Source organism: Mycobacterium sp., from assembly GCF_050701515.1.
GTDB lineage: Bacteria > Actinomycetota > Actinomycetes > Mycobacteriales > Mycobacteriaceae > Mycobacterium.
This window is the reverse complement of sequence record NZ_JBOGDB010000073.1, coordinates 1-54,364: the sequence shown is the minus strand read 5'-3', so window position 1 is coordinate 54,364 and position 54,364 is coordinate 1. Positions and strand designations below refer to the sequence as shown.

Annotated in this window: 62 protein-coding genes and 1 pseudogene (1 of these 63 cut by a window edge); 28 read left to right on the top strand and 35 right to left on the bottom strand. The window is 67.7% G+C overall.

Annotated features, from left to right (window positions below; genetic code table 11):
* Nucleotides 1-906 carry the 3' portion of an oxygenase MpaB family protein gene (locus ACRDU5_RS06410; protein WP_526613673.1) on the top strand. The gene continues 363 nt to the left of window position 1, outside the view, so only the last 906 of its 1,269 coding nucleotides appear in the window; its start codon lies off the left edge, out of view; the stop codon is at nt 904-906.
* Between the two features lie 10 nt (nt 907-916).
* Here ACRDU5_RS06410 and ACRDU5_RS06405 read toward each other — a convergent pair whose 3' ends face one another.
* Nucleotides 917-1,789 (bottom strand): 1,4-dihydroxy-2-naphthoate polyprenyltransferase, encoded by an 873-nt coding sequence (locus ACRDU5_RS06405; protein ID WP_526613672.1) that lies wholly within the window; start codon nt 1,787-1,789, stop codon nt 917-919.
* A 70-nt stretch (nt 1,790-1,859) separates the two neighbouring features.
* Here ACRDU5_RS06405 and ACRDU5_RS06400 point away from each other — a divergent pair, with 70 nt between their 5' ends.
* From ACRDU5_RS06400 to ACRDU5_RS06375, 6 genes are all read left to right on the top strand, one after another.
* Entirely contained in the window at nt 1,860-2,066 is a 207-nt protein-coding gene (locus ACRDU5_RS06400; RefSeq protein ID WP_526613645.1) for a hypothetical protein, read from the top strand.
* Between the two features lie 23 nt (nt 2,067-2,089).
* The gene (locus ACRDU5_RS06395) at nt 2,090-2,869 is read left to right on the top strand and encodes an S-methyl-5'-thioadenosine phosphorylase (protein WP_526613644.1); all 780 of its coding nucleotides are present in this window, start codon (nt 2,090-2,092) and stop codon (nt 2,867-2,869) included.
* Nucleotides 2,866-3,897: an NAD-dependent epimerase/dehydratase family protein gene (locus tag ACRDU5_RS06390; protein WP_526613643.1), complete on the top strand. Its 1,032-nt coding sequence runs from the start codon at nt 2,866-2,868 to the stop codon at nt 3,895-3,897. Before ACRDU5_RS06395 ends, ACRDU5_RS06390 begins: the two co-directional genes overlap by 4 nt.
* A 125-nt stretch (nt 3,898-4,022) precedes the next feature.
* A complete protein-coding gene (locus ACRDU5_RS06385; RefSeq protein ID WP_526613642.1) occupies nt 4,023-5,405 on the top strand; it encodes a PE-PPE domain-containing protein in 1,383 nt (460 codons plus the stop codon).
* 8 nt (nt 5,406-5,413) lie between these two features.
* Nucleotides 5,414-6,226 carry an alpha/beta hydrolase gene (locus tag ACRDU5_RS06380; RefSeq protein WP_526613671.1) on the top strand — a complete coding sequence of 271 codons (813 nt, stop codon included), beginning with the start codon at nt 5,414-5,416 and terminating at the stop codon, nt 6,224-6,226.
* A 13-nt stretch (nt 6,227-6,239) separates the two neighbouring features.
* Entirely contained in the window at nt 6,240-7,367 is a 1,128-nt protein-coding gene (locus ACRDU5_RS06375) for an NAD(P)H-dependent flavin oxidoreductase (protein WP_526613641.1), read from the top strand.
* Here ACRDU5_RS06375 and ACRDU5_RS06370 read toward each other — a convergent pair.
* The 4 genes from ACRDU5_RS06370 to ACRDU5_RS06355 form a co-directional block, all read right to left on the bottom strand.
* The gene (locus ACRDU5_RS06370; protein WP_526613640.1) at nt 7,356-7,793 is read right to left on the bottom strand and encodes a DUF5990 family protein; all 438 of its coding nucleotides are present in this window, start codon (nt 7,791-7,793) and stop codon (nt 7,356-7,358) included. The two genes, ACRDU5_RS06375 and ACRDU5_RS06370, sit on opposite strands and share 12 nt — an antisense overlap.
* Before the next feature lie 92 nt (nt 7,794-7,885).
* Complete coding sequence (locus ACRDU5_RS06365) at nt 7,886-8,539, bottom strand: cytochrome b (RefSeq protein WP_526613639.1); 654 nt, start codon at nt 8,537-8,539, stop codon at nt 7,886-7,888.
* A 10-nt stretch (nt 8,540-8,549) separates the two neighbouring features.
* Nucleotides 8,550-9,575 carry a sensor histidine kinase gene (locus tag ACRDU5_RS06360; RefSeq protein ID WP_526613638.1) on the bottom strand — a complete coding sequence of 342 codons (1,026 nt, stop codon included), beginning with the start codon at nt 9,573-9,575 and terminating at the stop codon, nt 8,550-8,552.
* A complete protein-coding gene (locus tag ACRDU5_RS06355) occupies nt 9,562-10,278 on the bottom strand; it encodes a response regulator transcription factor (protein WP_526613637.1) in 717 nt (238 codons plus the stop codon). Before ACRDU5_RS06355 ends, ACRDU5_RS06360 begins: the two co-directional genes overlap by 14 nt.
* 105 nt (nt 10,279-10,383) lie before the next feature.
* On the opposite strand from ACRDU5_RS06355, the gene ACRDU5_RS06350 reads away from it, so the two are divergent.
* The 3 genes from ACRDU5_RS06350 to ACRDU5_RS06340 are packed head-to-tail and all read left to right on the top strand — an operon-like array spanning nt 10,384 to nt 12,333.
* Entirely contained in the window at nt 10,384-11,040 is a 657-nt protein-coding gene (locus tag ACRDU5_RS06350) for a glycosyltransferase family 2 protein (protein WP_526613636.1), read from the top strand.
* Entirely contained in the window at nt 11,037-11,702 is a 666-nt protein-coding gene (locus ACRDU5_RS06345) for a TIGR04282 family arsenosugar biosynthesis glycosyltransferase (RefSeq protein WP_526613635.1), read from the top strand. The genes ACRDU5_RS06350 and ACRDU5_RS06345 overlap by 4 nt, the downstream gene beginning before the upstream one ends.
* A gap of 1 nt (nt 11,703) precedes the next feature.
* Nucleotides 11,704-12,333 carry a methyltransferase domain-containing protein gene (locus ACRDU5_RS06340; protein ID WP_526613634.1) on the top strand — a complete coding sequence of 210 codons (630 nt, stop codon included), beginning with the start codon at nt 11,704-11,706 and terminating at the stop codon, nt 12,331-12,333.
* On the opposite strand, the gene ACRDU5_RS06335 is transcribed toward ACRDU5_RS06340, so the two are convergent.
* The 12 genes from ACRDU5_RS06335 to ACRDU5_RS06280 form a co-directional block, all read right to left on the bottom strand.
* Nucleotides 12,314-12,823 (bottom strand): hypothetical protein, encoded by a 510-nt coding sequence (locus ACRDU5_RS06335; protein ID WP_526613633.1) that lies wholly within the window; start codon nt 12,821-12,823, stop codon nt 12,314-12,316. The genes ACRDU5_RS06340 and ACRDU5_RS06335 overlap by 20 nt on opposite strands.
* Before the next feature lies 1 nt (nt 12,824).
* Complete coding sequence (locus ACRDU5_RS06330) at nt 12,825-14,102, bottom strand: molybdopterin-dependent oxidoreductase (RefSeq protein WP_526613632.1); 1,278 nt, start codon at nt 14,100-14,102, stop codon at nt 12,825-12,827.
* A gap of 52 nt (nt 14,103-14,154) precedes the next feature.
* The gene (locus ACRDU5_RS06325; protein WP_526613631.1) at nt 14,155-15,510 is read right to left on the bottom strand and encodes a hypothetical protein; all 1,356 of its coding nucleotides are present in this window, start codon (nt 15,508-15,510) and stop codon (nt 14,155-14,157) included.
* Between the two features lie 90 nt (nt 15,511-15,600).
* On the bottom strand, nt 15,601-16,704 hold the full coding sequence (gene menE / locus ACRDU5_RS06320; RefSeq protein WP_526613630.1) for an o-succinylbenzoate--CoA ligase: 1,104 nt from the start codon (nt 16,702-16,704) through the stop codon (nt 15,601-15,603).
* Nucleotides 16,705-16,751: 47 nt separating this feature from the next.
* The gene (locus ACRDU5_RS06315; protein WP_526613629.1) at nt 16,752-17,054 is read right to left on the bottom strand and encodes a DUF3349 domain-containing protein; all 303 of its coding nucleotides are present in this window, start codon (nt 17,052-17,054) and stop codon (nt 16,752-16,754) included.
* Nucleotides 17,055-17,068: 14 nt separating this feature from the next.
* Entirely contained in the window at nt 17,069-17,359 is a 291-nt protein-coding gene (locus tag ACRDU5_RS06310) for a hypothetical protein (RefSeq protein ID WP_526613670.1), read from the bottom strand.
* Entirely contained in the window at nt 17,353-18,558 is a 1,206-nt protein-coding gene (locus ACRDU5_RS06305; RefSeq protein WP_526613628.1) for an inorganic phosphate transporter, read from the bottom strand. Before ACRDU5_RS06305 ends, ACRDU5_RS06310 begins: the two co-directional genes overlap by 7 nt.
* A 95-nt stretch (nt 18,559-18,653) precedes the next feature.
* Entirely contained in the window at nt 18,654-19,025 is a 372-nt protein-coding gene (locus ACRDU5_RS06300; protein ID WP_526613627.1) for a VOC family protein, read from the bottom strand.
* Between the two features lie 18 nt (nt 19,026-19,043).
* A complete protein-coding gene (locus ACRDU5_RS06295; protein ID WP_526613626.1) occupies nt 19,044-19,835 on the bottom strand; it encodes an ABC transporter permease in 792 nt (263 codons plus the stop codon).
* Entirely contained in the window at nt 19,835-20,578 is a 744-nt protein-coding gene (locus ACRDU5_RS06290; RefSeq protein ID WP_526613625.1) for an ABC transporter permease, read from the bottom strand. The genes ACRDU5_RS06295 and ACRDU5_RS06290 overlap by 1 nt, the downstream gene beginning before the upstream one ends.
* On the bottom strand, nt 20,575-21,528 hold the full coding sequence (locus ACRDU5_RS06285; RefSeq protein WP_526613624.1) for an efflux ABC transporter ATPase subunit, DrrA-related: 954 nt from the start codon (nt 21,526-21,528) through the stop codon (nt 20,575-20,577). Before ACRDU5_RS06285 ends, ACRDU5_RS06290 begins: the two co-directional genes overlap by 4 nt.
* A 42-nt stretch (nt 21,529-21,570) precedes the next feature.
* Nucleotides 21,571-22,455 (bottom strand): SDR family oxidoreductase, encoded by an 885-nt coding sequence (locus tag ACRDU5_RS06280; protein ID WP_526613623.1) that lies wholly within the window; start codon nt 22,453-22,455, stop codon nt 21,571-21,573.
* A gap of 62 nt (nt 22,456-22,517) precedes the next feature.
* Here ACRDU5_RS06280 and ACRDU5_RS06275 point away from each other — a divergent pair, with 62 nt between their 5' ends.
* On the top strand, nt 22,518-23,033 hold the full coding sequence (locus ACRDU5_RS06275; protein WP_526613622.1) for a pyridoxamine 5'-phosphate oxidase family protein: 516 nt from the start codon (nt 22,518-22,520) through the stop codon (nt 23,031-23,033).
* Here ACRDU5_RS06275 and ACRDU5_RS06270 read toward each other — a convergent pair.
* The 6 genes from ACRDU5_RS06270 to ACRDU5_RS06245 all read right to left on the bottom strand — a co-directional run bounded on the left by ACRDU5_RS06270 (nt 23,024) and on the right by ACRDU5_RS06245 (nt 28,397).
* Nucleotides 23,024-23,938: a 1,4-dihydroxy-2-naphthoyl-CoA synthase gene (locus ACRDU5_RS06270; RefSeq protein WP_526613621.1), complete on the bottom strand. Its 915-nt coding sequence runs from the start codon at nt 23,936-23,938 to the stop codon at nt 23,024-23,026. The genes ACRDU5_RS06275 and ACRDU5_RS06270 overlap by 10 nt on opposite strands.
* Entirely contained in the window at nt 23,935-24,396 is a 462-nt protein-coding gene (locus ACRDU5_RS06265) for a nitroreductase family deazaflavin-dependent oxidoreductase (protein WP_526613620.1), read from the bottom strand. The genes ACRDU5_RS06270 and ACRDU5_RS06265 overlap by 4 nt, the downstream gene beginning before the upstream one ends.
* Before the next feature lie 10 nt (nt 24,397-24,406).
* A complete protein-coding gene (locus ACRDU5_RS06260) occupies nt 24,407-24,868 on the bottom strand; it encodes a nitroreductase family deazaflavin-dependent oxidoreductase (RefSeq protein ID WP_526613619.1) in 462 nt (153 codons plus the stop codon).
* 16 nt (nt 24,869-24,884) lie between these two features.
* Nucleotides 24,885-26,093 carry an RNA polymerase sigma factor gene (locus ACRDU5_RS06255; protein ID WP_526613669.1) on the bottom strand — a complete coding sequence of 403 codons (1,209 nt, stop codon included), beginning with the start codon at nt 26,091-26,093 and terminating at the stop codon, nt 24,885-24,887.
* Nucleotides 26,094-26,261: 168 nt separating this feature from the next.
* A complete protein-coding gene (gene fadD8, locus ACRDU5_RS06250) occupies nt 26,262-27,863 on the bottom strand; it encodes a fatty-acid--CoA ligase FadD8 (protein ID WP_526613618.1) in 1,602 nt (533 codons plus the stop codon).
* 81 nt (nt 27,864-27,944) lie between these two features.
* Entirely contained in the window at nt 27,945-28,397 is a 453-nt protein-coding gene (locus ACRDU5_RS06245) for a YciI family protein (protein ID WP_526613617.1), read from the bottom strand.
* Nucleotides 28,398-28,527: 130 nt separating this feature from the next.
* Between ACRDU5_RS06245 and ACRDU5_RS06240 the strand changes: the two genes are divergently transcribed.
* Nucleotides 28,528-29,505, top strand: coding sequence for an o-succinylbenzoate synthase (locus ACRDU5_RS06240; protein ID WP_526613616.1), 978 nt, complete (start codon nt 28,528-28,530; stop codon nt 29,503-29,505).
* Here ACRDU5_RS06240 and ACRDU5_RS06235 read toward each other — a convergent pair.
* The 3 genes from ACRDU5_RS06235 to ACRDU5_RS06225 are packed head-to-tail and all read right to left on the bottom strand — an operon-like array spanning nt 29,476 to nt 30,814.
* Complete coding sequence (locus ACRDU5_RS06235; protein ID WP_526613615.1) at nt 29,476-29,676, bottom strand: hypothetical protein; 201 nt, start codon at nt 29,674-29,676, stop codon at nt 29,476-29,478. The two genes, ACRDU5_RS06240 and ACRDU5_RS06235, sit on opposite strands and share 30 nt — an antisense overlap.
* Before the next feature lie 56 nt (nt 29,677-29,732).
* On the bottom strand, nt 29,733-30,593 hold the full coding sequence (locus ACRDU5_RS06230; RefSeq protein WP_526613614.1) for an oxygenase MpaB family protein: 861 nt from the start codon (nt 30,591-30,593) through the stop codon (nt 29,733-29,735).
* A complete protein-coding gene (locus ACRDU5_RS06225) occupies nt 30,590-30,814 on the bottom strand; it encodes a hypothetical protein (protein ID WP_526613613.1) in 225 nt (74 codons plus the stop codon). Before ACRDU5_RS06225 ends, ACRDU5_RS06230 begins: the two co-directional genes overlap by 4 nt.
* A 130-nt stretch (nt 30,815-30,944) precedes the next feature.
* Here ACRDU5_RS06225 and ACRDU5_RS06220 point away from each other — a divergent pair, with 130 nt between their 5' ends.
* From ACRDU5_RS06220 to ACRDU5_RS06200, 5 genes are read left to right on the top strand one after another with little or no spacing between them, the layout of a single operon-like run.
* Nucleotides 30,945-31,901, top strand: a complete 957-nt coding sequence (locus ACRDU5_RS06220; RefSeq protein WP_526613668.1) for a GlxA family transcriptional regulator — start codon at nt 30,945-30,947, stop codon at nt 31,899-31,901.
* A gap of 17 nt (nt 31,902-31,918) precedes the next feature.
* The gene (locus ACRDU5_RS06215; RefSeq protein WP_526613612.1) at nt 31,919-32,683 is read left to right on the top strand and encodes a DJ-1/PfpI family protein; all 765 of its coding nucleotides are present in this window, start codon (nt 31,919-31,921) and stop codon (nt 32,681-32,683) included.
* 33 nt (nt 32,684-32,716) lie between these two features.
* Nucleotides 32,717-33,499, top strand: coding sequence for an alpha/beta fold hydrolase (locus tag ACRDU5_RS06210; RefSeq protein ID WP_526613611.1), 783 nt, complete (start codon nt 32,717-32,719; stop codon nt 33,497-33,499).
* A gap of 2 nt (nt 33,500-33,501) precedes the next feature.
* On the top strand, nt 33,502-35,172 hold the full coding sequence (gene menD, locus ACRDU5_RS06205) for a 2-succinyl-5-enolpyruvyl-6-hydroxy-3-cyclohexene-1-carboxylic-acid synthase (RefSeq protein ID WP_526613610.1): 1,671 nt from the start codon (nt 33,502-33,504) through the stop codon (nt 35,170-35,172).
* Nucleotides 35,169-35,711: a DUF3592 domain-containing protein gene (locus tag ACRDU5_RS06200; protein WP_526613609.1), complete on the top strand. Its 543-nt coding sequence runs from the start codon at nt 35,169-35,171 to the stop codon at nt 35,709-35,711. Before menD ends, ACRDU5_RS06200 begins: the two co-directional genes overlap by 4 nt.
* Before the next feature lie 35 nt (nt 35,712-35,746).
* Here ACRDU5_RS06200 and ACRDU5_RS06195 read toward each other — a convergent pair whose 3' ends face one another.
* Nucleotides 35,747-36,430, bottom strand: a complete 684-nt coding sequence (locus ACRDU5_RS06195; protein ID WP_526613608.1) for a DsbA family protein — start codon at nt 36,428-36,430, stop codon at nt 35,747-35,749.
* Nucleotides 36,431-36,578: 148 nt separating this feature from the next.
* Here ACRDU5_RS06195 and ACRDU5_RS06190 point away from each other — a divergent pair, with 148 nt between their 5' ends.
* Nucleotides 36,579-37,709 (top strand): glycosyltransferase family 4 protein, encoded by a 1,131-nt coding sequence (locus tag ACRDU5_RS06190; protein WP_526613607.1) that lies wholly within the window; start codon nt 36,579-36,581, stop codon nt 37,707-37,709.
* On the opposite strand, the gene ACRDU5_RS06185 is transcribed toward ACRDU5_RS06190, so the two are convergent.
* The gene (locus ACRDU5_RS06185) at nt 37,664-39,676 is read right to left on the bottom strand and encodes an aconitate hydratase (protein WP_526613606.1); all 2,013 of its coding nucleotides are present in this window, start codon (nt 39,674-39,676) and stop codon (nt 37,664-37,666) included. The two genes, ACRDU5_RS06190 and ACRDU5_RS06185, sit on opposite strands and share 46 nt — an antisense overlap.
* A 94-nt stretch (nt 39,677-39,770) precedes the next feature.
* Here ACRDU5_RS06185 and ACRDU5_RS06180 point away from each other — a divergent pair, with 94 nt between their 5' ends.
* From ACRDU5_RS06180 to ACRDU5_RS06170, 3 genes and pseudogenes are all read left to right on the top strand, one after another.
* The gene (locus ACRDU5_RS06180) at nt 39,771-40,463 is read left to right on the top strand and encodes a demethylmenaquinone methyltransferase (protein ID WP_526613605.1); all 693 of its coding nucleotides are present in this window, start codon (nt 39,771-39,773) and stop codon (nt 40,461-40,463) included.
* Nucleotides 40,464-40,520: 57 nt separating this feature from the next.
* Entirely contained in the window at nt 40,521-41,576 is a 1,056-nt protein-coding gene (locus ACRDU5_RS06175) for an alpha/beta hydrolase (RefSeq protein ID WP_526613604.1), read from the top strand.
* A gap of 150 nt (nt 41,577-41,726) precedes the next feature.
* Nucleotides 41,727-42,197 (top strand): annotated as a pseudogene (locus tag ACRDU5_RS06170) (HAD-IA family hydrolase); the annotation flags it as partial.
* Here the strand turns inward: ACRDU5_RS06170 and menJ are convergent.
* The gene (menJ, locus tag ACRDU5_RS06165) at nt 42,190-43,410 is read right to left on the bottom strand and encodes a menaquinone reductase MenJ (RefSeq protein ID WP_526613603.1); all 1,221 of its coding nucleotides are present in this window, start codon (nt 43,408-43,410) and stop codon (nt 42,190-42,192) included. The pseudogene ACRDU5_RS06170 and the gene menJ overlap by 8 nt on opposite strands.
* Before the next feature lie 21 nt (nt 43,411-43,431).
* Here menJ and grcC1 point away from each other — a divergent pair, with 21 nt between their 5' ends.
* The 3 genes from grcC1 to ACRDU5_RS06150 all read left to right on the top strand — a co-directional run bounded on the left by grcC1 (nt 43,432) and on the right by ACRDU5_RS06150 (nt 45,941).
* A complete protein-coding gene (gene grcC1 / locus ACRDU5_RS06160; protein ID WP_526613602.1) occupies nt 43,432-44,439 on the top strand; it encodes a nonaprenyl/(2E,6E)-farnesyl/geranylgeranyl diphosphat synthase in 1,008 nt (335 codons plus the stop codon).
* Between the two features lie 62 nt (nt 44,440-44,501).
* On the top strand, nt 44,502-45,377 hold the full coding sequence (gene htpX, locus ACRDU5_RS06155; protein ID WP_526613601.1) for a zinc metalloprotease HtpX: 876 nt from the start codon (nt 44,502-44,504) through the stop codon (nt 45,375-45,377).
* 36 nt (nt 45,378-45,413) lie between these two features.
* Nucleotides 45,414-45,941 carry a hypothetical protein gene (locus tag ACRDU5_RS06150; RefSeq protein ID WP_526613600.1) on the top strand — a complete coding sequence of 176 codons (528 nt, stop codon included), beginning with the start codon at nt 45,414-45,416 and terminating at the stop codon, nt 45,939-45,941.
* A 23-nt stretch (nt 45,942-45,964) separates the two neighbouring features.
* Here ACRDU5_RS06150 and ACRDU5_RS06145 read toward each other — a convergent pair whose 3' ends face one another.
* Nucleotides 45,965-46,471 carry a nitroreductase family deazaflavin-dependent oxidoreductase gene (locus ACRDU5_RS06145; protein WP_526613599.1) on the bottom strand — a complete coding sequence of 169 codons (507 nt, stop codon included), beginning with the start codon at nt 46,469-46,471 and terminating at the stop codon, nt 45,965-45,967.
* A gap of 17 nt (nt 46,472-46,488) precedes the next feature.
* Nucleotides 46,489-46,995, bottom strand: a complete 507-nt coding sequence (locus tag ACRDU5_RS06140) for a MarR family winged helix-turn-helix transcriptional regulator (RefSeq protein WP_526613598.1) — start codon at nt 46,993-46,995, stop codon at nt 46,489-46,491.
* Nucleotides 46,996-47,146: 151 nt separating this feature from the next.
* On the opposite strand from ACRDU5_RS06140, the gene ACRDU5_RS06135 reads away from it, so the two are divergent.
* Nucleotides 47,147-48,226 (top strand): helix-turn-helix transcriptional regulator, encoded by a 1,080-nt coding sequence (locus ACRDU5_RS06135; protein ID WP_526613597.1) that lies wholly within the window; start codon nt 47,147-47,149, stop codon nt 48,224-48,226.
* Here the strand turns inward: ACRDU5_RS06135 and ACRDU5_RS06130 are convergent.
* The 3 genes from ACRDU5_RS06130 to ACRDU5_RS06120 form a co-directional block, all read right to left on the bottom strand.
* On the bottom strand, nt 48,223-49,389 hold the full coding sequence (locus ACRDU5_RS06130) for a flavin-containing monooxygenase (protein ID WP_526613596.1): 1,167 nt from the start codon (nt 49,387-49,389) through the stop codon (nt 48,223-48,225). The genes ACRDU5_RS06135 and ACRDU5_RS06130 overlap by 4 nt on opposite strands.
* Before the next feature lie 86 nt (nt 49,390-49,475).
* Nucleotides 49,476-49,973 (bottom strand): hypothetical protein, encoded by a 498-nt coding sequence (locus tag ACRDU5_RS06125; protein WP_526613595.1) that lies wholly within the window; start codon nt 49,971-49,973, stop codon nt 49,476-49,478.
* 9 nt (nt 49,974-49,982) lie between these two features.
* Entirely contained in the window at nt 49,983-51,008 is a 1,026-nt protein-coding gene (locus tag ACRDU5_RS06120) for an NAD(P)H-dependent glycerol-3-phosphate dehydrogenase (protein ID WP_526613594.1), read from the bottom strand.
* 153 nt (nt 51,009-51,161) lie between these two features.
* On the opposite strand from ACRDU5_RS06120, the gene ACRDU5_RS06115 reads away from it, so the two are divergent.
* Genes ACRDU5_RS06115 through ACRDU5_RS06105 form a run of 3 tightly spaced genes read left to right on the top strand, consistent with a single transcriptional unit; the run spans nt 51,162 to nt 53,828 of the window.
* Complete coding sequence (locus ACRDU5_RS06115) at nt 51,162-51,473, top strand: WXG100 family type VII secretion target (protein WP_526613593.1); 312 nt, start codon at nt 51,162-51,164, stop codon at nt 51,471-51,473.
* Between the two features lie 5 nt (nt 51,474-51,478).
* Nucleotides 51,479-53,290: an alpha/beta hydrolase gene (locus tag ACRDU5_RS06110; protein WP_526613592.1), complete on the top strand. Its 1,812-nt coding sequence runs from the start codon at nt 51,479-51,481 to the stop codon at nt 53,288-53,290.
* Complete coding sequence (locus ACRDU5_RS06105; RefSeq protein WP_526613591.1) at nt 53,274-53,828, top strand: lipoprotein LppJ family protein; 555 nt, start codon at nt 53,274-53,276, stop codon at nt 53,826-53,828. The genes ACRDU5_RS06110 and ACRDU5_RS06105 overlap by 17 nt, the downstream gene beginning before the upstream one ends.
* Here ACRDU5_RS06105 and ACRDU5_RS06100 read toward each other — a convergent pair.
* On the bottom strand, nt 53,825-54,316 hold the full coding sequence (locus ACRDU5_RS06100; protein ID WP_526613667.1) for a YajQ family cyclic di-GMP-binding protein: 492 nt from the start codon (nt 54,314-54,316) through the stop codon (nt 53,825-53,827). The two genes, ACRDU5_RS06105 and ACRDU5_RS06100, sit on opposite strands and share 4 nt — an antisense overlap.
* Between the last annotated feature and the right edge of the window lie 48 nt (nt 54,317-54,364).

Below are 54,364 nucleotides of genomic sequence, written 5' to 3'. Positions count from 1 at the left end.
GGCGTCTACTTCGCGTTGCCGGCGCTGGCTTTGATGGGTGGCTACCTGGCCTCCCGCGCAGACAAGACCCTGGTGGCCTCCGGCGACCTGACCGCGATGGCCCCCCGGCGCCTCGCCGAGACGGGAACCTGGTGGCTCGACGTGACCTCGCCGGGCGGCCTGGACCGATTCGCGCCCGGGTTCAAAGGCGTGCTGCGGGTCCGATTGATGCATGCACTGGTGCGTGCCGGGATGAATCGGCGGCCGGATTGGAACTACGACGAATGGGATCACCCAGTCAACCAGTCTCAGACGGTCGGCACGCTGATGCTGTTCTCGTTGGCCAATATCGTTGGGTGCCAAGCATTGGGCCTGAAGTTCTCTGCGAAGGAGAAGGCGGCGGTCTACCACTTCTGGCGCTATGTCGGCGTGCTGATGGGGTTGGAGCCGGAGATCGTACCCGCGGACGAGGTCGACACCTGGCGACTGCTGTGGCTGCAGGCCGACTACGAGTTCCTACCGGACGAGGATTCGCGCAAGCTCGCCGAGGCCCTGCTGGCGGCGGGTGGTTATTCCCTGGGGTTGGCGGGAAACGATCCCGCATCGCAGGTCGTCCGGCAGCTGTTCAGCAACTACGTCGCCGCATACAGCCGGCTGATCCTCGGCCGCACCAATGCGGACTTCCTCGGACTTCCCAACCGAAAGGCGTTTCAAGCGGCGGTGCTGATCACGGCGGCGGTCAACCGGGCCGCCGAGATCCCGCGGCGATACGTGCCGGGTGGCACCAGGGCATCCGAGGCCCTCGGCCATTACGTTCGGCAACGCTTGGTCCGGCGAGCGACCGGCGCGCTGAGCGATGACACGTCATACAGCCGGCACGACAAGATGGCCGACACCGGGCTGCGGAAGCGCACCAGGGCGGGCTAGCAACCTCGCACTAAGGCCCCAACCACAACGCGAGTGCCACGGCGACCGACCACACCAACATGGTCAGCCCGGTGTCGCGCAGCACCGGGATCAGATCCCTGCCGCCGCCGCCCTTGCGCACGGGCCGCGCCGCCCGCCACGCGAGCGGTGCGGCGACCAACCCCACTGCACACCACGGCGTCGCGAGCATCAGCAGCAGCGTCGCGACAAGGGCCACGCCCAACAACGCCTGGTACAACAGCCGGGTGCGGGCGTCGCCGAGCCGCACCGCGAGCGTGATCTTTTCGGACTCCTTGTCGGTCGGGATGTCGCGCAGGTTGTTGGCGACCAGCACCGCCGACGACAGTGAGCCCACCCCCACCGCCAGCACGAGACCGACCCAGTCGATCCACAGCGCCTGGGTGTACTGGGTGCCGAGGACTGCGACCAGGCCGAAGAACACGAACACCGCGACCTCGCCCAGCCCGAGATACCCGTACGGCTTCGACCCGCCGGTGTACAGCCACGCCCCGGCGATGCACAGCCCGCCGACCACGATCAGCCACGGTGCGCTGAGCGCGGACAGCACCAGCCCCGCCAACGCGGCGACCGCGAAGCTCACCACGGCCGCGGTCAGCACGGACCGCGGCGTCGCCAACCGGGAGCCCACCAATCGCAGCGGACCGGCACGCACGTCGTCGGTGCCCCGGATGCCGTCGGAGTAGTCGTTGGCGTAGTTGACCCCGACGATCATCGCGACCGCGACGACCACCGCCAGCAACGCCTTCCACCACACTGCGGAGTCCAACCAGGCGGCCGCACCGGTTCCGGCGATCACCGGGGCAATCGCGTTGGGCAACGTCCGCGGGCGGGCACCCTCCACCCACTGCGCGAAACTGGCCACGAGCGTCATCGTCGCATGACGGACGCCCGGACGCCTGGCGCTGCCGCCGTCGAGCGGGAAGACTGAACGCATGGAAGACCGACTTAGTAAGGGAGAAATCCGCAAGGATGCCCTGCAGGAGACCGTCCAGTCCGTTTCCTCGACGGTTGGCGAGGTGACCTCGATCATCACCACCGCCGTCAAGGACGTCGCCGGTGCGATCGGCGGTCTGGCCACCGACGTGTTCGAGATCCGCGACGGTGCGCGCCGCGCGGCGCAGCGCACCGAGGACGAGTGATCCAGCGCTAGCTGCACAATGGTTTGATGCTCGGAGTCATCGGCGGCAGCGGCTTCTACTCCTTCTTCGGCGCCGACGCGCGCAGCGTCAACCTGGACACCCCATACGGCGAGCCCAGTGCACCGATCACGGTGGGCACCGTCGGCCACCACGAAGTCGCTTTCCTGCCGCGGCACGGCGTCAAGCATGAGTTCTCGCCGCACACCGTCCCGTACCGGGCCAACATGTGGGCGCTGCGGGCGCTGGGCGTGCGCCGGATCTTCGGGCCGTGCGCGGTAGGCAGCCTCACCCGCGAATTAGGACCCGGCGCGATGGTGGTGCCCGATCAGCTGGTGGACCGCACCACGGGCCGCGAGGACACCTACTTCCCCTCCGGCGGCATTCATGTCGGCTTCGCCGACCCGTACTGTCCGACGCTGCGCGCAGCGGTAACCGGGCTGCCCGGAGTCGTCGACGGCGGCACCATGGTGGTGATTCAGGGCCCGAGGTTCTCCACTCGCGCCGAGAGCCAATGGTTCGCTCGCCAGGGCTTCTCGCTGGTCAACATGACGGGCTATCCCGAGACGGTGCTGGCGCGAGAGCTCGAGATGTGTTATGCGGCAATCGCTTTGGTGACTGATGTGGATGCCGGGGTTGATGCCGGCAGCGGGGTGCGGGCCATCGACGTGTTCGCCGAGTTCGAGCGCAACCTGGTGCCGTTCAAGAAGCTGGTGCACGAGGCGATCGACCAGGTCACCGCCGAGCGGCTGTGCACCCACTGCCTGCCGCACGAGGGCATCCAGTTGCCGTTCGACCTGCCATGAGGGTGCTGTTGACCGGCGCGGCCGGCTTCATCGGAGCACGGGTCGCCGCTGCACTCGCCGACGCCGGCCACGACGTTGTCGCGGTCGACGCGATGTTGTCCACCGCGCACGGTGCCGGCGCCGAGCCACCCGTGGGCGTGCAGCTGGTCGACATCCGCGACACCGGTGCGGTGGCACCGCTGCTCGACGGCGTCGACGTGGTGTGCCATCAGGCAGCGGTGGTCGGCGCCGGGGTCGATGCCGCCGATGCGCCGTCCTACGGCAGCCACAACGACTACGCCACCACGGTGCTGCTCGCGGAGATGTTCGCCGCGGGCTGCCGGCGGCTGGTGCTGGCCTCGTCCATGGTGGTCTACGGCCAGGGCCGCTACGAATGCGCCGAGCACGGCCTGGTGGAACCGCTGCCGCGCGCCCGCGCCGACCTGGATGCCGGGATCTTCGAGCACCGCTGCCCGATCGGCGGCGAGCAATTGCAATGGCAATTGGTTGACGAGGCTGCCCCGCTGCGGCCGCGCAGCCTGTACGCCGCCAGCAAGGTCGCGCAGGAGAACTACGCGCTGGCGTGGGCGGAAGCCACCGGCGGTTCGGTGGTCGCGCTGCGCTATCACAACGTCTACGGCCCGCACATGCCGCGCGATACCCCGTATTCCGGTGTCGCCGCGATCTTTCGCTCCGAGCTCGAAGCCGGCGACGTGCCAAGGGTTTTCGAGGACGGCAAGCAGATGCGTGACTTCGTACACGTCGACGACGTCGCCGCGGCCAACATCGCGGCGATCGACGCGCACCCGGATGGCTTCACACCCGCCAATGTGTGCTCGGGTCGGCCGATCTCGATCCTGGAGGTGGCCAAAGAGTTGTGCGACGCCCGCGGGGACGTGCCGCCGGTGGTCACCGGCCAGTACCGCAGCGGCGATGTTCGCCACATCGTGGCCAGTCCGGCGGGTGCGGCGGAGTTGCTGGGGTTCCGGGCCGTCGTCGACCCGCGCGATGGTCTGCGCGAGTTCGCGTACGCGCCGTTGCGGGGGTAGCCAGCGCGTTTAACACGTATTGCTTGTTTTGGATAGTCCCAGCGCCGTCGCCGTGTTAGCGTTTGCTCGTCTGGGGGACTCACGAACATGCGTCCACCATTTGGCACGTCCTAGGAGAGGCTCCCATGGCCGGTAAGCACCGCAAATCTGCTCGACGGCGGTCCTCTGCCGCGCGACGCGGCGGCTCCGGTCTCGCGGCGGCCGCGGTTTCCGCCACCGGCCTGTCGACCGCGTTGATGACCGGCACCACGACGGCGGCCGCGCCGGTGGCAGTCGAGTTGGTCGCGCTGATCACCCCCGCCAACTCGACGGCCCAGTTCTTCGCGGGTTCGACGTACTACAACAACGAGTGGACGGACGAAGACATTGAGGAGTTCTACGGCTCGCCGCAGGTTGTCCCGTTCTTGGCGGGGCCCCAAGGCATCGCAAGTGCCATAAGCGACGCCGACGGTGAGCCGATCGCGGTCCTGGCCTCCGGATGGGGTGCGGGTCAGACCGGCACCGCGCTGGCACAGCTGCGCGACAACAACGACCCCGCACTGAACGACATCGACCTGGTGATCCTCGACAACAACACCAACCGTGCGGCGGGTGGGTTCTGGACTACATATGCGCCGTTCGCTCCGCTGCTGCTCACCTCGGCGGAGCCGACGCCAAGCGACTTGACTGTGCCGGTCTTGGACGTCGCGTACGAGTACAACTTCAACTCGAGCGCTCCTGTCGACCCGCTCAATCCTTTCTCTATTGGCAACACTCTGGCCGCGTACGCCTTCGGCTATGGAGCGGAGCAAAACGCTCCGATGCCGCAAGAGGCAATCGACGACGCGAAAGGCGAGGATATGGATTACCCGGCGGTCCACCGCCACTTCGTGGTTGCACCGAACGGCACCATAATGAGCGACGATCCGGTGGACGGAAACATCACCTACGTCACATTCCAGTCCGACGGATTGCCCCTGACACGTGCGCTGCGGTTACTTCCTGGCGGCGCAATTCTGGCCGATGCGTTAGATCCGACCCTGACGGAGCTCGTCAATGCGGGTTATGACGACGGCCTGGGCGAAGAGGGCAACGAAGCGATACCGCTCGATCCCACTGTGCCGCGGCCCATGCAGCCGGGTTCATCGCTGGCAGGTTTGGGCGGCGTGCCAGCTACCGTGGAAACCGGCTTTGAGGCCGGCGCGGACGCGGCGGAAGATCACGTGTCGTCGCCGGAGCTCTTCGTGACCGGGCCGCTCAAGGAGGCAGGCAAGCTGCCCTTCCTGTCGACGCTCTCCAATACGTCGACGCTCACCAATACGAGTTCGGCGACAAACAGGGTCAGCACGACCGGCGGGAACATGGTGTTCCCCGGCATGAACAGAACCGGCACCACGTCGTCGACCGGTGGGGCAAGGCCGTTGAAGAAGATTGTCGACAACATCAGCTCTTCGCTCAGCCGCCTTAGCGGCAAGCAGGACAAAACCGACGACGCGGCATCCAGCTCGCCTGAGCCTGAGGGGCCGTAGTCCGGCGAATACTCGTTCCGCTAGTTATCGTCACGCTCGTGGCGTCCGGAGTGCTTGCGCTGCTGTGGTCACAACAGCGACGGTTGATCTACTTTCCGTCGCCCGGCCCGGTGCCGTCGGCGGCGGCGTTCCTGCCTAACGGTCGTGACGTCGTCCTCGACACTGAGGACGGAATCCGTTTGGGCGCTTGGTATTTCCCCGTGGCCGGACGAGGGCCGGCAGTGCTGGTGTGCAATGGAAACGCCGGGGACCGGTCGATGCGCCTGGAACTGGCCGCCGCACTGAACGACATCGGCCTTTCCGTCTTGCTTTTCGACTACCGCGGGTACGGCGGCAACCCGGGCCAGCCGTCCGAGGACGGCCTGGCCGCCGATGCGCGGGCCGCCCAGGCCTGGCTGGCCGCGCAGCCGGAGGTCGATCCCGACCGGATCGCCTACTTCGGCGAGTCCCTCGGCGCGGGGGTGGCGGTCGGCCTGGCGACCGAGCGTCCGCCGGCCGCGCTGGTGCTGCGGTCCCCGTTCACGTCGCTGGCCGACGTCGGCCGCGTGCACTATCCCTGGCTGCCGGTCGGGCGGCTGCTCATCGACCGCTATCCGTCGATCGACCGGATCGGCTCGGTCGATGCGCCGGTGCTGGTGATCGCCGGCGACCGTGACGACATCGTGCCCACGTCGCTGAGCAAGCGGCTGTACGAAGCGGCCCCCGAGCCGAAGCGGTTCGTGCTGGTGTCCGGGGCCGGACACAACGACGCCGCGTTGCTCGACGGCCGCCAGATGCTCGACGAGGTGGGGAGGTTCCTGTCCGAGGCGGGTGTGCGGTAGCGATACTGGACGGGTGAAGCCCGCCATCTGTGAGCAGTACGGTATCGATTTCCCGCTCTTCGCCTTCAGCCATTGCCGCGACGTCGTGGCTGCGGTCACCAACGCCGGCGGCTTCGGCGTGCTGGGGGCGACCGCCTTCACCCCGGAGCTGCTCGATCAGCAGCTGTCCTGGATCGACGATCACGTCGGCGGGAAGCCCTATGGACTCGACTTGATCGTGCCCGCGACCTTCGAGGGCAAAGGTGAAAGCCTGTCCAGCGGTCAGTTGGGGGACCGGATCCCGGAGAGCTATCGCACCTACGTCGCCGAATTGCTTGCCGCCCATGACATTCAGCCCGAGAAGAAGACCCGGCTTGGCGGATCATTCCTGTCCGGCAACACCGGCAAGGATCTGCTCGAGGTCGCCATGAGCCATCCGATCAAGTTGATCGCCAACGCATTGGGGGTTCCGCCCGACTACATGATCGAGGCCGGCAAGGAGCGCGGCATTCCCGTCGCCGCGTTGGTCGGCGCCAGGGAGCACGCGGCCAAGCAGGTCGCGGCAGGGGTGGACCTCATCGTCGCCCAGGGCACCGAGGCCGGCGGGCACTGCGGCGAGGTGACGACGATGGTCCTGATCCCCGAGGTGATAGAAGCGATCGAGGCGACCGGAGCCAAGGTGCCGGTGTTGGCCGCCGGCGGCATCGTGACCGGCAGGCAGATGGCCGCAGCCGTCGCGATGGGCGCCGACGGCGCATGGACGGGTTCGGTCTGGTTGACGACCGAGGAAGCCGAAACATCGCCGCATACCGTGCAGAAGTTCCTGGCGGCGACGTCGCGCGACGCCGTGCGCTCGGCGGGTCGAACCGGGAAACCGGCGCGGCAGCTGGCGTCGGACTGGACGGCCGCGTGGGCCCCCAACGACGGCGGCCGCAAGCCGCTGCCGCTTCCGTTGCAGTCGATGCTGGCCGAGCCCGTGCTGTGGCGCGTCGATGCGCTTGCCGCGCAGGGTCATCCGGGCGCGCAGGCGCTGGCGACCTACTTCGTCGGGCAGGGCGTCGGGCTGATGAACAAGGTCAAGCCGGCCCGCGAAGTGGTGCGGGAGTTCATCGAGGACTACCTGTCCGCGACGGAACGGCTGAGCAACTCACTACCCGACTGACCAATCGATCACCGGTGGTCGTACCGCTGCACACAGCGGATGGCCCTTGGCGTCGGTGAGGCCGAGGCTGCCTACGAGCAATCCCGACTTGGCGGCTTCGGCGAGCATGTCGCCCGGCACGTCGGAAAGCATCAGCTTTGCGCGCCGGAACATGGCGAAGCCGTCGCCATCGACGGTGCCCCAACTCAGGTAGATGAACCGTCCGCCAGGCGGCCCCTGGATGTAGGGCCCGCGGACGTCGGAGCCGTCGACCTCACAGTCCAGAGTCCAGGTGGCCTCAGCGGCGTCGCCGGGATGCAGATCCAGCAGCTCGTCGGGACGGTTCTTGCGCTGCACCCCGACGTGGATGTTCGTATAGCCGGGGAAGTTGTCGCCACGCCCGCAGTCGCGCCCCGGCAGGTTTCTACCGACGATTCGAATCTGCACGCAGCCATTGTCACCTCCCAGCGATTTCGGCGTGAAAACCTGCGCTCAGCGCTAGATATCACGCCGAAATCGCAATGCGACGACCGTGGCAGTCAGAGCATCCGCCACAGCTGGCCGTCCCGGCGCACGAGGGTGTGGCTGAGCACCAGCCCGACGTGCACCGCAATTGTCAACCGCAGCGCCACCTGCGCGGCGATATGCACGGGGAGCCAATCGGATTCGCCGGCGATCAGCAGCAGCCCGGTGCCAGGCACCACAAACAGCAGCGTTAACAGAATCTTCTCCAGCAGCGCTTCGAGCCGCCGTTCGCCCGGCGTCAGGTAGTCGGCCCACGGCGGCAGCGGTGTGGCCACCCGCCACAGCGCCCGCAGCAGACCGAGCGCCATGATCGAAAAGCCAAGCAGTATGTGTACTTCCGGCAGCGACAGTCCATCCTTCAAGAAGTCACCGGTGAGCACGTCGGAGAATGCCGCGGACATGTAGTCGTCCTCGCGGGCATCCAACTCGTCCTCGAGGCGATCGATCTCGTCCTTGAAGGCGTCGTCCGCGGCGTCACCCTGCTCTTTGGCCTGATCCTTGCCCGCGTCCTCGAGTGCGTCGATGCGGTCCTTCTCGCTGTCGAAGGCCTCGTCGTCGGCCGCCATGGTCCAGCCGACGGCGAACTGGCCGACGATCGCGCCCACCGTGAGCCAGTGCAGGAACTTGGTGACGACGCCGTATCCGTACTCGCCGTTGCGGAGGTGCATAGGGCAGAAGTCAGTCGCTGGCCAGCGGCAGCCGCACCTCGAAGCGGGCACCGGTGCCCAGATTTCGCGCCGACAGCGTGCCGCGATGCGCCTGCACCAGCCCGGCCGCGATGGCCAGACCGAGCCCGGAGCCGCTGGGCAACGACGAATCGGACCGCGGCACCCGGTCATTCGAACCCCGGTAGGCGACGTCGAAAACCCGCGGCAGGTCGGCCTCGTCGATACCCACCCCGGTGTCGTCGACACGCGCCCACGCGCCGTTCTCGTCGGCGCCCAGCGCCAGCTCCACCTTGCCGCCCTCCGGCGTGTGCGCGATGGCATTGGCCACCAGGTTGGACAGCACCCGCACCAGCGCCCGGTCGCTGCCGACCACCCGCACCGGCTTGACGGGCAGGTCCGCCGTCAGCACCACGCCGGCCCGCTCGGCGGCGATGCGGTGCGCGGCCATCACGTCGTCGACCACCTCGTCGAGTGCCACCTTGTCGTAGGCGGGTTGGATCGCCCCGGCGTTGATCTTCGACATCTCGAACAGGTCGTCGACCATCTCGGCGAGCCGGATCGATTCCTGTTCAATGTGTTTGGCGTGGGTGCGAACCTCGTCATCGGCGACCACGCCGTCGGCGATTGCCTCCGACACCGCGCGAATCCCGGCCAGCGGCGTGCGCAGGTCGTGGCTGACGAAGGCGACGAGCCTCCGCCGCGACTGCTCGGCCGCTCGCTCGGAGTCCTGGATCTCCTGCTCCCACACCGTGCGGCGGGCCTGGTAGCGGGCCATCATGATCGCGGCTGGGATGGTCACGATCGAGACGATGACCAGCACCACAGCGGTCCGCTCGAACGTCTCGGTCACCATGAATCCGCTGGCGCCGAGCACGCCGGTGAAGGTGGCGATCGTTGGGATCAGCACCAGCGCCACCATGCTGACCGCCAGCGACCACGACCGGGCCAGCCGGATGATCAGCGCCCCGGCCAGCACCACCGGCACCGAGCAGGCCAGCGCCCACCCGACGATCTCCCAGAAGTCATTCGCCGGCATCAGTGGTCTGCTCTTCGCGCGAGCGCTCATCGCCGGAACTCCAGAGATAGCCCCGGCCCCACACGGTCTGCACCCGGTGCTGGTCGCCGAGCTTGGACCGCAGCCGCTTGACGTGCACGGTGACCGTCGAGAGGTCGCCGAACTCCCACCGCCACACCCGCTTGAGCAACTCCTCGCGGGAGAACACCGTGTCGGCGTGCGTCATGAAGAACAGCAGCAGTTCGAACTCGCGGTTGGTCAGGCTGACCGGTTCGCCGTCGATGCTCGCCGAGCGGGCGGCGGTGGAGACGGTCAGATCGCCGACGGTGAGTTCCACCGGCAGCACAACGACCTGCGACTGGGCTCGTCGCAGCACGGACCGCACCCGCAGTGCCAGTTCGCGGGGGCTGAACGGCTTGGTCAGGTAGTCGTCGGCGCCGGCTTCCAGCCCGGCGATCCGGTCGTCCTCCTCGCCGAGCGCGGTCAGCAGGATCACCGGCAGGGTGTAGTCCCCGCGATGGCGCAGGCTGCGGCACAGGGTCAGGCCGTCGGGTCCGGGCATCATCACGTCGAGCACCGCCACGTCGATGCGCTGCGTGCCGAGCAGGCGAAGGGCCTCGTGGCCGTCGCGGGCAATCGCGACCTCGAGGCCGTCACGTTCCAGGTAGCGGCGCACGACATCGCGCACGACGGTGTCGTCGTCGGCAATCAGCACCCGCGTCACAACTTCCGAGATTAGCCGTGCGGGTGCCACTACCTGCGCCGATGTCATGGTTTCGTCACCGTTCACCCTGGTACGCCCATCATGGCTGGCCTAGCGTCTTCTGGTATGCCCGACGGTTCCGTCACAGTGGTGCTGCCCTGTCTCAACGAAGCGGAGTCGTTGCCCGGGGTGCTGGCGGCCATTCCGGATGGGTATAGACCTCTCGTGGTCGACAACAACAGCGCAGATGACACCGCCGACGTGGCCCGTCGCCACGGCGCCGACGTGGTCACCGAGATGCGGCCCGGTTACGGGTCGGCGGTGCATGCCGGAGTGGAGGCGGCGACGACGCCGATCGTCGCGGTCATCGACGCCGACGGGTCGCTGGATCCCGCGGAACTGCCCGCCCTGGTCGATGAGCTCGACCGCGGCGCCGACATGGCGATCGGCCGACGGCGCCCGGTGCGCGGCTTGCGCTGGCCGTGGCACGCGCGGTTGGGAACCGCGGCAGTGTGCTGGCGACTGCGCTCCCGGTACGGGCTGCCGGTGCATGACATTGCGCCGATGCGGGTCGCGTGTCGCGATGCGCTGCTGGCGCTCGGCATCACCGACCGCCGAACGGGCTACCCGGTGGAGCTGATGGTGCGCGCCGCACAGGCGGGTTGGCGAGTGGTCGAACGGGATGTCGACTACGGGCCGCGCACCGGCGGCAAGTCGAAGGTCAGCGGATCGCTGCGCGGCAGCGTGCATGCGGGCCTGGACTTTTGGCGGGCGATCAAATGATCCCCGTGACGGTGGCTGTGATCGCCAAGGCACCGGTGCCCGGTCAGGCGAAGACCCGGCTGGCCGCCACCGTCGGCGACCGGGCCGCCGCCGAAATCGCCGCCGCCGGGCTATTGGACACGCTCGACGCGGTGGAGGCGACGCACGTGCAGGCGCGGGTGCTGGCGCTGACCGGCGATTTGCAACAGGCAAGCAACGGCGGCGAAATCCGTTCGCGGATAGGCGCTTTCCAGGTGGTCGAGCAGCGGGGCGTCGATTTCTCGGCACGGCTGGCCAACGCGATCGTGGATTCGCAGGAGGCAGCGGGCGCCCGTCCAGTCCTGCTGATCGCGTCGGACACTCCGCAGGTGACCTCCGTCCTGCTGACCGAATGTGCGCAGGCCCTGTTGCAAACCGACGCCGTGCTCGGCGTCGCTCGCGACGGCGGATGGTGGGTGCTCGGAGTGATCGACGCCGCTATGGCTGATTGCCTGCATGCGATACCGACGTCGCGCTCGGACACCGGCCCAGCAACGCTTGCGGCGCTGCGCGATAAAGGTATTGACGTGACCCTGGTTGCTGAGTTGTCGGACGTGGACACCATCGACGATGTGCACGCCGTTCGAGATCTCTGTGCACCGGACAGCCGGTTCGTGCGCGCGACGAAAGCGGCGGGAATCTGACATGCTGGGCAACCTCTACGACCGCGCTCTTGACGGTGAGCGCTGTTGGATCCGCCACGACGACGGCGAAGTCCGCCATCTGCCCGTGCGGAGATGGCTTGGCGGCGGCCAAGCCGACGGCCAGTTCGACCGAGCCGTGGTGGAACTGTGTAACGGGCCGACGATCGACCTGGGTTGTGGCCCAGGCCGATTGGTCACAGAGCTTGTTCGGCGCGGCATCCCGGCGTTGGGAGTCGACCAGTCCGCCACGGCCGTCGGGCTGGCACGGCGCAACGGTGCGGTCGTCATTCGGCGAGACGTATTCGAAACGTTACCCGCGACCGGACGATGGCAGACCGTGCTGCTCGCCGACGGCAACATCGGGCTGGGTGGTGACCCGCTTCGAGTGCTCCGGCGGGCAGCGGAGCTGTTGAGGCGCGGTGGCCGCTGCATCGCCGAATTTGAAACGGTGGCAAGGGGTATCCGTACCGGATGGGTGCGGCTGGAGTCGTCGCACACGATCGGCCCGTGGTTTCGCTGGGCCTCCGTCGGCATCGACTGTGCGGCCGAACTCGCCAGCAAAGCCGGCTTTTCGCTGACCGGAATCCATCCGATCGGTGACCGGGTCGTCGCTAGCCTGACGGCGGCCTAGCCCTGCGGGCCAGCGCCAGCCGAATCGCATAGATGACGGCGCTCGTTGCGAACATTGCCGCGGTCAACAACAGCCACCGGCCCAGAAACGGCTCCTGCGTCTGGCCGGTGGCGGCCAGATACGTCGGAGCGCCCTGCTGGATGATGCCGGGCAGGAAGACCAGCAGCGTCAACGCTGCCCCCATCGCAGGTACCCGAAGATGGTTCAGCAGCGGGACCGTTGCATCGCTACCGCGCATCCGAATACGTCGAGCCGACAGCAGAACTCGGTCAGCGAGCGCGTAGATCGGGAACAGCACAAGGTCGTGCGCGATGATCGCGACCGCGAACCACACCGCGATTGATTGCCACCATGTGTTCGGGTTCCACAGCGTCACGGGTTTGACGGTGGCCAGCACGTAGCCGAGCAGCGCGAACCCGGCGATGAGCGTCAACAGGTGCAGCGGATGTGAGCCGTAAACGGTACGGAATCGAGCGAGTGCGCTGCGCATATCAGCCGGCCCTGAAGTCGATGGACGCGACCCACTTGGTGTTGTGCACACCGGGCAGCGCCGGAACGATGACGCGGGCGGGATAACCATGGTCGAGTGACAGGGCGGCGTCGTTGACGCGGAGTGCCAGCAGCGAATCGGGGTGAAGGACCTGATTGGCCTGCAAGGTAGCGCGGTTGAATGCGCCCCGACGCTCCACCGATCGCACGAAGGCCGACGTGGGATTCGGCACGCCCGCCCGCCGTGCGAGCTCCGCCAGCGGCACGCCGGTCCAGGTTTCGGTGGTCGACCAGCCCTCGACGCAGGCGATGGGCAGCCGCGCGGTGTGCTGCGGCATGGCGGTCAGCGCTGCACGGTCCACGACAACCGGCGACGGGCCGCCGGTCAGGGTGAGTCGCCAGCGGTCACCGGTCAGTTCCGGTGATATTCCCGCGGCGAACGCCGTTCTGTTGACCTGGAAGTCATTGGGACCGTCGCCGCGAGTGCGGCCGCGCGGTAGCAGCAGCGCCGCCTGCCGGGTGAAGCCTCCGATGACCTGCCCGGCCGTGATCACGGCCATGAACAGCGCGCCGCCACCAACGAGTGCAAGGGCCCCGCGGCGGCTGATCGTCGGGGGACCGGGTTCGCCGGCAACCAACCCGTCCGGTTCAAATGGCTCGGGACGAGTGTCGGCGCGGCTGGTGCGCAACATCTTTCGAAAGGACATCGACCGCAGCCCGGTCCACATGCGCGGAATCTTGATCGTGATGTGGATGAGGAAGCCCGCGATGAAGACCCAGGCTCCGTAGTAGTGGGCGGTGTAGAAGCTGAATCCGAAGACGTAGTCGTACTGGATGTTCAGCACGCCGGTGATGATTTCGAACAGGATTCCGCCGACCAGCATCAGCAGCGAAATGCGTTCCAGTGCTTGGGCGATCGACCGAGAGGGCGGCCACGCGAACAGGCGCGGGATCACCGACCAGAGTTTGGCGAGCACGACCGGGATGAGTATCAGGCCCAGTCCGACGTGCAGGCCCTGGTTGAGGCGGTACAGCCAGGAAGGGTCCGTCGGCCAGTCGAACGTCGGCAGCTTCAACCAGCCGACACCGGCCGGGATGGCCTGTCCGAACTGGGGTCCATACGCGATGTATGACAGCAGCCCGGTGATGATCACGATCGGCAAGGTGGTCAGCAGCGCCGCTCCCAGCATCGACGTCAGCCACAGGCCACGCAGCGGACTGCGCCACAGCCGTGACGGAAATGCCTTGCCGTTGTCGTCGGTCGGCGGTGGGCTCGCCATTGTCGGATTATCGCGCGCGATCGGCCACGTCAACGGTTGGTCAGAAGCCATGTCACCAGTTCGTCATGATGACGTGGTTGAGCACCAGGGCGCCGACAATGTTGAGGGCCAGCCACCAGCGGTGTGACTTTCCAGGCAGGAGTGCCGGTGCAGCGGTCAGCCAGATGGTGAACGGCAGCCAGATGCGTTCGGTTTCGGCCTTGCTCAGCATGCTGAGGTCAGCGGCCACGATGGCCAGCAAGGCGCCGAGCACGAGCAGGGGTAGCCCGGGGCTGCGGCGGATGGCCGCGATGTCGAATGCCCGGCCGATGCCGGCCACGCTGCCCAGCCCGATCGCGCACACCACCGAGGCGAAGTTGGCCCAGGACCAATACTGGAACGGCCGGTCGTTGGCGATGCCCTGCCAATAGCGTTCCTGGACAAGGGTATAGCCGTCGAACCACCAGAAACCGGCGGCGGCGAACACCGTGACCACCACCGCCGCCGCCAAGGCCGCCGGAACCAGCGCACGCAGCGCGGCGCGCCAATCCACCGCCGCGATCAGCACGGCCAGCACCAGAAATGCCATCAGCACCAAGCCGTAGTTGAGGAAGACCGCCCAGCCCAGCACCAGCCCGGCGCCGGCCGCGGCCAGCATCGGCACCCGCACCGTGCGCCGGGCGGCCAGCGCCAGCAGCGCGATGCCCCAGGCCGCAACGCCCGCGAAGTAGCCGTCGGCCGAGACCGCGATCCAGATGGCCGTCGGCGCCACCGCGACGAACGGTGCGGCCAACCGGGCGGTCGCTTCGTCGGCCACTGCCCGCACGGTGACGATGATCGCGGCGGCAGCGCTGGATCCGACCAACAGGCACAGCAGCGCCGCCCACACGCCGCCGCCCAACCCGATGCGGTCCAGCCACACGAATGTCAGCAGCGCCCCGGGCGGATGACCGGACACGTGCGTCATCCACGAATCGGGCTGGAAGTCGAGGATTCTGCCGGCGAAGCCACGCACCGCCTCGGCAGTGTCGGTGACGGTGGGCACCTGGCGCAGGTATTCGTGGGGGGCGGTGAGCCGGCGAACGAACCCGCGCTGCCAGCCGTCGATCATCGCCAGCGAGAACGCCCACCCGCCCGATGCCGCCCACACCGTCAGGGTCAATGCCCGCCATCCCAACCGCTGCGCCACGGTTGGTCCCCACAGCACCGCCGCGATGCCGATCAGGATCGCCGGTATGGTGCCCCACCCGAGGTGGGCCCTCCACCATCCGAAGATCGGTGCGGTGTCGGCGAAGCTGTAGATCCGACCCGGGCCGGCGTTGATCAGCGGAGTGACAATGCCCAGATCTAGGTGCGGCACCACGAACGCCGCCACCACCAGAACGACGGCGACGGCTACCGCCACCGCCTCGCCGCGACCGATCCGCACGACCGCCAGCCTATTGGCTGGGTAGTTCACAACTGCCCGCCGAGTACTACACCTCGGACTTCGTGGCCGCCATTTGGCACGCTCGCGGGATCAGGGCCGCTCGCCGAAGCGTGCGGTGAGTTCCCTGCGGTCGACCTTGCCGATACCGAGCCGCGGCAGCTCGTCGACGATGTGCAACTCCCGCGGTGCGGCGGTCGCTTCGAGCGATCCTGCGACGTGCGAACGCAGTTCGGCCACGGTCGGCGGCGCAGCGCCCTCGGCCACCACGACGGCCGCGACCACCCGCTGGCCCAGCCGGTCGTCGGGAACGCCGAACACCGCGCAGTCGGCGACCGCGGGGTGCGACGCCAGTGCAGTCTCGACGCGTTGCGGCGAGACGGTGAGGCCGCCGGTGCTGATCGCATCGTCGACCCGGCCTATGACCTTCAACATTCCCGAAACATCAAGGGTGCCAACATCGTCGGTGAGGAACCAGCCCGGCTCGGCGAACGGATCGGGATCGGCCGGATTGCGGTAGCCCCTGGCCAACGTGGCGCCGCCGAGCGCGATCCGGCCATCCAGGCCCACACGTACCCGCACACCATCGAGCGGAACGCCGTCATACACACAGCCGCCAGCAGTCTCGCTCATACCGTAGGTGCGGACCACCGAAATGCCCGCGGCCGCAGCTCTTTCGGCGACGCCCATCGGCATCGGCCCGCCGCCGATCAGCACCGCGTCCAACTCGGCCAGCGCCGCGCTCGCGGACTCGTCGAACAATGCCTTGTCCAGTTGTGCGGCCACCAACGACCCATACCGCCGTCCCGAACCCATGGCCCAGACCGCGGCGGCCAATTCGGCCACGTCAAAGCGGGACGACACCGCGACGGGCGCGCTGCCCGCGCGCACGCTGCGCACCAACACCTGTAGGCCGGCCACGTGGTGGGCCGGCAGCGCGAGCAGCCACCGCCCGGGACCACCCAGCCGCCGATGGGTGGCGTCCGCGCTGGCGGTCAGTGCGCCGGCGGTGAGCATCGCGCCCTTCGGCGCCCCCGTGGTGCCCGACGTCGACAGCACCACCGCGACGTCGTCGTCGATGTCGTCACCGGCTCGCAAAGACGTTGTCAGCAAGCGGGTTTGGCGCTCGTCGTCGGCGGGCACCGGAAGCAGCGCGGAGTCCCGGCCGGCCAATACATCCTCCACCGCGGGCAGCACCGACAGCGCCGACGGGCCAGACGGGACGGTGATGGGGCGGAGGACGGCTATTCCGTCTCCTCGGCGTCGCGCGGGTCGTCGAGCGGCCAGCCCTTGGCGGCCAGGCGCTGCCGGACACGCTCGACGTCCTCGGGCAACGGCAGCTCATCGGTGATCTGAGTGATCAGCACGCCGATGTCGACGTGGTCGAATTCGCCGCGGTCCATCAGATCCTGCGCGACGGTCTTGACCTCGTCGCTGGACAGCCGCCGGGTGAGCAGAGCAAGCAGCGGAACCCGGTCGGGCCCAGGAACCCCTTCGGGGTAGCCGGCGTTCAACCACGCCACGATCTTCGAGAGAAATGCGTTCACGGGTGCCTTTGATGCTACTTCGGCTTCGCGCCGAGGATGTACCAGCCGGTCTGGTGGCCGATGAAGTCGCGCGCGATGAACAGCACGCCGACGGTCACGGCGATCAGGATGAACGCGAAGACCGCCCAGCTGAGCGCAACCAGTAATGAATTTCTGTGGGCGACGGTGCCGTCATGGCTGACCGCGCCGGAGCCTTCGGCATTCAACCGCACCCCGAGCGCGAACAACGCGGGCAGTCCCGCGCCGACTAATAGGCCGGCGACAATGATCTGAGATACCGCGGTCTGGTTGAACCAGCTCACAATGCTTGCCTTTCACGGTTTCTGGGCTCCGGGCTGTCCGGCGCCCTGGGCACCGGCGGCTTCTCACTGGTGCCGGCCGTGAGGTTGCCTTCCCAATCGGCGTTGACGTTCGTGTGGTCGATCGGCGCCTTGCGCGATTGCAGCCAGATAGCGGTCGCGACCGCGACGAGCATCCCAAAGCCGATCGCGGTGCCGGCGTAGCCGCCGATGCTGTGCACGAGGAAATAGGTGATGGCGCCGACGATGCCGGCCGACGGCAGCGTGATCAGCCAGGCCGTCGCCATCCGGCCGGCCACGCCCCAACGCACCTCGGCGCCCGGCTTGCCGACGCCGCTGCCCAGGATCGAGCCGGTCGCGACGTGGGTGGTGGACAGCGAGAAGCCGAAGTGGCTGGACAGCAGAATGATGGCCGCCGACGAGGTTTCCGCCGCCATGCCCTGCGGCGACTTGATCTCGACCAGGCCCTTGCCCAGGGTGCGGATCACCCGCCAGCCGCCCAGGTAGGTGCCCAGCGCGATGGCCACCGCGCACGACACGATCACCCACAGCGGCGGCATGTGGTCGGACGTGCTGGCCGCGCCGTAGGAAATCAGCGCCAGGAAGATGACGCCCATCGTCTTCTGCGCGTCGTTGGTGCCGTGTGCGAGCGAGACCAGCGATGCCGATCCGATCTGCCCGTAGCGGAAACCCCGGTCGGTGCGCTCCTCCGGAACGCGGTTAACGGTGCGGTAGACCAGCCAGGTGCCCACACCCGCCACCAGCAGCGCAATCAGCGGGGCGCACACCGCGGGGATGACCACGGTGGACACCAAGCCCTTCCAGATGACGCCGTGCCCGCCGACCGCCGCGATCATCGCGCCGACGATGCCGCCGATCAGCGCATGCGACGAGCTGGACGGGATGCCCAGCAGCCAGGTGAGCAGGTTCCACACGATGCCGCCGACCAGGCCGGCGAACACCAATTCCAGTGTCACCAGACCGGAATCGACCAGTCCCTTGGCGATCGTCGCCGCCACGGCGGTGGACAGGAATGCGCCGACGAGATTCAAAACCGCGGAAAGGGTGACGGCGGTCTTCGGCCGCAGTGCGCCGCTGGCAATGGAGGTGGCCATCGCGTTGCCGGTGTCGTGGAAGCCGTTCGTGAAGTCGAAAACCAGGGCGGTTACCACCACGACGATCAGCAGGAACAGCTGGAGGTCCACAGTTAAATTGTCCCGTTCGGGCGGATACTTTGTCGAACTAATCGGCTAACAATCCGCCGGTGTGTCGTAACTGGACCGATGATGTTTGCCTCCCGTTAACCTCGATTGTCGCGGCGCAGTGGATGCGTCTCGGGAACCTGCACAAAGATGAGGGTTACCCCGTCCGGATCGGTTACCTGCATCTCGTGCAAACCCCAAGGTTCCTGGCGTGCTTCGCGTGCGATGGCGACGCCGCGGTCGGCCAGCTCTTTCTCGGTGGCGTAGACGTCGCGGACCTGCAGCCACAGCGTGCCGCCCGCGCTGGGCGTGCCGTGACCGGCCAGTTCGATCAGTGACTGGCCCGCGTAGAAGACCGTGCCGGCGCCGTAGTCGCGGGCGATGGCGAGGCCGAGCTCGTCGCGATAGAACCGCAGCGAGCGTTGGTAGTCGGCCGGCCGGAAGAGCATCCTGCTGGCCAGGATCTCCATGGTGATGTGTCTATCACGTCAGGTGCCGGATTCGGCCGCGACACGGTAGCCGCGCACGGCCAAAGGCCCGAACACCACGATCAGGCCGAGCACCCAGGCCAGCGCCTGCAGAGTGGGCCACAGGGTGGGCCCGCCTTCGGCAAGCGCCCGCATCGTCTCGATAGCCGGCGACATCGGCTGGGCCCGCACGACGGGTTGCAGCCAGTCGGGGAACACGTCGACGGGCACCATCCCGGTGTTGAAGAACAGCAGCAGAAACGCCACGGCCGAAATGCCCGTAATGATGTTCTTGCCGTTGGCGCGAACCCCCACCGCGACGATGACGGTCGCGAACCCGATCACCATCAAAACCGGGATGAAGACGAAAGCGGTTGCGGCAAGCCAGCCTTGATTAAACCGCAGCCCGAGGGCGACGCCGACAGCGGTGATCGCGACGGCGCCGACAAACGCGCGGGTCGCCTCGGCGAGCAGCCTGCCGGTCAGTGCGCTGGCCCGGTGCACCGGCAGCACCCACAACCGGCTCAGCAGCCCGGATTCGCGTTCGTCGGGGATGGCCACGCCGGTGCCCATCGCGCCGAACAGCGCGCCGGCGACCGCACACATCGGCACCAGGCCGTAGAGGCTGTCGTCGCCGGTGAGGTTGAGAATCGATTCACCGATCACCAGCTTGTAGACGACCAGCAGAAAGGTCGGAAAGATCAGCGACTGGACCAGCACCATCGGTTCGCGGCGCCAGCGGGTGAGCAGCCGCCCGGCCTGCAACCGGCTCTCCGAGGTCCACGAACTGCGCAGCGCGGCATGGGTACTCATCAGCGGCGCCGCCGTTGCATCCGTAAGGCGATCGCGCCGAACACGATCAGCAGACCCGCGCACCACGCCAAGCTGATGAACAGGTTGTCGCGCTCCACGTGCCCGTCGGCCAGGCCACGCAGCGTCTCGGCGATCTGTGACACCGGCTGATTGCGCACGAACGGGCCGAGCCAGCCCGGGAACGCCTCGGCGGGCGCGATCCCGGTGGACAGCATCACCAGCAGCAGCTGCGGAACGAGCAGGGTCTGGCCGGCCGCCTCGGCGCTGCCGGCCACCGAGCCCATCGCGTCTGCGCCCAGCGACAGCGCCAGCGACAACGCCAGCGCGATCCCGACGAACGCGGCGATGGCCGGCGGGCCACCGGTCATCCGGAAGCCGAAGGCGTAACCAACGGCGATCGCGGCCGCCAGCGCGGCGCTGGCCCGGATCAACGACGACAGCATCCGCGCCGTCACTGGAACCAGCGCGGTCATCGGCAGCGTGCGCAGCCGAATGCCCATGCCGCTCAGATGATCTCGCGCCGCCCGGTCGGCGGTCGTCATCGCGGTGAAGATCATCGCCTGCACGACGATGACCGGAAGGATGTACTGCGGGTAGCTGACGCCGCCCGTGTCGATGACCTGGCGCAGCGTGATGTTGAAGCAGACGAAGAACGCGATCGGCCCCACGATCGCGAACAGCAGATCGCCGTCGCGCAGCGTGCCGAGCATCGAGCGGCCGGTCAGCGCGGCCAGCGCGGTCACGCCGGGACGCCCTCGCCGGTCAGCTTGAAGAACACCTCGTCGAGCGAGGGCTTGCGCAGCGAGATGCCGCTGAGCTCGACGCCGAGCGACTCGACCCGGCGGAAGACCTCGCCCAGCGTGATGACGCCGTCGGCTGCGGGGAGGGAAATCGTGCCGGTGGCCCGGTCTATCTCGATGTCGGTCTCCGGTCCGTCGAGCCCCGACAGCGCCGAGGCGATGCGCGACACGTCGGCAAGGTTGACCGGCGTCACCTGGCAGTAGCTTCCGCCGACCTTGCGCTTGAGTTCGTCGGGGCTGCCGTCGGCGATCACCGTGCCCCGGTCGATGACGACGATGTTGTCGGACAGCGCGTCGGCTTCCTCCAGGTACTGCGTGGTGAGCAGCACGGTGATGCCCTGCTGGGTCAGCGAGCCGATCAGTTCCCACACCTCGCGGCGGCTGCGCGGGTCCAGCCCGGTGGTGGGTTCGTCGAGGAACGCGACCTTCGGCGGTACGACGAGTCCGCAGGCGATGTCGACACGGCGCCGCATGCCGCCGGAGTAGGTGGACACCCGCTGGTCACCGGCGTCGGCAAGGCCGAACTGGGTGAGCAGTTCCTCGGCGCGGCCGCGGGCGCGTTTGCGGCGCATGCCGCGCATTCGGCCGAAAAGCACCAGGTTTTCCCGCCCGGTGAGCAGTTCGTCGATCGCGGCGAACTGACCGGTGAGGCCGATGCTGGCGCGCACCCGCTTGGCCTGCTTGACGACGTCGAAGCCGGCCACGCTGGCACTGCCGGACGTCGGCCTGATCAGCGTGGACAGGATGTTGATCGTGGTGGTCTTGCCGGCGCCGTTGGGTCCGAGCACCCCGAGTACGGAGCCGGCCGGAGCCGAGAAGCTCACCCCTCGCAGGGCTTGCTGGGCGCCGAACGACTTGGTGACGGCGTCCAGCTCGATCGCGTTGTCGGCCACACCCGAAGTATGGCATGGCTTACCTAACCCAAGTTGGCTCGGTCAGGGGCCGGGCCCTACCCGCTGCCGCTTCATGATGGCGTTCACCCAGCCCGGGGCAACGGTGTCCAGGGCCTTGGCGGTGACGGCCATCCGCGGCGCGATCCGCACCGGCCGGGTGCGGGCCGCGGTCACCATCCAGTCGGCGGCCTCGCCCGGGGTGAGGGCGGGCAGCCCCTCGTAGGCCTTCGTCGGCGCGATCATCGGGCTGGCGACCAACGGGTAATACAGCGTGGTGGAGTGCACGCCCTTGCCGGACCATTCGGTTTCGATGACCCGGCTGACCGCCGACAGCGCCGCTTTCGACGCGTTGTAGACCGCGAACAGCGGCGACGATTCGCTGAGCACACCCCAGGTGGAGACGTTGATGATGTGGCCGTCGCCGCGTTCGATCATCCCGGGTGCCAGGCCGCGGATCAGCCGCAGCGGCGAGTAGTAGTTGAGGCTCATCGTCCGCTCGACGTCGTGCCAGCGCTCCAGCGACTCGGCCAGCGGGCGGCGGATCGACCGGCCGGCGTTGTTGACGAGGATGTCCACGCCGCCGAGTTCCTTCTCGACTCGGGCCGCCAGGGCGTCGACGGCATCAAGGTCGGCCAGGTCGCAGGCGATGGCCTGCGCGTCGCCGCCGGCGGCGGTGATCCGCTCGGCGAGGTTGTCCAGCAGCTCCTTGCGGCGCGCGACGGCGACGACGGTGGCGCCGCGGCGACCGAACTTCTCGGCGGCCGCCTCGCCGATGCCCGACGATGCGCCGGTGAGCAGGATGCGTTTGCCCTTGAGCTCGACCACCTCGCGGTCGGGCCGGTACAGCAGCAATTGCGGGGCGACCGGCGGTCGCATGCTGGCCAGCACCAGCTCGTCGGCCAGGCGGCGCAGCGGACTTCTACTCACGTGATGAGTTTAGGTCGCCTACTTTTCGATGAGTTGCGCGCCGCCGCAGGGTCGATATCGGTATGAGCACCAACGGCAGGCTCGACCCTCGTTTCAGCGAGGCGACCGAGCCGGTGAGCTGGCGGCAGGTCAGCGACGCCCTGGCCGCCGCCGAACTCTACTGGCTGACCACGGTACGCAAGGACGGCCGCCCGCACATCACCCCGCTGGTCGGGGCGTGGGTGGACGACGGCTTCGTGTTCTGCACCGGCCCCGACGAGCAGAAGGCCCAGAACCTCAACCACTCCACCGCGGTAGCCGTCACGACCGGCGCGAACACGTGGCAGGACGGACTCGACATCGTCGTGGAGGGCAACGCAGAGCGCGTCATTGGCCGCGACGCATTGACCGCGTTAGCCGATGCGATCCGCGAGAAGTACCACGGCGATTGGGATTTCACGCCCGCCGACGACGGTTTCGGTCACACCGATGAATCGGGAGACAGCCACATCGCCTACGTCTACCGGGTGGCACCGGCCAAGGTGATCGCGTTCGCCAAGTCGCCGCACGGCCAGACGACGTTCAAGCCTCAGAAGTAGCGGGGGAACTTACTCCAGTCGGGGTCGCGCTTCTCGATGAACGCGTCGCGGCCCTCGACCGCCTCGTCGGTCATGTACGCCAATCGTGTTGCCTCACCGGCGAATAGCTGTTGTCCGACCAGCCCGTCGTCGGTCAGATTGAACGCGTACTTCAGCATCCGGATGGCCTGCGGCGACTTGCCGTTTATCGCGGTGGCCCGCTCCAGCCCGACCGCCTCCAGATCGGCGTGGTCGACGACCTCGTTCACCGCGCCCATCGCGTGCATCTGCTCGGCGGTGTAGGGCCGGCCGAGGAAGAAGATCTCGCGGGCGAACTTCTGACCCACCTGCTTGGCCAGATACGCGCTGCCGTAACCGCCGTCGAAGCTGCCGACGTCGGCGTCGGTCTGCTTGAAGCGCGCATGCTCGCGGCTGGCCAGCGTCAGGTCGCACACCACGTGCAGGCTGTGACCACCGCCGGCGGCCCAGCCGTTGACCAGGCAGATGACCACCTTCGGCATGAACCGGATCAGCCGCTGAACCTCGAGGATGTGCAGCCGCCCGGCGCGCGCCACGTCGACGGTGTCGGCGGTCTCACCCGACGCGTACTGATAGCCGGTGCGGCCGCGGATGCGTTGGTCGCCGCCGGAACAGAACGCCCAGACGCCGTCGTTGGGGCTCGGCCCGTTGCCGGTGAGCAGCACCACACCGATGTCCGGCGACATGCGGGCGTGATCGACCACGCGGTACAGCTCGTCGACGGAGTGCGGCCGGAACGCGTTGCGTACCTCCGGACGGTCGAACGCCACCCGCACGGTCGGCTGCGGCTTCCCGTCGAGGATGTGGCGGTGATAGGTGATGTCGGTCAGGTCGTCGAAACCGCCGACCGCCCGCCACAGCGAGGGATCAAAAGGGTTCTCGCTCATGCGGATATCGGGTCGAGCCGGAAGACCGGGCAGCGGCCGGCGAGGGCCTCGAACTCGTCGGGATTGGGTCCGGTGACCAGCCCGACGTTCTTCATGAAGCCGACCCCGGTGGGCACTTCGACGGGAAACGCCCGCAGCAGCGGCCGCGCCTCCTCGACGGGAATCTCGACCATGCGCACACGTTCGGTGCGCCGGCCAATGCTTACCGTCGCTTCGCCGGCGGCGCGGGCGTTGGCGGACCAGTCACCGCCGGGCAACCCGCCGACGACGTATCGGTTGCCTTCGACGGTCATCGGTGTGACGGGTGTCGAACGCGGCTTGCCGGTCTTGCGGCCGGGAACGGTCAGCACCACGGGTCCTTTTCCGCCGAAGCCGACACCGAGCTTCTGCGCTCCGATCATGAACTTGTTGACGTATTTCAGCCACCACGGCGGCCGGATGCGCTCGCTGTTGGACATACGGCCGACGCTACGTGATGGTGTCGATGCGGAACACCGGCAGGCGGCCGGCCAGCCCCTCCAACTCGTCGGGTGTGCCGTCCGTCAGAACACCGGCGCGCTTCATCAACTCGACGCCGGTCGGCACCGCCGGCGGGTAGGCCCGCAGCACCGGGCGGGCCTCCGCCGGAGCAAGTTCCACCATCCGGACCCGCTCGGTGCGCCTGCCCCGGGTCAACGTGGCGTCGTCGGCGGCGCGGACGTTGTCGACCCAGTCGGCGCCGGGATAGCCGTTCACCACATAGCGGTTGCCGTCGTGGTGCATCGGCGTGATCGGTGTCGAGCGGGGCTTGCCGGTCTTGCGGCCGGGCACCGTCAGCACCACGGGCGCTTCGTGACGGGATACCGGCAGGCCGAGCCGCAGCTTGACCATAAACACCTTGTTCGCCGGCTTGAGCCAGCCCGGCGGTCGGACGCGCTCCATGTCGGGCATGGCCCGACGCTACTGCTTAACTGCCGCCAGCGCGGCGGGCCTTGCCGGTCAGCACGTCCCGCTCCCGCTCGTTGTCGGCCATCGAGGCGGCGCGGTCGAACTCGGCGGCGGCTTCGTCGTTGCGGCCCAGCCGGGCCAGCAGCTCGCCGCGCACGCTGGGCAGCAGATAGGACGCCTCGAGCCCGGTAAGTCCGTCGACAATCTCCAATGCCACCGCGGGACCGGACGCCATCGCCACCGCGACGGCCCGGTTCAGCTCGACGACCGGAGACGGCGCCACCTGGATCAGCCCGTCGTACAGCGAGACGATGCGGACCCAGTCGGTGTCGGCGGCCGTCGGCACGGCGGCGTGACATTCGGCCAGCGCGGCCTGCAGCGCGTACGGGCCCCAGCCGGTGCCCTTCCTTTCGACGGCGTGGCCCGCGCGTTCCAGGGCGGCGACCCCGCGCTGGATCTGACCGCGGTCCCACTTCGTGCGGTCCTGGTCCTCCAGCAGGATCGGCGCGCCGTCGGCATCGGTGCGGGCCGCGAACCGCGACGACTGGAACTCCATCAACGACACCAACCCGTGCACCTCGGGTTCGTCGGGCACCAGCGCCGCCAGCACCCGGCCCAGCCGCAACGCCTCGCTGCACAGCTCGTCGCGGATCCAGCGCTGCCCGGACGACGCCGAATAGCCCTCGTTGTAGACCAGGTAGATCACCGACAGCACCGCCGACAGCCGCGGCGGATACTCGGCTCGCTCGGGCACCTCGAACGGCACATTGGCCGCCGCCAGCGTCTTCTTGGCCCGGGTGATCCGCGCGGCGATCGTCGCGGTCGACGACAGGAACGCGCGGGCGATCTCCTCGGTGGTGAGGCCGCCGACCACGCGCAGCGTCAGCGCGATCTGTCCTTCGCGGGACAGCACCGGGTGTGTGGATATGAAGATGAGCCGCAGCACGTCGTCGTCGATGCGGTCGGGATCCCATGCCGGGGCGCCGATTTGGGTTTCCAGCTCGCGGGCCATCGTCGCGTACTTGGCGTCTTGGCGGTCCTGTCGGCGCCAATAGTCGATCGCCTTGCGCTTGGCGACGGTCGTCAGCCAGGCGCCCGCGTTGCGCGGCACACCGGTCTCCGGCCAGTGCGTCAGCGCGTCGACGAGCGCGTCGGACGCCAGGTCTTCGGCCAGCCCGACATCGCCGACCACCCGGGTCAGCGTCGCGACGATCTTGGCGGCCTCCATCCGCCACACCGCATCGACGGTCTGGCGCAGATCGGCGGGCACGGTCACCCATTCTGCCCAGCTGGGCCCACGCGTCAGCCGGGGAACGCAAACACACCCATGACACGCCGTCGGGAAGGCGACTTCGCGTTCCCCAGCTTGCGCGGGGGCCCAGCTCGCGGTGAAAAGTCAGCCCACCGCGCGGCCGGCACCCTCCCAGAACTGCGCGCGCACGGCCTTCTTGTCGGGCTTGCCCAGCGCGGTCACCGGTACCGAGTCGACGATGACGACGTGCTTGGGTGACTGCACCGAACCCTTGCGCTCCTTGACGGCGGCCTGAATCTGCGACGTCACCTTCGCGACAGCCTCGTCGTCACTCGGCACGTCGGGCCGCAGCACGATGACCGCGGTCACCGCCTCACCCCATTTCTCGTCAGGGGTGCCGATCACGCACACCTGCGCGACCGAAGGATGTTCGGCGACAACGTCTTCCACTTCGCGCGGGAACACATTGAACCCGCCGGTGACGATCATGTCCTTGGTCCGGTCCACGATGTACCAGAAGCCATCCTCGTCCTCACGGGCCAGATCGCCGGTGTGCATCCAGCCGTCGCGGAACAGCTCTGCGGTCGCATCCGGCAGGTTCCAGTAGCCGCCGCACAGCAGCGGGCCGCTGACGCAGATCTCGCCGACCTCGCCCTGTGGAACGGGATTGCCGTCCTCGCCGAGCAGCGCGGTGCGGGCGAACAGCGTCGGCCGGCCGCACGACGTCAGCCGCTTCTCGTCATGGTCGCCCTTGGCGAGATAGGTGATCACCATCGGCGCTTCGGACTGCCCGTAGTACTGGGCGAAGATCGGCCCGAACCGGTCGATCGCCTCCCGCAGCCGCACCGGGTTCATCGCGGAGGCGCCGTAGTAGACCGTCTCCAGCGACGACAGGTCCCGGGTGTGCGAGTCCGGGTGATCCATCAGCGCATAGATCATCGACGGCACCAGCATCGTCGCCGTAATCCGTTGCTCCTCAATGGTCTTGAGCACCTCGGCCGGATCGAACTTGGACAGCACGATCATCTCGCCACCCTTGACGATGGTCGGCACGAAGAACGCCGCGCCGGCGTGCGACAAAGGTGTGCACATCAGGAACCGCGGACGCTCCGGCCACTCCCACTCGGCGAGCTGGGTCGTCGTCATCGTGGTGATCGACTGCACGGTTCCGATCACGCCCTTGGGCTTGCCCGTGGTCCCACCGGTGTAGGTCAGTCCTCCGATGTGGTCGGGCGGCAGATCCGCGGCCACCAGCGGCTGTGGCGAGTACTTCGCGGCCTCGGCGGTCAGATCCGTCGCCACGTCGGCCAGCTGCTCGGGCACCGGCCCGATGGTCAGGATCTGCTCGAGCGAGGGCACCTTCTCGAGCAGGCCGAGCGCCCGTTCGACGAACATCGGGTTCGGGTCGATGATCAGCGAGGTGATCCCGGCGTGAGACAGCACGTAGGCGTGGTCGTCCAGCGAGCCGAGAGGGTGTAGCGCGGTGCGCCGGTACCCCTGGGTCTGCCCGGCGCCGATGATCATCAGCACCTCGGGCCGGTTGAGCGAGAGCAGGCCGACGGCGCTGCCGGTTCCGGCGCCGACCGCCTCGAACGCCTGGATGTACTGGCTGATGCGGTCGGCGAGCTGTCCGCCGGTCAGCGTGGTGTCGCCGAGGAACAGCACCGGCTTGTCCTTGTTGCGCTTGAGCGCCCCGACCGTGAGGTGCCCGGAGTGCAGGGGATGGCGCAGCAGCTCGTCCGTCATGGTCCTAAGACTAGAACGTGTTACAGAACGCGTAGAAAGAGTCCCCGGGATCCGCGTTCGCGGACACCCGGGGACCCGCTATCAGCGGTTCGCGGCCTTCCTGGCCTCGGCTGCGATCTTCTCGGCGAGATCGGCCTTCCACTGGATTTCCTTCCGGACCCACTCGTTGTCCTGCGGGAACTCCTCGGTCTCCGAGACGCGGCGCACCTCGAGCTTGACGCCGGCCCCCAGCGGGCATTTCTGCGCCCACCGCTTGGCCTCTTCCTTCGACGACACGTCGAGGATCCAAAACCCGTTGAACAGCTCCTTGGCCTCGGTGTACGGGCCGTCGGTGACCACGGGCGGATCGGAGTTGAAGTCGACGACGAAGCCCTCTTCGGGTCCGGTCAGGCCCTCGCCGGCCAGCAGCACGCCGGCCTTGATGAGCTCCTCGTTGTAGCGGCCCATCGACGCGATGACCTCGTTGAAGTCGATGTTCTCGTAGGCCGCCTCGGCCTCGGGGGTCGACCGCATGATCAGCATGTAGCGCGACATTGTGGTGTCTCCTTCTATGTTGTGGAAGGGGCACGTCCATCGTGCCCTCGTTGACACGTCGAACGGCAACCCCCCGAAATCGACACGGACTGCGAAAAACTTCGAGAAGAATTTCTGCGACCATGAATCGGTGCCGTCTCAGCCGCCTGACCTGGCCGATCTGTTGGATCGCCTGCACGTCGTCGCCCTGCCGATGCGGATGCGGTTCCGCGGCATCATGACCCGCGAGGTCGCGCTGATCGAAGGCCCGGCCGGCTGGGGTGAGTTCGGCGCCTTCCTCGAATACGAGCCGCCCGAAGCCGCCGCATGGCTGGCAGCGGCGATCGAGGCGGCGTACGAAACGCCGCCCATCACCCACCGCGAGCGCATCGCGATCAACGCGACCGTGCCGGCGGTACCGGCCCTGGACGCCCCCGAGGTGCTGGCCCGCTTTCCGGGCGTACGCACCGCCAAGGTCAAGGTCGCGGAGCCGGGGCAGACGCTGGCCGAGGACATCGACCGCGTCGAAGTGGTCCGCGCGCTGGTCCCGACCGTGAGGGTCGACGCGAACGGCGGCTGGACGGTCGACGAAGCGGTGGTCGCGGCCAAGGCGCTCGGCCGGCTCGAGTACATCGAGCAGCCATGCAAGTCGGTCGAGGAGCTGGCCGAGGTGCGGCGCCGGGTCGACGTCCCGATCGCGGCGGACGAGAGCATCCGGAAGGCCGACGATCCGCTGCGCGTGGTGGGTGCGGGCGCCGCCGACGTCGCGGTGCTCAAGGTTGCTCCCCTCGGCGGCGTGTCGGCGCTGCTGGCGATCGCCGAGCAGATCGACATCCCGGTCGTCATCTCCAGCGCGCTGGACTCGGCGGTCGGCATCGCGACCGGCCTCCATGCGGCGGCGGCGTTGCCGAAGCTCGACCACGCGTGCGGCCTCGGCACCGGCGGGCTGTTCATCGATGACGTCATCGAGCCCGTGACCCCGGTCGATGGATGTCTGCCGGTGCGGTCGGTGACTCCCGACCCGGCTCGGCTCGAGGCGCTGGCCGCGCCGCCCGACCGTCGGCAGTGGTGGATCGACCGCGTCAAGGCCTGCTACACGTCAGGCCGCACAGATCTCTGGGCCGAATAGCAGGAGTGGCCACAGCGCGGTCGTTGTACCAAATGCCACCAGATCCGACCCCGCCGGAAGCCGGGTCTCCAATCGGCTTTCGACCCGCGCGACGTCGTCGGCGTTGAGGAACGTCCACACGATGCCGGCGAGTAGGTAGGGAATCGCCAGCCACATCGCGGCTTCGATCATCGACGCGATGCTTGCTTTGCGGCTAAGCACGCGCCGCAGGCGAGTCAGCACCGCCGTCACACCAAGCTGCTGTGCGCACGGACCCGCCTCCGCACGTCGGCCAGGACAACGTAACTGCCGCCCTGGCGGATGAACACCGGCAGGAACCGGTTGACGAAAGCCACCAGAAGGAACAGCCATTCAAAGCGGTGCTGCTTGCCGTTGCTCCACCGCACACCCAACGCTTCCCGAAAAACCGGGGCGAGGTAGCCGATAGTGAGGAACTTCAGGAGCGGCCTAAGCGGCAGCCCCAGCACCGGATTGATCATTCGCAGGTTGATCAGGTCGAACAGGTAGTCGCGGACGGGATCGTCGATGACGACGCGCTGGCAGGCCGCATCCCAGTACGCGTCGAACTCGACACGGGTGGCCGGCCACTGGTCGTCGGTCACCTGCAGGGTGGTTCCCAACGGCCAGGCGGAGCGGTAGAACTGCTCGGCCTGCTCGGCCGTCATCTCGCCACGGAGCAATTTGTAGCTGTCTTCCAGGCCGACGAAAAGGCATGCCGCCACCCACATCTGCAGCTCTCGGTCGAACGCGTTGTATGGCACCGGGCTTTGGGGAGTTGAAATCACGTGGCGGTGTGCGCCATCGACTGCCTCTCGGAAAGCGGCGCGGTCCTGCTCCGATCCGAATACCGCCACCGCCAGGTACTGAGACGTCGTCCGGAGCCGCTTCCAGGGGTGCTTGAGGATACTTCCGGAATCGACCTTGCTTTCCGCCACGCCGTAACCGACCTCGGGTCGTGCCAACTGCATGACCACATTGGCCGCGGCCGCGGCGAACGACCAGAAGTCCATCGCGTCTTTGACCGTGACCTCCTCGTCAGGGTCCCAGCGAGCGGTGCGTCGTTTCACCGAGATTCGGGTGTCGGTCATGTCATGCATACGTCGGACAGCAACAGCACCGGCCAGCTCACGGTGGATCCGAGGAACGACACCGCGCGGTCAACGCCGGCCATTCCGCTGAGGTGCTCGGTATGGGTGGCCGACCAGATCACGCCAACCGCCAGGTAGGGGATCGCGAGCAGGATGGCCGTCCCGATCCACTCGGCGATCGTCATCTCGAAGTCCAGGATCTTGCGCAGTGCGGCGAGCACGGAACTTATGTTAATGATCATTCCGCCCTGGGCAGGGCATTTGATCGGATTCGAACGTTGTGTCCTAATTTGTGGGGTCCGTGGCATAGACGACACAGCTTTGGTGGCCAACACTGGATCCGTGCGATCGGTGGTCATCGTGGGCTTTCCCGGGGTCCAGGCGCTGGACCTGGTCGGGCCGTTCGAGGTATTCACCGGCGCAACGCTGAACCTGGCCGCGCAGGGCCACTACGAGGACGGCTACCTCGTCACGGTCGCGTCCATCGACGGCGAGCCGGCCACCACCGGCACCGGCCTGGCGCTGGTCGCGCAACCGCTGCCCGACCCGCGCGGGCCCATCGACACGGTGGTGCTGCCCGGCGGCGTCGGCGTCGACGACGCGCGCCGCAACCCCGACGTCATCGCCTGGATTCAGATCGTCGCCGGGACCGCCCGCCGCGTCGTCAGCGTGTGCACCGGTGCATTTCTGGCCGCCGAGGCGGGGCTGCTGGACGGCTGCAAGGCGACCACCCACTGGGCGTTCGCGGGTCGGCTGGCCCGTGAATTCCCCGCTATCGCAGTCGATCCCGAGCCCATCTACGTGCATAGTTCGCCGTCGGTGTGGACCGCGGCCGGCGTCACTGCCGGGATCGACCTTGCGCTGTCGCTGGTGGAGGACGACCACGGCACCGACGTCGCACAGACGGTGGCCCGCTGGCTGGTGCTGTACCTGCGGCGGCCGGGCGGGCAGACGCAGTTTGCCGCCCCGGTGTGGATGCCGCGGGCCAAGCGCGCGCCGATCCGCGACGTACAGGAGTCCATCGAGTCCGAACCCGGCGGCGCGCACAGCATCACCGCACTCGCCCAGCGCGCCGCGATGAGCCCCCGGCATTTCACCCGGGTGTTCACCGACGAAGTCGGCGAAGCGCCCGGCGCCTACGTCGAGCGTATCCGCACCGAGGCCGCCCGCCGACAGCTGGAGGAGACCGACGACACCGTCATGGCGATTGCCTCACGGTGTGGTTTCGGCACCGCAGAAACCATGCGCCGCAACTTCGTTCGGCGGATGGGCGTATCGCCCGATCAGTACCGCAAGACGTTCGCCTAACACAAAAGGAGATCAGAATGACTCAGCTCGCCATCGTGGTGTATCCCGGATTTACCGCCCTGGACTTCATCGGCCCCTACGAAAGCTTGCGCTGGCTGCCCGACACCGAAGTGCGTTTTGTCTGGCACGAGCCGGGCCCGATCACGGCGGACTCCGGTGCGCTCATCGTCGGGGCAACGCATTCGTTCGCCGAAACACCTTCTCCCGATGTCATTCTGGTGCCCGGTGGGTTCACGACGATGGAGCATGCCCGCGACGAGAAGGTGCTCGACTGGCTGCGCCGGGCCCATCAGACCGCGACCTGGACGACGTCGGTGTGCTCCGGCTCGGTGATCCTCGCGGCGGCCGGGCTGCTGGAAGGCAGGCGTGCCACATCGCATTGGGCGGCGCTGTCCGGGCTGAAGGCGTTGGGCGTCAAGCCGGTTGGCGACGAGCGCATCGTGCACGAGGGCAACATCGTGACGTGCGCGGGTGTGTCGGCGGGCATCGATCTCGGGCTGTGGCTCGCCGGCCAGATCGGCGGCGAGGGCCGCGCCAAGGCTATCCAGCTGTCCATGGAGTATGACCCGCAGCCGCCGTTCGACTCCGGCCACACGTCCAAGGCGTCCGCGACCACCAAGGCGGCCGCCACCGCAATGATGTCGAAGGATCTGGTCAAGCCCAAGCAGCTGAAGGCCGCGACGATGCTCATGTGGGACCACGCGATCCAGCGGGCCCGCTCGAAGCGCCGACGTGCCCGCAAACGCGATTTCGGCGTGATTTCCAGCGCTGACCGCAACTAATCACGCCGAAATCGCTCGCGTAGCGTCGGCGGGGTGAATCTGGCCTTTGACGACCGCGGCTCGGGCGACCCGGTGCTGTTCATCGCCGGCCGCGGTGGCGCCGGCCGCACCTGGCACCTGCACCAGGTGCCCGAGTTCCTTGCGGCCGGCTACCGGGCGATCACCTTCGACAACCGGGGGATCGGGGCGACCGAGCAGGCCGACGGGTTCGGCGTCGATCAGATGGTCGCCGACACCGCCGCGCTGATCGAAAAGCTCGACGCCGCGCCGGCCCGCATCGTGGCGGCGTCGATGGGCGCGTTAATCGCCCAGGAGCTGATGCTGGCCCGCCCCGAGTTGGTCAGCGCCGCGGTGCTGCTGGCCACCCGCGGCCGCACCGACCGCACCCGCGACTTCTTCCGCGCCGCAGAACGCGAACTGGCCGACTCCGGCGTCGAGCTGCCCGCCGCCTACGACGCGAAAGTGCGCCTGTTGGAGAGTTTTTCGCCGAACACGCTCAACGACGACGTCGCGGTCCGCGACTGGATCGACATGTTCACCATGTGGCCGACCAAGTCGACGCCCGGTCTGCGCACCCAGCTCGGGATCGGGCCGGCGGACAACCGGCTGCCGGCTTACCGAAGTATTACGGCGCCGGTGCTGGTCATCGGGTTTGCCGACGACGTGGTGCTGCCGCCGCATCTGGGCCGCGAGCTGGCCGACGCCCTGCCCAACGGGCGCTACCTGGAGATTCCGGACGCCGGGCATCTGGGTTTCATCGAAAAGCCGCAGGTCGTCAACGCTGCGGCACTGAATTTCTTCGCCGATAGTCTGTAGTGGTGAACCCATCGACGGCACAAGCGCGTGTCGTCGTCGACGAACTGATTCGCGGCGGCGTTCGCAACGTGGTGCTGTGCCCGGGATCGCGCAACGCGCCGCTGGCTTTTGCGTTGCAGGACGCCGACCGGGCCGGCCGGATTCGGCTGCATGTCCGCATCGACGAGCGCACCGCGGGCTACCTGGCGATCGGGCTGGCGGTGGCCGCCGCGGCGCCGGTGTGTGTGGCGATGACGTCGGGCACGGCGGTGGCCAATCTGGGGCCGGCGGTGGTGGAGGCCAATTACGCGCGGGTGCCGCTGATCGTGTTGTCGGCCAACCGCCCCTACGAGCTGTTGGGCACCGGCGCGAACCAGACGATGGAGCAGCTGGGCTATTTCGGAACGCAGATGCGGGGCAACATCAGCCTCGGACTCGCCGAAGACGCACCCGAGCGATTGGACGAGTTCAACGCGCAGTGGCGCTCGGCGACGTGCCGAGTGTTGGTGGCGGCCACGGGTTCCCGCACCGCGAACGCCGGTCCGGTGCAGTTCGACATTCCGTTGCGCGAGCCGCTGGTGCCCGATCCGGAAGCCGATCCGGTGACCTCCTACGCACCGGCGGGCCGGCCCGGCGGTAAGCCGTGGACCTACACCCCACCGGTCACGTTCGACCAGCCGCTCGACATCGACCTGACGCCGGACACCATCGTCATCGCCGGCCACGGCGCGGGCGCGCAGCCGAACCTGGCGGCGCTACCGACGGTCGCCGAGCCGACCGCCCCGCCCGCTGACAACCCGCTGCACCCGATGGCGCTGCCGCTGCTGCGGCCGCACCAGGTGATCATGCTGGGCCGCCCGACCCTGCACCGGCCGGTATCGGCGCTGCTGGCCGACCCGTCGGTGCCGGTGTATGCGCTCACCACCGGTCCGCGTTGGCCCGACGTGTCGGGAAACTCGCAGGCCACCGGCACCCGCGCGGTGACCATCGCAGAACCCAACCCGGCCTGGCTGCGGCGCTGCGCCGAGGTGAACCGGCACGCCTACGACGCGGTGCGCGGACAGCTGAAGGCACACCCGTTGACGACCGGGCTGCACGTGGCGGCGGCGGTGGCCGACGCCGTCGGCGAGGGCGACCAACTGGTGCTGGGTGCGTCGAACCCGGTCCGCGACGCCGCCCTGGTCGGGCTGAACCCGCATGGCATCAAGGTGCGGTCGAATCGCGGTGTGGCGGGGATCGACGGCACGGTGTCGACGGCGATCGGCGCGGCGCTGGCGCACGAACGAATGGGCAGCCGGAGCCGCGAAGGCGGCGACGTCATCCCCCGCACCATCGCGCTGATCGGGGACCTGACGTTCGTGCACGACAGTTCGGGGCTGCTGATCGGGCCGACCGAGCCGACGCCGCGCAACCTGACGATCGTGGTGTCCAACGACAACGGCGGCGGCATCTTCGAGCTGCTCGAGCAGGGCGATCCGCGGTTCTCCGATGTGTCGTCACGGATCTTCGGCACCCCACACGACGTCGACGTCGGCGCGCTGTGCCGGGCATATCACGTCGAGAGTCGGCAGATGGAGGTCGACGACCTCGGCGCCGCGCTGGACGAGCCGTTCGAGGGCATGCGGGTGCTGGAGGTGAAGGCCGACCGGTCGTCGCTGCGGGCACTGCACGCGTCGATCAAGGCCGCACTGTGAATCGTCTGATTGCGCTGTGGCGCAGCGTGGTTCCGCGCTTGAACGGAGACCCCGACGAGACCCGCACCGATCGGATCATGCGACGCGTGCGGATCGGCATCGTGATCGCCGCGTGCCTGGTGACCTTGCAGTCACTGCTGTTGGTGCTGGGCGCGTGGCGCAACGACATGCAGATCGAACGCAATATGGGTGTGGCGGCCGCCGAGGTGCTCAGCGCGGGTCCGCGACGGTCGACGATCGAGTTCGTCACGCCCGACCGGGTCACCTACCGCCCGGAGCTCGGGGTGCTGTACCCGTCCGAATTGGACACGGGCATGCAGATTTACGTCGAATACGACCGGAACAACCCCGACTTGGTGCGAGTGCGACACCGCAACGCGTTGCTGGCCATCATCCCGGCCGGATCGATCGCGGTGGTGGGCTGGCTGATCGCCGGCGCGGCGCTGCTCGGGCTGGCGTTCTTCGAGAAACGGCTTACGCGTCAGACGGCTTTCCCTCGCGAGCAGACGCCGACACGCATCGACATGCCGAGCGCGTAGACGATTCAACGTCTGCTCGGCGTGCTTGCCCTCGGCTACTTGGACTCGACGAGTTGTTCGAGCCAGTCCGCCTCGCTGATGTCGACGACTTCCTCAGTAGTGGTATCGAAAACCGTCGGGGTACCGGCATCGTTCGGCTTGATCTCCTCGAGCTGATCCTGGTTGACGTCATCCATGACCTCGACGTCGACTCCGGTATCCCCGGCGGCGATGCGATCGACGACCTCCGAGGGAAGTTCGGCGACTTCGGCGAGGTCGGCGAAGGGCGCCTCGTCGCGAGGATCGGTGAAGATCAATTCGAAGAAAAACTCCTGAATGAAACTCTGGACGTCTGCGGCCGAGACGTCGGCGTCCGGGTCGGCTGCCAGGAACACCGCGTTGCTGGCCTTCGCGGAGTTGCCGCCGGGCGAGGAGTCGAGGAAGGTCAGGAACCGGTACGTGATGACCAACTGGCCATCTTCGATGTAGCGCGCAATGTCATTGCCGACATCGAACTGGAGATCGGCGCAGTGCTGGCACTGCGGCTCCGTATAGAGGGTGATCTGTGCCGGCGCGAACGACTTTCCGAGCTGGATACCGAACCCGTCTTCGGTCAGCGCGACGTCGGCGGTCGGATCCGTTCCGGGCGGAACTACGGCGGCGCCCTGCACCACGGTCGAGCATCCGGACGCCATGATCATGGCCGCCACCAGGACACCGCCTGTTGTCGTCAGTCTCATCCGCACCGCCATCCGCCAGCTGCAGGTGACCATACAGTTCGCTGACCTGCATGTCAGGGGCTTCTCCGGTTCCGGGGACGGCAAAATTTTTGCGTGTCGTATGCCAGCAGGCAACCTTGCCGACAGCCGTTGCTGGCACGATCTTGGTGTGCGCGTTGCAATCGTCGCAGAGAGTTTCCTCCCGAATGTCAACGGCGTCACCAACTCGGTGCTTCGGGTGATTGAGCATCTCCGGCACACCGGTCACGAAGTCCTCGTCATCGCCCCCGACACACCGCGCGGCCAGCCGCCGGCGGACCGGGTCCACGACGGTGTGCGCGTGCACCGGGTGCCGTCGCGAATGTTCCCGAAGATCACGTCGCTGCCGCTGGGCTTGCCGCGGCCCCGAATGGTCGGTGTGCTCAGGGGATTCGACCCGGACGTTGTACACCTCGCGTCGCCCGCGCTGCTCGGCTACGGAGGACTGCACGCCGCTCGCTACCTCGGCGTGCCGACGGTGGCGGTATTCCAAACGGACGTCGCGGGTTTCGCGGAGAGCTATGACGTCGGCATCGCGGCCCGGGCGGCGTGGGCGTGGACGCGCCACCTGCACAGTCGCGCCGACCGCACCCTGGCGCCGTCAACGTCGGCGATGGAAAACCTCGCCGCCCATCGCATCCCGCGGGTGCATCATTGGGCCCGGGGCGTCGATATCACTGGCTTCGCGCCGTCGGCGCGTGACGAGGGGCTGCGCCGCCAGTGGTCACCGGACGGTAAGCCCATCGTCGGGTTCGTGGGCAGGCTCGCCCCGGAGAAGCACGTCGAGCGCCTCGTGGTTCTGGCACGGCGTGACGATCTGCAGCTGGTCATCGTCGGCGACGGTGTCGAACGGGCAAAGCTCGAATCCAGTTTGCCGACTGCGGTTTTCACCGGTGCACGTTATGGCGACGAGCTGGCCGCCGCGTACGCCAGCATGGACGTCTTCGTCCACGCCGGTGAACACGAGACCTTCTGCCAGGCCGTCCAGGAGGCGATGGCCTCGGGCCTGCCGGTGATCGCACCGAACGCCGGCGGCCCGCGGGATCTGGTCGCGCCGTACCGGACCGGGCTGCTGCTGGAGGTCGACGAGTTCGAGTCGCGGCTGACCGACGCCGTCGACCATCTGATCGCCGAACGGCACCGCTACTCGCAGGCCGCGCGCCGCAGCGTGCTTGGCCGCACCTGGCCGGCGATCTGCGACCAGCTGCTCGACCATTACGAGGCGGTGCGGGGTGGTTTCCGGGGTCGCGCCGCCGCCTGAGCTGCCTCACCGCTGTCGTCGTCGCGGGCCAGCTGCGGAATCAGGCCACCGGCCAGTATGTACTTCGCCTGGCGTGGCGAAAGTCGATGCCGCACTTGGAATGATGACTTCTTGGTGACATTCTCGACGGTGATCGGGTCGGTGCCGTCGATCGCTTCGTGGAGGTTGGTCAGGCCCAGCGTGTCGCCCTGATCCACATCGTTGTAGTCGTCGCCGTCGATGAACTCCAGGGCCAGCACGCCGAAGTTGGCGAGGTTCTGCCAATGGATGCGGGCGAACGATTTCGCGATGACAACCCGGAGCCCTAGATGGCGCAGCGCGATGGCCGCATGTTCGCGGGACGAGCCTTGGCCGTAGTTTTCGCCGCCGACCACGATGTGCCCGCTCTCGTGCGCGTGTTGTGCTCGCTCGGGATAGGACTCATCTATCTGAGTGAAGCTGAAGTTGGCCAGCTTGGGGATGTTCGACCGATACGGCAGAGCCCGGGCACCTGCGGGTGATATCTCGTCGGTCGAGATGTTGTCGCCCACCTTGAGCAGGACGGGGGCCTCGAATTTGTCGAGCAGTGGTTCGGGTTCTGGCAGACGAGAGATGTTTGGCCCCTTGACCGGTGTGATCTGTTGCGCCTCATCAGGTTCGAGCGGGGCAACCAGCATCGCGGTGTTGACGCTATGGCGTGCCGGCAGATCCAGCGTCGGATAGCTGATGCCCTCGTTGCCGGCCCACTCACGCGGGTCGGTGATCACTCCCGTCAACGCCGACGCCGCCGCGGTTTCCGGCGAACACAACCAGACCTTGTCCTCCTTCGTGCCCGACCGGCCGGGAAAATTGCGCGGCATCGTGCGCAGCGAGTTCTGCCCGGTCGCCGGCGCCTGGCCCATGCCGATGCACCCCATGCAACCGGCTTGATGAATCCGGGCGCCGCTGATCACCAGGCAGGTTGTCGCACCCATCTCCGTCAGGTCGGTGAGTATCTCCCGTGAGGTCGGGTTGATGTCGAAACTGACATCCGGCGATGTCTGCCGTCCGTCCACCATCGCCGCGGCGATCGCGAAGTCGCGCAGCCCGGGATTGGCGCTGGAGCCGATGACCACCTGGCCGATCTTCTCGCCGGCGACCTCCCGGACGGGCACCACATTGCCCGGTGACGACGGCTTGGCGATCAACGGCTCGAGTTGCGAGAGGTCGATCGTCTCCTCGACGTCGTACTCAGCGCCGTCATCGGCGAGGAGTTCGGCCCAGTCGTCCTCGCGGTCCTCGGCCCGCAGGAAGTCGCGCACCGCTTCGTCGCTGGGGAACACCGTGGTTGTGGCGCCGAGTTCGGCGCCCATGTTCGCGATGACATGGCGGTCCATTGCGGTCAGGCCGGCGAGCCCCGGCCCGAAGTATTCGATGATCCGGTTCACTCCACCCTTTACGTCGTGGCGGCGCAGCATCTCGAGAATGACGTCCTTGGCCGAACACCATTCCGGCACTGTCCCGTCCAGGCGTACACCCCACACCTCGGGCATCCGCAAATGCAGTGGCTTGCCTGTGATTGCCACCGCCACCTCCAGACCTCCCACGCCGATCGCGAGCATGCCGAGTGAGCCGGCGGCCGGGGTGTGCGAGTCTGAACCCACCATCGTCTTGCCGGGAATGCCGAATCGCTGCATGTGCGTCGGATGCGACACCCCGTTGCCCGCTTTCGAGAACCACAGACCGAATCGCTGAGCGGCGGTGCGGAGGTACTCGTGATCCTCCGCGTTCTTCTCGTCGGTCTGCAACAGGTTGTGGTCGACGTACTGCACGCTCACCTCGGTTTGCGCGGTATCCAGGCCCAGTGCCTCCAACTCCTGCATCACCAGCGTCCCGGTGGCGTCCTGCGTCAGCGTCTGGTCGATGTGGATGGCGATCTCGTCGCCAGGCGTCATCTCCCCAGAGACGAGATGCGATTCGATCAACTTGTGAGTGATACTCGCCGGCATCATGCAATCTCCTGCCCGCAGTCGGTGGCCTCCCTGAGAATTTCCAAATCGACAATTGCTCAAACTATCGACCGGGACCGGTACCGTCGCGGGCGTGAGCAGGGCGTCTCTGGACAAGGACCCACGTGAAGTGGCGTCGATGTTCGACGCCGTCGCCAGCCGCTACGACCTGACCAACACCGTGCTGTCGCTGGGGCAGGACCGATTCTGGCGGCGCGCGACCCGCTCGGCGCTGCACATCGGCCCGGGGGACACGGTGCTCGACCTGGCGGCCGGCACGGCAGTGTCGACGGTGGAGCTGGCGGGGTCGGGGGCGTGGTGTGTGGCCGCGGACTTTTCGGTCGGCATGCTCGCCGCGGGTGCGTCCCGTCATGTGCCGAAGGTCGCGGGCGATGCGACGCGGTTGCCGTTCGGCGACGGCGTGTTCGACGCGGTGACGATCAGCTTCGGGCTGCGCAACGTCGTCGACCACGTCGCTGCGCTGCGCGAGATGGCGCGGGTGACGCGGCCGGGCGGGCGGCTGGTGGTGTGTGAGTTCTCCACGCCGACGAATGGGCTGTTCGCCACGGCCTACAAGGAGTACTTGATGCAGGCCCTACCGCGGATCGCGCGGGCGGTGTCGTCGAACCCGGACGCGTATGTGTATCTGGCCGAGTCGATTCGGGCATGGCCCGACCAGGCCGAACTCGCGCACCGGATTTCCGATGCCGGCTGGTCGGCGGTGCGCTGGCGCAACCTCACCGGTGGCATCGTCGCGCTGCACGCGGCGTCCAAACCCTCGCGCTGATCGCCTTCTTTGCGGCGTGTCGTCGCTAGACCAAGCGGATCGTTGTACGGTCGCGAAATGCAGGGGCGTCTGGCAGATCCCAACTGCACCATTGGCACCGATCCGCGCGCCGACCCCCGCATGGTCGAGGCGCTTGCGCCGTTCGGGCTGGACGGCCACATGCCCATCCCACCGGTGACGATCGACGCGCCGCTCGAGGACCGGCTGGCCGCCGTCGCAGCGACGGAGAGCCGAATGGGCGCCGTACTCGAGGCGCTGGCGCAAAACCTTCCGGTCGCCGACGGCGTCACCACCACCACGACGACCGTCGACGGGGTCGACGGCAACGACATTAAGCTCTACATCACGCGGCCCACCGACGGCGTCGGAACCATGCCGTGCGTGGTGCACTTCCACGGCGGCGGGATGGCCATCAACAGCGTGACCGATACGCCGTATACGCGCGGTCGCGAAAACCTTGCCGCCACAGGCCTTGTCGTCATCGGGGTCGAGTTCCGCAATGCGGGCGGCAAGCTTGGCCCGCACCCGTACCCGGCCGGCCTGAACGACTGCGCGTCCACAATCCGGTGGGCGTATGAAAACCGCAAGGATCTTGGCGGTAGCCACCTGATCACCTCGGGTGAGTCCGGCGGTGGGAACCTGGCGCTGACCACGGTTCACAAGGCCAAGCGGGAGGGCTGGCTGAACGAGATCGCCGGCGCCTACGCACAGTGCCCGTTTCTGTCGGGCCGCTGGTACGAGCAGCCCGATGAGCTGCCGTCCCTTAAGGAGAACGACGGCTACTTCCTGACCCGCGAGGTGATGGGACTCGCGGGGTCCGTATACGACCCGGACGGCGCGAACTTTCAGGACGCCACTTGTTATGCGGGGTCGGCCACCGATGAGGAACTGAGCGGACTGCCGCCCCATGTCATTTCGGTCAACGAGATGGACCCCCTGCGCGACGAAGGCCTGCTCTACTACCGCAGGCTGGTCCGCGCGGAGGTGCCCGCGGTCGGGCGCATGGTCATCGGCACCTGCCATGGCAGCGACATGCTTCTGGGCGGCTACATTCCCGAGGTTTTCGCCGCCAGCATCCGCGACGTCAGCGGCTTCGCGAAGTCGCTCGTCTAGCGGTGTGGGTTCCCGCCTGGCACAACGGCCATCACCTGAACGGCACACCCGCTGCTTGGCGGCACGGATGCGCGAAAACGTTGGTTCGCCCAGATGCTGCAGATCGCCTTCGTCGGCGGGCTCACCGGCGACTAGGTCGACTTCTCGACGGCCCAGCGGGCGGCCCTGAAGATGCTCGGTCTCGGGCGCGACGACGACGTGCTCGCCCAGATGCGGCAACTGCCGCCGCACCCCGACGTCGAGCCCGGTCTCGACCTGCTCACCAACTCTACGTTGGTTGCGCTGATGAATTCGACACTCGACGTCGCCACCGCGCAGCTCGAATTCGCCGGTATCGCTGGGCGATTCGATGCAATTTTGTCCGCCGACCAGGTCGGGGCGTTGAAGCCACGCGCGGAGGCCTACCATCTCGTTGCGAGCACACTCGGGGTGCAGCTCGGCGACGTGCGGCTGGTCGCAGCGCACGGGTGGGACATCGCCGGCGCGCTCGCCGCGGGCTGCCGCGCCGCATTCGTGCAGCGACCCGGTCAGGCGCTCATCCCGGTCGGTGGGCAACCCGACATCGTCGGCGAGAATCTCGTTGAGGTCGCCGAGAAGATCCGCCGCTCGCGGGCTAGCTGAACGGCGGGCGGCGGTCGATGCGGCCCGAACCCGAACCGGCGCGACGCCACACCCGCGCGATCCAGTCCGCGTCCTCGTCGGTGACGAGGTTGCCCATCACCCGCACGGCGATGTTCATCAGGAATTCCGACCGCATGGCGATCGGGCCCGTCATCGGCAGAAACCGGGGAATGGTCAGCAGCAACGCCAGCCGGCGGGCCACCGAGAACGCGCGGGCGTAGTGGCTCTCCAGCGTGGCCGGCCACGCCAACGACAGGTCGCCGGTGCCCAGCAGCTCGGCGGCCAGCCGACCGCTCTCCAGCCCGTAGTCGATGCCCTCGCCGTTCAACGGATTCACGCAGGCCGCGGCGTCGCCGATCAGCATCCAGTTCGGCCCGGCCACACCCGACACCGCCCCACCCATCGGCAATAACGCGGACAGCCCCAGCCGCGGCTCGCCCTCGAATCCCCATTCTTCCCGGCGCAGCGAGGTGTAGTACGACATCAGCGGTCGCAGCGCGGCGTCGGCGGGCCGCTTGGCCGTCGCCAACGCGCCGACGCCGATGTTCACCTCGCCGTTGCCCAGCGGGAAGATCCAGCCGTAGCCCGGGAGCACCTTGCCCTCCGGCGAGCGCAACTCGAGATGGGAGGTCAGCCACGGCTCGTCGTGCCGCGGCGTCGCCAGGTAGCCGCGTACCGCCACGCCGTACACCGTCTCCTGATGCCACTGCCGGCCCAGCCGCCGGCCCAGCGGAGAGCGGGCACCGTCGGCGACGATCAGATCTGTGCAGCCGATCGACGCCCCGGAATCCAGTAGCAGCCTATCGACGCGTCCACCCGAATCATGGCGAACATCAACGGCTTTCATGCCGAGCAGCATCTTCGCGCCGTCGTCGGCGGCGACCTCGCGAATCCGGTCGTCGAGCTCGGTGCGCGGCACCGCGCTGCCGGTCGACGGGAACGCCGGGCCCGGCCAGTCGATCTCGACCTCGCCGCCGAACCCAGACATCCGCAGCCCGCGGTGTCGGATCCGGGCGTCCAGCCACGAACCCAGGCCGAGCCGCTCCAGCTCGGCGACCGCGCGGGGGGTCAACCCGTCGCCGCAGGCCTTGTCGCGGGGGAACTGCGCCGAGTCGATCACCGAGACGTCGCGGCCGGCACGCGCGGCCCACGCGGCCGCGGCCGAACCGGCGGGTCCGGCGCCGACGACCACCACATCGGCCCTGATGTCCATGCTGACCAGTATGTTGGACTAATGGGGACACCGGCGAGCGTGGTGGCGGGCGTGGACTTCGGAGATCCCGTTTTTGCCGCCAGTGTCCGCGACGGCGTGGCCCGCATCGAGGACCTGATGTCCACTGAGCTGGGCAAAGCCGACGAGCTGATGTCCGAGGCCGTGCAGCATCTGTTCCAGGCCGGTGGCAAGCGGTTCCGCCCGCTGTTCACGGTGCTGTCCGCGCAGCTGGGGCCCGACCCGGACAACTGGCAGGTCACCATCGCCGGCGCCGTCATCGAACTGGTGCACCTGGCCACGCTGTATCACGACGACGTGATGGACGAGGCGCAGGTGCGTCGCGGCGCGCCCAGCGCGAACGCGCGGTGGAGCAACAACATCGCGATCCTGGCCGGCGACTATCTGTTCGCCACCGCGTCGCGGCTCGTCTCCCGGCTGGGACCGGACGCGGTGCGGGTCATCGCCGAGACGTTCGCGCAGCTGGTGACCGGGCAGATGCGCGAAACCCGCGGCGCCGCCGAGCACGTGGATTCCGTCGAGCACTACCTGAAGGTGGTGCATGAGAAGACGGCCTGCCTGATCGCCGCGTCCGGCCGGTTCGGCGGCACGTTCTCCGGCGCCGACGAGGAGCAGATCGAGCGGCTCAGCAGGCTCGGCGGCATCGTCGGCACCGTGTTCCAGATCTCCGACGACATCATCGACATCGACAGCGACCCCGACGAATCCGGCAAGGTGCCCGGCACCGACCTGCGCGAGGGGGTGCACACGCTGCCGGTGCTCTATGCGCTACGCGAAACCGGCCCGGACGCCGAGCGGCTGCGCGTGCTGCTGGCCGGCCCGGTCGAAGACGACGCCGAGCTGGCCGAGGCGCTGGGGCTGCTGCGCAAGTCGAAGGGCATGGTGCGGGCCAAGGACACCGTTGCGCGGTATGCGAAGCAGGCCCGCGACGAGCTGGCCAACCTGCCCGACGCACCGGGGCGGCAGGCGCTGGCATCACTGGTGGACTACACGGTCAACCGTCACGGCTGAGGACCTGGAACCGTGGCCGCCGGTTGCGCGTTGAGTCAGCGAAGACTTCGAGGAGGACGCTGATGAGCTGGCATCCGCACGCCAACACGTTCAAGACATTCCTGCTGCTGGTGGGCATGTCGACACTGATCGTGGTCATCGCGGCGCTATTCCGCAACACCGCAATCCTGGGCCTGGCAGTGCTGTTCGCCGTTGGCATGAACGTCTACGTGTACTTCAACAGCGACAAGTTGGCGCTGCGGGCCATGCACGCGCAGCCGGTGACCGAGGTGCAGGCGCCGTTCATGTACAAGGTCGTGCGGGAATTGGCGACGACGGCGCATCAGCCGATGCCGCGGCTGTACATCAGCGACACCGCCAACCCGAACGCGTTCGCGACGGGCCGCAATCCGCGTAATGCAGCGGTGTGCTGCACGACGGGCATCCTGCAGATCCTCAACGAGCGCGAGCTGCGCGCGGTGCTGGGCCATGAGCTGTCGCACGTGTACAACCGCGACATCCTGATCTCGTGTGTGGCCGGGGCGCTGGCGGCGGTGATCACCGCGCTGGCCAACATCGCGATGTTCGCCGGGCTGTTTGGCGGTAGTCGCGAAGGCACCAATCCCTTTGCGCTGCTGCTGATTTCGCTGCTCGGTCCGATTGCTGCGATGCTAGTGCGGATGGCGGTGTCTCGGTCGCGGGAGTACCAGGCCGACCAGTCCGGCGCCGAGTTGACCGGCGACCCGCTCGCGCTTGCTTCGGCGCTGCGGAAGATCAGCGCCGGTGTGCAGCAGGCCCCGCTGCCGCCGGAGCCGCGGCTGGCCGATCAGGCGCACCTGATGATCGCCAACCCGTTCCGGCCGGGCGAGCGGATCGCCAAGTGGTTCTCCACGCATCCGCCGATCGACGAGCGGATCCGCCGGCTCGAGGAGATGGCCGGCCGCGGGCCGAACCTGTAGCTGCACATAATGTCGACACCATCTAGGGTGTGGTCTGTGCTGAACAGAATTCTGATCGGCCTGGTGGGGGCCGCGGGGGCGGTCGCGATGGGCGTGCCCGGTAGTGCGGGCGCCGATCCGGAACCTCCGCCCGGACCGCCCAATGTCAACGCTTTTCCACCGGTCAAGCTGTCGGAGTACGCGGTGATGGACAGCAACTGGTACGCCTTCAGCACACCCGAGGGCGTCATCTGCATGCTGCAGAGGACGGGAGGCTACGGCTGTAGCGGACCGATTCCCGCCGCGCCGAACGGGGCGAACTTGGTCAGCGGTGGCCCCGCCGGAACACCCGGCTTCGCCAACACCAACAATCCGGTGTTCTCGGCCGAGGGCGTCAAGCCGCTGCCGCCGAACACCCGGATGAGCTACCAGACCATCAGCTGCGGAACCGACGGCGTCGTAACCTCGTGCCAGAACTCCCGCGACCAGTCGGGCTTCGTGATCAGCCCGGCCGGCAGCTACATCCTCAACGCAGCCAATCCGCTGCTGGACCGCGCGCCGGGCACCAACCCGTTCTTCAACTAAATCCAGAGCCGACGCATGGTGTCTCAGGACGGGTGAAGTTCCAGCTCGACCATCGGGAGCGCGGTGTCACGATCATTGATCTGAGTACCCAACGTGGTTTCGATGATGGGCTTCAGCGCGTCCCACGCGCGCCGATGGCGCCGGATGTAGGCCTGCAATGCGGCGTCGGCCTCGCCCTGGGGGAGCATTCGTGCGCTGGCGGGTATCGAGACGTCGCCTGCGACCGAAACACGCACCTCGGCGTTTGCCTCAATGTTGCGGTACCACTGCGCACGTGTTCCAAAGCCGGAGGCCACCGTGTAGATGTTCGGACTCGGGTGGTCGAAGACCTCCAGGACGACGTATCGCGGCAGCCCTGACCGTCGTCCGGTGTGTTCGAGCATCAGCAACCGGCGCCCGAGAAGGAATCCCAGCCGGGCCCGGTACAGCCAGATCGGAGCACGCATCAGCGGCCGCGACCTCAACAGGCGTGCGCCGGCTTTCGCGATGGTGTCGGATGCGGCTTCGGCTAGCCGCAATAACTTCGGCATCTATCTCTCCTTACCGGTCAGGCCGTGGGGGGCCAGATGAACGAGAGCAACTTGTCGTCGACGGGTTCGCCTGCTGCGGTGGCGAATCCGGCCAGCGCATCGGCGAGCACATCGCGTTCAGCGGGCGACATGGTGCGCAGCACGCGCTCGATCGCCGAACGTCGGCGCTTGGTGACCTTCTCCACCAGGCGCCGTCCAGCGGTGGTCAGCGTGAGTGTGACGTGGCGACGATCGACCGCCGACACTTGGCGATCCAACAGCCCGGCCTTGATCAATCGGTCGCAGGTGCGACTGGCGTTGGAGGGGTTGACGTCTAAACCTGCGGCCACCGTCGCCAGGTTCAACGGTCCCCGGGTGTACACCATCACCAGAACACGGAACTGTGGCACCGTCACCACATCTTCGATCACGGCGATCGACGCCGCCGCAATACCCACCAGCGCGCGGGATGCCCGCACCACCGCGTCGGTTTGGTCGGCGAGCGTTTCGTCCTCTCGACCACGGGCGCGGCGAGGCGAATTCATGCATCGCATCCTCCCTATCGCCCCGACCGTCCCGCAACCCGGCAGGCACCGGGCTCGCGGCCCGTGCGTTAGCGCAATACTTGCGAATACGCAATGAATGACGGTAGAACAGAGGCAGCGGCATGTCCAACGCGTCGAAAGCGAAGGACGATTGAGCGAGAAGACGGCACACCGGTCCACTTTTGCCCGCCTCGAAGAACGGGTGGCCCGCATCTGCGCGCGGGCGCAAGAGCCCCTTGACCTGCTAGCCGCCGTCGCCGCAGAAGTGCGGTCCGAGATTCCGTACGCCGCCGGCGGGTGGTTACTTACCGATCCGGACACCATGCTCATCACCGGCGTCTACGCCGAGAATGTCACGCGTGCACAGCATCTGGCGCTCATCGAATGCGAGCTGACGACAGACGACGTGAACAAGTTCGTCGAACTCGCCAGGTGTGACATCCCGGCGGCATCCCTCAGCGCGGCCACCGGCGGCGACCTGAGTCGCAGCACTCGGTGGTCGCTGATCTATCGACCCAACGGGTACGGCGACGAACTACGTAGCGTGTTCAGTTCGGCTTCCACAACCTGGGGTCACGTCTGCCTGACCCGGAAGGCCGCCGACCCGCTGTTCACCGTCGACGAGGTGGACCTGGTGGCGCGGCTGTGTTCCCACATCGGCAACGGAATTCGCGCCTGTCTCCAGCTGGCCAGCGGATCGGGCATCCCGGCGAGCGGTGCGGCTGCGCTGCTGATGCTGGCCGACGACGGCAGTGTCGAGTCGATGACGCCAGAGGTCACCGAATGGCTCGGTCCGGTGGAGAATGAGCAGCTGGAAAGCACCATCGTTTTGCATGAGGTGGCCCAGCGCGCCCGAACGCTCGCCGAAAGCGGAGTCGGCGCGGCGGCCATGGCGCGGACCCGGGGGCGCTCCGGCGACTGGATACTGGTGCGAGGCATCCGCCTGGAACGTGACGGGCCCGGGACCGGCTGTACCGCACTGGTTTTGGAGCCCGCCCGCCGCTCCGACATCGCTCCGTTGCTCGTCCACCTACACCAGCTCACGCCTCGGGAGAAAGAAGTCACCCAGCGGTTGCTGAGCGGAATGCCGACCCGCGAGATCGCTGGCGAATTGTGGATCACGACCGAGACGTTGCGCGGGCATGTGAAGGCCATCTTCGCGAAGCTCGGGGTGAGCAGTCGTGCGGAACTTGCCGCGCTTCTTACCGACGGGCCCGTGGTGCGACGCTAGCGCGCGATTCGCCGGCTCTCGTGCCCGGCCCGAAACCGGGACTGCGCGGCGATCTGCGCCGCAGCGTGCCGTGCCAGGCTACCGACATACTTGGTCAGGCCCGGTCGGTACACGTAGCCCAGGAAGCGCAGCCCGGGGAGAACCTCCGACCCATGCCCATCGCGCGGCATTCCGCGCTCGTCGAGCACGCCGAGGTGTCCGACCAAGTCCGTTAACCCCGTTCGGTAGCCGGTGGAGGCGATTACCGAGTCGACCGTCACCCTGCTGCCGTCGGCAAGCACCGCCCCGTCAGGTTCAAGCCGCTCGACCGCCGCCACGATGCGCACCGAGCGGTCACGAATCGCATCGATTACCGCCCGGTCCACGATCGCCGTGCCGGCGCCGCGGCGCTTGAGCCCTGCGATCGGACCTTCGATCGGGGCCGCCAACCCGTAGCCGCTGAGGTCGCCCACCACGCGGCGCTCCATGGCAAGCAGAATTCGGTCGACGATTCCCGTCGGCAGGCGCAGAAACAGCGGCACCGGCAAGTCGGCGGGCAAACCGCCGACAACCCGCAGCAGAATGTTGGGCGGCGTCCGAACCGACAGATGTACCTCGGACGCGCCATTGCGGGCCAACTCATACGCGATCTCCATGCCGGTCGAGCCGGCGCCGACGACCAACACCCGCTGGCCCGCGAAGGGTGTGGCGTTGTGGAATTCGGCTGCGTGCAGCAGCCGACCGGTAAAGACGTGGCTGTCAGCCCAAGCCGGAAGCCAGGGCTGGTTGAAGATGCCCGTCGCGACGACGACGTGTCGGGACCACAGCTGCCCACCAGAGGTGGTGAGTTCCCATCCGCCCTCCGGGACCGCCTCAAGTCGAGTGACTTCCGTGTGGAGTCGCACCGGCACAGACCGGCTGTCGGCGTAGTCCTGCAGGTACCCGACGTACTGGTCTCGGGTCGGAAACTGCCCGAAGTCACGCGGGAACCGCGCGCCGGGCAGAGCCGAATTCCACCGGCAGGTGTTGAAACGCAGTGCGTCATAGCGCCCGGCCCAGGCCGCACCGGTCTGGCCGCCCCGCTCCAGGACGGTTGCGTCCACCCCCCGCTTGATCAGTTCTGCGGCGCACGCCAACCCCGCAGGACCGCTCCCGATGATGACCACTTTGTCCGGATTCACCACCATCCCAGCGTCGCCCGAATCAACGTGGGCCACCACCCCGCAAATGAGGGGTATTGCGCAGCGGCCGCGGCGCACGCGTTGCCCGACTAGCGCGCGGATTCGGTCAGGGGTCCACCGTCGGCGGCCTGGAGCAGGCAGATGACGGTGCTCGGAGCGGGATTGGACGATGTTCGATTCTGAACGGAGTCGATGAGGTAGGTCACCGTGTAGCGGCTGCCGTCGACGGGTTGCCCGGTGTACTGCGGAAATCCCGCGACGCACTCGGGTTCGGCGACATCGGCGATGGCCGTGTTCACCGCCAGCGGCGCGCGAAGGTAAACCTCCGCGGCGTGTGGAGTCGCACAGTCGACGATTGTGACGGTCACGACGCCGAGATCGATTGCGGGAAGGTCAGATACGCAATCACCGACTTCGAGGTCGATCCACCTCTCGGTGCGCGGGCCTTGCGTGGCGGGCGCAACAGGAACCGTCGTGGTGGCGGTCTCGCCTGACGCGCGGTCGTTACCGCCACAGGCCGACAGCAATGCGATTGCAGCCAGCGAAGCGCCCAGGCCCCGCAACGCTCGAAAACTTCGGATCCGCATCAACAGCCGCTAGAACCCCGAGCCGTGCACCTCGTGTCCGGGCTTCTCGGCGGCCAGGCCGCGGTAGGCCTGCTCGACAGAGGAGCCATGGTTGATCACGCGGTGGACCTCGCGCGCGATCGGCATCGACAGCCCGTACTCTTCGGCGAACTCCATGATCACGCTGGAGGCCTTGACACCCTCGGCGACCTGATTCATCGACGCGATGATCTCATCGATCGGCTTGCCGGCGCCAAGCTGCTCGCCGACGTGGCGGTTGCGGCTGCGCTGGCTGGTGCAGGTGACGATGAGATCGCCCATGCCCGCCAGACCGGCGAAGGTGTCGCGATGCCCACCCATCGCCTCGCCCATCTTGGACATCTCCCGCACCGCGCGGGCCATCACCATCGCGCGGGTGTTCTCCCCGATGCCCAGCGAGTAGCCCATGCCGACGGCGATCGCGTAGACGTTCTTCAGCGCGCCGGCCATCTCGACGCCGACCACGTCGTCGGTGGTATAGGTGCGGAATCGCTTGGTGCGGAACAGCTCTGCGAGATTGGCGGCCAAATGCCGGTCGGGCATCGCCAGCACCGCCGCGGCGGCGTAGCCGTCGGCGACCTCACGGGCGATGTTGGGCCCGGCCAAGATTCCGGCCGGGTGCCCGGGCAGCACCTCGTCCACGATCTGGCTCATCCGGTAGTTGGTTTCCTGCTCGAGACCCTTGACCAGCGACACCACCGGCACCCACGGCCGCAGCTCCTTGGCCAGCTCGGTCAGCACACCGCGAAAGCCGTGCGACGGCACACCCATGACGATGACGTCGGCACGGTTGGCCGCCTCGGAGAAGTCGTTGGTGGCCTCGAGGCCGGGCGATAGCTCCACCTCGTTGCCGAGGTACTTCGAATTGCGGTGGTTGTCGTTGATGTCCCTGGCGGTGTCTTCTGAGCGCACCCACTGCAGTGTCGGGCCGCGCCGGGCGCAGATGGACGCCACGGTGGTGCCCCAGGAGCCTCCGCCGAGGACGACGACATTGGGTTCGCGCTGAGCAGGTGCCATGCCGATCAGCGTAGGACCGACAGCTGCTCTTTCACTGGCAGTTGACGAACTGTGTCGGCCCAGCGCATCAAGTTAACTGCGCGCACGAATTAGTGCATCTGACCCGTCTGCGGCGCTGGTAGCGTCGATTGCCAAACGGCAGAAAGGCTCCCCGTGCCCCAACCGATTCGGGTCGACCCGCAGCAGTTGGCCGAGGCTGCGGCGCGCATCCGCGGCTACGCCGATCAACTGCAGGCCGGCCACGGCTCGGCCATAGCGGCGGTCGATGCGGCGCAACCCGGTCTGGTCGGGCAGTCGGCGCAGTCCATCGGTGCCAAGACGCAGCGCTGGCAGGCCAGCACGGCCGAGCTGCAGCGGGTGCTGGCCTCGCAGGCCGCCGCCATCGCCAACGCCGCGCAGGGCTACGGCAACACCGAGGACAACAACCAGGCGGTCATCGCCGCGGTGGGCGACGCGAACCTGTAGCCGTCATGTCGTTGACCGTCGAGGACGTCCAGCGTTGGGATCCCGGCGCCGTGCGCGCGGTGGGTGACGCGGCGCGGCAGCGGGCGCAGGTCTCGCTCGACACCGCCGACAGTCTGCCGACGTTTCCGGACTGGACCGGCCCCGGCTCCGAGGAGGCCAAGCAGGCGCTGGATCAGACCCGGCAGGCGCTGCGCAGGGACGCCGACGTGGCGTTGGCGGCGGCGCGCGCGGCCGACGCGGCGGCGAACAACGTCCAGATTGTCCGGGACAACCTCGAGTACGTGCTGACGACGGCCGCCGAATTGGGTCTGACGGTCGACACCGCGTCCGGCACGGTGCACCCCGGACCACTGGCCGATTCGAACGACGTGCAGAACGCCGCCGTGCTGACACAGGCGCTGCAGCAGGTGCTGGCGCAGGCCAACAGTGTCGACCGGCAGCTGGCCGCGGCCATGGATCAGGCCGACGACGTGGTGGAAGTGCCGCCCGAGGCCCGTCCGATCCCGATGCCACCGCCGGGTGCCACCGCCGAGGAAGTCAATCAGTGGTGGCGGAGCCTCAGCCAGAAGGACCGTGAGCGGCTGATCGAAGAGCATCCACCAGAGTTGGGAAACCTCAACGGGATTCCGGCGGCGGCGCGCGACACGATCAACCAGCAGGTGCTGGCCGACGACCTCGCCCGGGTCACCGATGCCGCCGCCCTGCACGGTGTTTCGCCGCAGGAGGTGGTGGCCAACCCGGCCCGGTACGGGTTGACGGCCGCCGACGTCACCCGCTATCTCAACGGGCAGAAAGTCCAGGCGGGCCTCATCAATCACCGGGGTGACAACAACCCCAGCACTCCGCGGCCGGCGATGCTGTGGAAGTACGAGCCGCTCGGGGACAACGGCCAGGGCCGCGCCGCGATCGCGATCGGCAACCCGGACTACGCCGACGGCATCTCGGTCATCGTGCCGGGCACCGGCAGCAGCGTCAGCTCCGGCTGGCTCGAGAACGACGACGCGCTCAGTCTGTACGACCAGTCCTATCTGGCCGACGCGGACAGCACCCATTCGGTGATCGCCTGGATGGGCTACGACGCACCGGACGGCTTCGCCGATGCCCGTGTCGCGAATCCGACCTTGGCGCGCGAGGGCGGCGAAGTGCTGGCCGCAGATGTCAACAGTTTGTGGGTGACGCACCAAGGCGACGGGCAGCACGTGACGGTGATCGGGCACTCCTACGGGTCGACGACGGTGGCGGACGCGTTCGCCGGCTATGGGATGCACGCCAACGACGCGATCCTGCTGGGCAGCCCGGGAACGGATTTGGCCCGCAGCGCGGCCGATGTCAACCTCGACGGCGGCAATGTGTATGTCGGTGCGGCGTCGACCGATCCGGTCAGTTGGATCGGGATGCCGCCGGGCTGGGTGCACGACGAGATCAACCAGGAGCTCGGCTGGCCGGTGCGGTGGGATGCGGGACTCGGCATCGATCCGGCGGGCGACGAGTTCGGCTCCATCCGCTTCGATGCGGAGGTGGTGGGACACGACGACCTGGACAAGGATGACCACTCGCACTACTACGACCGCGGCTCGGAATCCTTGCGCGCCATCACGCACATCGCCACCGGCAACGCCGGCGCGCTGGAGCAGGAGGGCCTGCTGGCCGAGGGCCGGCGCCAGCCGCATGTGTCGCTGCCCACCGAGATCGGCCTGCCTTGGGGTGGAAGGATCGACTTGCCGGACGTCGGCGCCGACATTCCGGGCTCCCCGGCGTTCATCGACCCCGAAATCAATCGTCCAACGGAGTCAGTGACCAATGACCATTCGTTCTAAGCCGGCCGCGCGGCTGGTCTGCGCGATGTTCGCGTTGACGCTCGCACTAGGAGGTTGCTTCCCGATGAAACCCGAGGAGCGGCCGTCGGAGCCGCCGAAGCCGGCGGTCACCCCGCTGTCCGACGAGCAGGCGAAGGCGCAGGTGGTAAACCCGGCGAATGAGATAGCGCGGGCGGCCCAGCTGCAGGGCATCACCGGCGGCTTCTCGTTCGAGGCGTGCAACGACCAGGGCGAGCCGCCCTATCGCGGGCTCGTGGAGATGGGCTTCGCGCTGCCGACAGACATGGAGCCCACGACGTTCTTCGAGCAGATCGCGAAGACGATGGTCGGACAGGGATGGACCGACGGGCCGCCGCCGGGAAAGCGGCCGTTCGGGACGGTGATCCACAAGGGCCCGATCATGGCGATCATGGGCCGGCACCCGACGTACAAGGAAAACGGCTATGTGCAGCTATCGGGGGAGTGCCGCAACATGGTCGACCACCGCAACGACGGCAAGACCATCGCCGAGGACATCACCGAGCAGCTGCAGCCTTAGCGGTAATTCACGAACTGAAGCGCGACGTCGAGTTTGGCCTTCTTCAGCATGCCGATGACGGCCTGCAGGTCGTCGCGCTTCTTGGAGGAGACGCGGACCTCGTCGCCCTGGATCTGGGTCTTGACGCCCTTTGGGCCGTCGTCGCGGATGAGCTTCGTGATCTTCTTGGCGTTCTCGCTGTCGATGCCCTGCTTGATGGTCCCGCTGACCTTGTAGGTCTTGCCGCTGGCCTGCGGTTCGCCGGTGTCGAAGGCCTTCATCGAGATGTCGCGGCGGATGAGTTTCTCCTTGAAGACGTCGATGGCGGCCTTGGCGCGCTCTTCCGTGGACGAGGTGATGGTGATGGTCTCCTCGCCCTGCCACTCGATGCGGGTGTCGGTACCGCGGAAGTCGAAGCGGGTGGCCAGCTCCTTGGCGGCCTGGTTGAGGGCGTTGTCGACTTCCTGGCGGTCGACCTTGCTGACGACGTCGAAGCTTGAATCCGCCATTGGACCTTCCTCCTCGGTGTTTGGCTCGCAAAATCCGCGGCCGTGGTG

Excerpts from the sequence above, each read along its gene's own strand:
- ACRDU5_RS06215 (WP_526613612.1), top strand. The coding sequence starts at position 31,919 with ATGACTCAGCTCGCCATCGTGGTGTATCCCGGATTTACCGCCCTGGAC.
- ACRDU5_RS06195 (WP_526613608.1), bottom strand. The coding sequence starts at position 36,430 with ATGAGACTGACGACAACAGGCGGTGTCCTGGTGGCGGCCATGATCATG.
- ACRDU5_RS06245 (WP_526613617.1), bottom strand. The coding sequence starts at position 28,397 with ATGTCGCGCTACATGCTGATCATGCGGTCGACCCCCGAGGCCGAGGCG.
- ACRDU5_RS06140 (WP_526613598.1), bottom strand. The coding sequence starts at position 46,995 with ATGAATTCGCCTCGCCGCGCCCGTGGTCGAGAGGACGAAACGCTCGCC.
- fadD8 (WP_526613618.1), bottom strand. The coding sequence starts at position 27,863 with ATGACGGACGAGCTGCTGCGCCATCCCCTGCACTCCGGGCACCTCACG.
- ACRDU5_RS06110 (WP_526613592.1), top strand. The coding sequence starts at position 51,479 with ATGTCGTTGACCGTCGAGGACGTCCAGCGTTGGGATCCCGGCGCCGTG.
- ACRDU5_RS06235 (WP_526613615.1), bottom strand. The coding sequence starts at position 29,676 with ATGATCGAAGCCGCGATGTGGCTGGCGATTCCCTACCTACTCGCCGGC.
- ACRDU5_RS06390 (WP_526613643.1), top strand. The coding sequence starts at position 2,866 with ATGAGGGTGCTGTTGACCGGCGCGGCCGGCTTCATCGGAGCACGGGTC.
- ACRDU5_RS06260 (WP_526613619.1), bottom strand. The coding sequence starts at position 24,868 with ATGCCCGACATGGAGCGCGTCCGACCGCCGGGCTGGCTCAAGCCGGCG.
- grcC1 (WP_526613602.1), top strand. The coding sequence starts at position 43,432 with ATGGGGACACCGGCGAGCGTGGTGGCGGGCGTGGACTTCGGAGATCCC.
- ACRDU5_RS06230 (WP_526613614.1), bottom strand. The coding sequence starts at position 30,593 with ATGACCGACACCCGAATCTCGGTGAAACGACGCACCGCTCGCTGGGAC.
- ACRDU5_RS06125 (WP_526613595.1), bottom strand. The coding sequence starts at position 49,973 with ATGCGGATCCGAAGTTTTCGAGCGTTGCGGGGCCTGGGCGCTTCGCTG.
- ACRDU5_RS06365 (WP_526613639.1), bottom strand. The coding sequence starts at position 8,539 with ATGCACCTCCGCAACGGCGAGTACGGATACGGCGTCGTCACCAAGTTC.
- ACRDU5_RS06255 (WP_526613669.1), bottom strand. The coding sequence starts at position 26,093 with ATGGAGGCCGCCAAGATCGTCGCGACGCTGACCCGGGTGGTCGGCGAT.
- ACRDU5_RS06265 (WP_526613620.1), bottom strand. The coding sequence starts at position 24,396 with ATGTCCAACAGCGAGCGCATCCGGCCGCCGTGGTGGCTGAAATACGTC.
- ACRDU5_RS06105 (WP_526613591.1), top strand. The coding sequence starts at position 53,274 with ATGACCATTCGTTCTAAGCCGGCCGCGCGGCTGGTCTGCGCGATGTTC.
- ACRDU5_RS06385 (WP_526613642.1), top strand. The coding sequence starts at position 4,023 with ATGGCCGGTAAGCACCGCAAATCTGCTCGACGGCGGTCCTCTGCCGCG.
- ACRDU5_RS06400 (WP_526613645.1), top strand. The coding sequence starts at position 1,860 with ATGGAAGACCGACTTAGTAAGGGAGAAATCCGCAAGGATGCCCTGCAG.
- ACRDU5_RS06330 (WP_526613632.1), bottom strand. The coding sequence starts at position 14,102 with ATGGCGAGCCCACCGCCGACCGACGACAACGGCAAGGCATTTCCGTCA.
- ACRDU5_RS06175 (WP_526613604.1), top strand. The coding sequence starts at position 40,521 with ATGCAGGGGCGTCTGGCAGATCCCAACTGCACCATTGGCACCGATCCG.
- ACRDU5_RS06295 (WP_526613626.1), bottom strand. The coding sequence starts at position 19,835 with ATGAGTACCCATGCCGCGCTGCGCAGTTCGTGGACCTCGGAGAGCCGG.
- ACRDU5_RS06120 (WP_526613594.1), bottom strand. The coding sequence starts at position 51,008 with ATGGCACCTGCTCAGCGCGAACCCAATGTCGTCGTCCTCGGCGGAGGC.
- ACRDU5_RS06145 (WP_526613599.1), bottom strand. The coding sequence starts at position 46,471 with ATGCCGAAGTTATTGCGGCTAGCCGAAGCCGCATCCGACACCATCGCG.
- ACRDU5_RS06340 (WP_526613634.1), top strand. The coding sequence starts at position 11,704 with ATGCTGGGCAACCTCTACGACCGCGCTCTTGACGGTGAGCGCTGTTGG.
- htpX (WP_526613601.1), top strand. The coding sequence starts at position 44,502 with ATGAGCTGGCATCCGCACGCCAACACGTTCAAGACATTCCTGCTGCTG.
- ACRDU5_RS06270 (WP_526613621.1), bottom strand. The coding sequence starts at position 23,938 with ATGAGCGAGAACCCTTTTGATCCCTCGCTGTGGCGGGCGGTCGGCGGT.
- ACRDU5_RS06300 (WP_526613627.1), bottom strand. The coding sequence starts at position 19,025 with ATGGAGATCCTGGCCAGCAGGATGCTCTTCCGGCCGGCCGACTACCAA.
- ACRDU5_RS06275 (WP_526613622.1), top strand. The coding sequence starts at position 22,518 with ATGAGCACCAACGGCAGGCTCGACCCTCGTTTCAGCGAGGCGACCGAG.
- menJ (WP_526613603.1), bottom strand. The coding sequence starts at position 43,410 with ATGGACATCAGGGCCGATGTGGTGGTCGTCGGCGCCGGACCCGCCGGT.
- ACRDU5_RS06350 (WP_526613636.1), top strand. The coding sequence starts at position 10,384 with ATGCCCGACGGTTCCGTCACAGTGGTGCTGCCCTGTCTCAACGAAGCG.
- ACRDU5_RS06360 (WP_526613638.1), bottom strand. The coding sequence starts at position 9,575 with ATGCCGGCGAATGACTTCTGGGAGATCGTCGGGTGGGCGCTGGCCTGC.
- ACRDU5_RS06185 (WP_526613606.1), bottom strand. The coding sequence starts at position 39,676 with ATGCCGGCGAGTATCACTCACAAGTTGATCGAATCGCATCTCGTCTCT.
- ACRDU5_RS06100 (WP_526613667.1), bottom strand. The coding sequence starts at position 54,316 with ATGGCGGATTCAAGCTTCGACGTCGTCAGCAAGGTCGACCGCCAGGAA.
- ACRDU5_RS06345 (WP_526613635.1), top strand. The coding sequence starts at position 11,037 with ATGATCCCCGTGACGGTGGCTGTGATCGCCAAGGCACCGGTGCCCGGT.
- ACRDU5_RS06335 (WP_526613633.1), bottom strand. The coding sequence starts at position 12,823 with ATGCGCAGCGCACTCGCTCGATTCCGTACCGTTTACGGCTCACATCCG.